The organism is Oceanirhabdus seepicola (genome assembly GCF_023684385.1).
Classification (GTDB): domain Bacteria; phylum Bacillota; class Clostridia; order Clostridiales; family Clostridiaceae; genus Oceanirhabdus; species Oceanirhabdus seepicola.
This window is the reverse complement of the sequence record NZ_JAGSOJ010000002.1, coordinates 230,685-288,355: the sequence shown is the minus strand read 5'-3', so window position 1 is coordinate 288,355 and position 57,671 is coordinate 230,685. Positions and strand designations below refer to the sequence as shown.

Annotated in this window: 54 protein-coding genes, 1 pseudogene and 1 other annotated feature (1 of these 56 only partly in view); of the genes and pseudogenes, 18 read left to right on the top strand and 37 right to left on the bottom strand. The window is 30.3% G+C overall.

Going from position 1 to position 57,671, the window contains the following annotated elements:
• Positions 1-178: 178 nt before the first annotated feature.
• Positions 179-425 (bottom strand) — a binding site (T-box leader).
• A 38-nt stretch (positions 426-463) separates the two neighbouring features.
• Positions 464-1,393, bottom strand: a complete 930-nt coding sequence (locus KDK92_RS09020; protein WP_250858908.1) for a DMT family transporter — start codon at positions 1,391-1,393, stop codon at positions 464-466.
• Positions 1,394-1,759: 366 nt separating this feature from the next.
• On the opposite strand from KDK92_RS09020, the gene KDK92_RS09015 reads away from it, so the two are divergent.
• Positions 1,760-1,954, top strand: a complete 195-nt coding sequence (locus KDK92_RS09015) for a hypothetical protein (RefSeq protein WP_250858907.1) — start codon at positions 1,760-1,762, stop codon at positions 1,952-1,954.
• Positions 1,955-2,165: 211 nt separating this feature from the next.
• Here KDK92_RS09015 and KDK92_RS09010 read toward each other — a convergent pair whose 3' ends face one another.
• The 7 genes from KDK92_RS09010 to KDK92_RS08980 form a co-directional block, all read right to left on the bottom strand.
• Entirely contained in the window at positions 2,166-3,338 is a 1,173-nt protein-coding gene (locus KDK92_RS09010; RefSeq protein ID WP_250858906.1) for a hypothetical protein, read from the bottom strand.
• 101 nt (positions 3,339-3,439) lie between these two features.
• Positions 3,440-3,958 (bottom strand): spore maturation protein, encoded by a 519-nt coding sequence (locus KDK92_RS09005; RefSeq protein ID WP_250858905.1) that lies wholly within the window; start codon positions 3,956-3,958, stop codon positions 3,440-3,442.
• A 9-nt stretch (positions 3,959-3,967) separates the two neighbouring features.
• On the bottom strand, positions 3,968-4,543 hold the full coding sequence (locus KDK92_RS09000; protein WP_250859906.1) for a nucleoside recognition domain-containing protein: 576 nt from the start codon (positions 4,541-4,543) through the stop codon (positions 3,968-3,970).
• Between the two features lie 516 nt (positions 4,544-5,059).
• Positions 5,060-7,024: a sensor histidine kinase gene (locus KDK92_RS08995; protein ID WP_250858904.1), complete on the bottom strand. Its 1,965-nt coding sequence runs from the start codon at positions 7,022-7,024 to the stop codon at positions 5,060-5,062.
• 197 nt (positions 7,025-7,221) lie between these two features.
• Positions 7,222-8,112, bottom strand: a complete 891-nt coding sequence (locus KDK92_RS08990; RefSeq protein WP_250858903.1) for a YitT family protein — start codon at positions 8,110-8,112, stop codon at positions 7,222-7,224.
• A 120-nt stretch (positions 8,113-8,232) separates the two neighbouring features.
• Positions 8,233-9,159 carry a DMT family transporter gene (locus KDK92_RS08985; RefSeq protein WP_250858902.1) on the bottom strand — a complete coding sequence of 309 codons (927 nt, stop codon included), beginning with the start codon at positions 9,157-9,159 and terminating at the stop codon, positions 8,233-8,235.
• A 236-nt stretch (positions 9,160-9,395) separates the two neighbouring features.
• A complete protein-coding gene (locus KDK92_RS08980; protein ID WP_250858901.1) occupies positions 9,396-11,741 on the bottom strand; it encodes an ATP-dependent DNA helicase in 2,346 nt (781 codons plus the stop codon).
• A gap of 302 nt (positions 11,742-12,043) precedes the next feature.
• Here KDK92_RS08980 and KDK92_RS08975 point away from each other — a divergent pair.
• Positions 12,044-12,160: pseudogene (locus KDK92_RS08975) on the top strand (helix-turn-helix transcriptional regulator); the annotation flags it as partial.
• A 63-nt stretch (positions 12,161-12,223) separates the two neighbouring features.
• On the opposite strand, the gene KDK92_RS08970 reads toward KDK92_RS08975, so the two are convergent.
• The 4 genes from KDK92_RS08970 to KDK92_RS08955 form a co-directional block, all read right to left on the bottom strand.
• Positions 12,224-13,378 carry an amidohydrolase gene (locus KDK92_RS08970; protein WP_250858900.1) on the bottom strand — a complete coding sequence of 385 codons (1,155 nt, stop codon included), beginning with the start codon at positions 13,376-13,378 and terminating at the stop codon, positions 12,224-12,226.
• A 177-nt stretch (positions 13,379-13,555) separates the two neighbouring features.
• Positions 13,556-14,158 (bottom strand): TasA family protein, encoded by a 603-nt coding sequence (locus tag KDK92_RS08965; RefSeq protein WP_250858899.1) that lies wholly within the window; start codon positions 14,156-14,158, stop codon positions 13,556-13,558.
• Positions 14,159-14,580: 422 nt separating this feature from the next.
• Entirely contained in the window at positions 14,581-15,729 is a 1,149-nt protein-coding gene (iscB, locus tag KDK92_RS08960) for an RNA-guided endonuclease IscB (RefSeq protein ID WP_250858897.1), read from the bottom strand.
• 332 nt (positions 15,730-16,061) lie between these two features.
• Positions 16,062-16,574, bottom strand: coding sequence for a signal peptidase I (locus tag KDK92_RS08955; protein ID WP_250858896.1), 513 nt, complete (start codon positions 16,572-16,574; stop codon positions 16,062-16,064).
• Positions 16,575-16,693: 119 nt separating this feature from the next.
• Between KDK92_RS08955 and KDK92_RS08950 the strand changes: the two genes are divergently transcribed.
• The gene (locus tag KDK92_RS08950; protein ID WP_250858895.1) at positions 16,694-17,494 is read left to right on the top strand and encodes a carbon-nitrogen hydrolase family protein; all 801 of its coding nucleotides are present in this window, start codon (positions 16,694-16,696) and stop codon (positions 17,492-17,494) included.
• Between the two features lie 185 nt (positions 17,495-17,679).
• Here KDK92_RS08950 and KDK92_RS08945 read toward each other — a convergent pair whose 3' ends face one another.
• A complete protein-coding gene (locus tag KDK92_RS08945; RefSeq protein WP_250858894.1) occupies positions 17,680-18,258 on the bottom strand; it encodes a hypothetical protein in 579 nt (192 codons plus the stop codon).
• Positions 18,259-18,353: 95 nt separating this feature from the next.
• Here KDK92_RS08945 and KDK92_RS08940 point away from each other — a divergent pair, with 95 nt between their 5' ends.
• On the top strand, positions 18,354-19,031 hold the full coding sequence (locus KDK92_RS08940; RefSeq protein WP_250858892.1) for a uracil-DNA glycosylase: 678 nt from the start codon (positions 18,354-18,356) through the stop codon (positions 19,029-19,031).
• Positions 19,032-19,237: 206 nt separating this feature from the next.
• Here the strand turns inward: KDK92_RS08940 and KDK92_RS08935 are convergent, their stop codons facing one another.
• Entirely contained in the window at positions 19,238-19,471 is a 234-nt protein-coding gene (locus tag KDK92_RS08935) for a DUF8052 family protein (RefSeq protein WP_250858890.1), read from the bottom strand.
• Positions 19,472-19,730: 259 nt separating this feature from the next.
• On the opposite strand from KDK92_RS08935, the gene KDK92_RS08930 reads away from it, so the two are divergent.
• On the top strand, positions 19,731-19,997 hold the full coding sequence (locus tag KDK92_RS08930) for a hypothetical protein (protein WP_250858889.1): 267 nt from the start codon (positions 19,731-19,733) through the stop codon (positions 19,995-19,997).
• Between the two features lie 58 nt (positions 19,998-20,055).
• On the top strand, positions 20,056-20,649 hold the full coding sequence (locus tag KDK92_RS08925) for an alpha-helical endospore appendage domain-containing protein (RefSeq protein WP_250858888.1): 594 nt from the start codon (positions 20,056-20,058) through the stop codon (positions 20,647-20,649).
• 247 nt (positions 20,650-20,896) lie between these two features.
• Here the strand turns inward: KDK92_RS08925 and KDK92_RS08920 are convergent, their stop codons facing one another.
• Positions 20,897-21,742 (bottom strand): formate/nitrite transporter family protein, encoded by an 846-nt coding sequence (locus KDK92_RS08920; RefSeq protein WP_250858887.1) that lies wholly within the window; start codon positions 21,740-21,742, stop codon positions 20,897-20,899.
• A gap of 291 nt (positions 21,743-22,033) precedes the next feature.
• Between KDK92_RS08920 and KDK92_RS08915 the strand changes: the two genes are divergently transcribed.
• The 5 genes from KDK92_RS08915 to KDK92_RS08895 are packed head-to-tail and all read left to right on the top strand — an operon-like array spanning position 22,034 to position 26,128.
• Entirely contained in the window at positions 22,034-22,708 is a 675-nt protein-coding gene (locus tag KDK92_RS08915; protein WP_250858886.1) for a TetR/AcrR family transcriptional regulator, read from the top strand.
• A gap of 48 nt (positions 22,709-22,756) precedes the next feature.
• Entirely contained in the window at positions 22,757-23,641 is an 885-nt protein-coding gene (locus KDK92_RS08910) for an ABC transporter ATP-binding protein (protein ID WP_250858885.1), read from the top strand.
• Positions 23,642-23,644: 3 nt separating this feature from the next.
• Entirely contained in the window at positions 23,645-24,442 is a 798-nt protein-coding gene (locus KDK92_RS08905) for an ABC transporter permease subunit (protein WP_250858884.1), read from the top strand.
• A gap of 51 nt (positions 24,443-24,493) precedes the next feature.
• The gene (locus KDK92_RS08900) at positions 24,494-25,291 is read left to right on the top strand and encodes an ABC transporter permease subunit (protein ID WP_250858883.1); all 798 of its coding nucleotides are present in this window, start codon (positions 24,494-24,496) and stop codon (positions 25,289-25,291) included.
• Positions 25,292-25,330: 39 nt separating this feature from the next.
• Positions 25,331-26,128 (top strand): ABC transporter permease subunit, encoded by a 798-nt coding sequence (locus KDK92_RS08895; RefSeq protein WP_250858882.1) that lies wholly within the window; start codon positions 25,331-25,333, stop codon positions 26,126-26,128.
• 23 nt (positions 26,129-26,151) lie between these two features.
• Here KDK92_RS08895 and KDK92_RS08890 read toward each other — a convergent pair whose 3' ends face one another.
• Positions 26,152-27,057: an SPFH domain-containing protein gene (locus KDK92_RS08890; RefSeq protein WP_250858881.1), complete on the bottom strand. Its 906-nt coding sequence runs from the start codon at positions 27,055-27,057 to the stop codon at positions 26,152-26,154.
• Positions 27,048-27,506 carry an NfeD family protein gene (locus tag KDK92_RS08885; protein WP_250858880.1) on the bottom strand — a complete coding sequence of 153 codons (459 nt, stop codon included), beginning with the start codon at positions 27,504-27,506 and terminating at the stop codon, positions 27,048-27,050. The genes KDK92_RS08890 and KDK92_RS08885 overlap by 10 nt, the downstream gene beginning before the upstream one ends.
• A 209-nt stretch (positions 27,507-27,715) precedes the next feature.
• Between KDK92_RS08885 and KDK92_RS08880 the strand changes: the two genes are divergently transcribed.
• A complete protein-coding gene (locus tag KDK92_RS08880) occupies positions 27,716-28,195 on the top strand; it encodes a peptidase M56 (RefSeq protein ID WP_250858879.1) in 480 nt (159 codons plus the stop codon).
• A gap of 44 nt (positions 28,196-28,239) precedes the next feature.
• Here KDK92_RS08880 and KDK92_RS08875 read toward each other — a convergent pair whose 3' ends face one another.
• Positions 28,240-29,115 (bottom strand): GNAT family N-acetyltransferase, encoded by an 876-nt coding sequence (locus KDK92_RS08875; protein WP_250858878.1) that lies wholly within the window; start codon positions 29,113-29,115, stop codon positions 28,240-28,242.
• Positions 29,116-29,520: 405 nt separating this feature from the next.
• Here KDK92_RS08875 and KDK92_RS08870 point away from each other — a divergent pair, with 405 nt between their 5' ends.
• On the top strand, positions 29,521-31,077 hold the full coding sequence (locus KDK92_RS08870) for an ABC-F family ATP-binding cassette domain-containing protein (RefSeq protein ID WP_250858877.1): 1,557 nt from the start codon (positions 29,521-29,523) through the stop codon (positions 31,075-31,077).
• Between the two features lie 364 nt (positions 31,078-31,441).
• Here the strand turns inward: KDK92_RS08870 and KDK92_RS08865 are convergent, their stop codons facing one another.
• The 6 genes from KDK92_RS08865 to KDK92_RS08840 form a co-directional block, all read right to left on the bottom strand.
• The gene (locus KDK92_RS08865; protein WP_250858876.1) at positions 31,442-31,669 is read right to left on the bottom strand and encodes a DUF2164 domain-containing protein; all 228 of its coding nucleotides are present in this window, start codon (positions 31,667-31,669) and stop codon (positions 31,442-31,444) included.
• 74 nt (positions 31,670-31,743) lie between these two features.
• Positions 31,744-33,024, bottom strand: a complete 1,281-nt coding sequence (locus KDK92_RS08860; protein WP_250858875.1) for a serpin family protein — start codon at positions 33,022-33,024, stop codon at positions 31,744-31,746.
• A 38-nt stretch (positions 33,025-33,062) separates the two neighbouring features.
• Positions 33,063-34,403, bottom strand: coding sequence for a serpin family protein (locus tag KDK92_RS08855; protein WP_250858874.1), 1,341 nt, complete (start codon positions 34,401-34,403; stop codon positions 33,063-33,065).
• 117 nt (positions 34,404-34,520) lie between these two features.
• Positions 34,521-34,940, bottom strand: coding sequence for a hypothetical protein (locus KDK92_RS08850; protein WP_250858873.1), 420 nt, complete (start codon positions 34,938-34,940; stop codon positions 34,521-34,523).
• Between the two features lie 39 nt (positions 34,941-34,979).
• A complete protein-coding gene (locus KDK92_RS08845; protein ID WP_250858872.1) occupies positions 34,980-35,174 on the bottom strand; it encodes a helix-turn-helix transcriptional regulator in 195 nt (64 codons plus the stop codon).
• A gap of 512 nt (positions 35,175-35,686) precedes the next feature.
• Positions 35,687-36,232 carry a DUF3137 domain-containing protein gene (locus KDK92_RS08840; protein ID WP_250858871.1) on the bottom strand — a complete coding sequence of 182 codons (546 nt, stop codon included), beginning with the start codon at positions 36,230-36,232 and terminating at the stop codon, positions 35,687-35,689.
• Positions 36,233-36,514: 282 nt separating this feature from the next.
• On the opposite strand from KDK92_RS08840, the gene KDK92_RS08835 reads away from it, so the two are divergent.
• A complete protein-coding gene (locus tag KDK92_RS08835; protein ID WP_250858870.1) occupies positions 36,515-37,483 on the top strand; it encodes a hypothetical protein in 969 nt (322 codons plus the stop codon).
• A 63-nt stretch (positions 37,484-37,546) separates the two neighbouring features.
• On the opposite strand, the gene KDK92_RS08830 is transcribed toward KDK92_RS08835, so the two are convergent.
• The 5 genes from KDK92_RS08830 to uvsE form a co-directional block, all read right to left on the bottom strand.
• A complete protein-coding gene (locus tag KDK92_RS08830; RefSeq protein WP_250858869.1) occupies positions 37,547-38,569 on the bottom strand; it encodes a branched-chain amino acid aminotransferase in 1,023 nt (340 codons plus the stop codon).
• 292 nt (positions 38,570-38,861) lie between these two features.
• Positions 38,862-40,178 carry a sodium-dependent transporter gene (locus KDK92_RS08825; protein ID WP_250858868.1) on the bottom strand — a complete coding sequence of 439 codons (1,317 nt, stop codon included), beginning with the start codon at positions 40,176-40,178 and terminating at the stop codon, positions 38,862-38,864.
• Positions 40,179-40,651: 473 nt separating this feature from the next.
• Entirely contained in the window at positions 40,652-42,139 is a 1,488-nt protein-coding gene (locus tag KDK92_RS08820; protein ID WP_250858867.1) for a methyl-accepting chemotaxis protein, read from the bottom strand.
• 256 nt (positions 42,140-42,395) lie between these two features.
• Positions 42,396-42,779, bottom strand: a complete 384-nt coding sequence (locus KDK92_RS08815; RefSeq protein WP_250858866.1) for a protease inhibitor I42 family protein — start codon at positions 42,777-42,779, stop codon at positions 42,396-42,398.
• Between the two features lie 10 nt (positions 42,780-42,789).
• Positions 42,790-43,752, bottom strand: coding sequence for a UV DNA damage repair endonuclease UvsE (gene uvsE / locus KDK92_RS08810; protein WP_250858865.1), 963 nt, complete (start codon positions 43,750-43,752; stop codon positions 42,790-42,792).
• Positions 43,753-43,935: 183 nt separating this feature from the next.
• Here uvsE and KDK92_RS08805 point away from each other — a divergent pair, with 183 nt between their 5' ends.
• On the top strand, positions 43,936-45,099 hold the full coding sequence (locus KDK92_RS08805) for a hypothetical protein (RefSeq protein ID WP_250858864.1): 1,164 nt from the start codon (positions 43,936-43,938) through the stop codon (positions 45,097-45,099).
• A gap of 442 nt (positions 45,100-45,541) precedes the next feature.
• Here the strand turns inward: KDK92_RS08805 and KDK92_RS08800 are convergent, their stop codons facing one another.
• The 8 genes from KDK92_RS08800 to KDK92_RS08765 all read right to left on the bottom strand — a co-directional run bounded on the left by KDK92_RS08800 (position 45,542) and on the right by KDK92_RS08765 (position 54,429).
• Entirely contained in the window at positions 45,542-46,303 is a 762-nt protein-coding gene (locus KDK92_RS08800; protein ID WP_250858863.1) for a GNAT family N-acetyltransferase, read from the bottom strand.
• Positions 46,304-46,345: 42 nt separating this feature from the next.
• The gene (locus tag KDK92_RS08795; protein WP_250858862.1) at positions 46,346-47,377 is read right to left on the bottom strand and encodes a M42 family metallopeptidase; all 1,032 of its coding nucleotides are present in this window, start codon (positions 47,375-47,377) and stop codon (positions 46,346-46,348) included.
• A gap of 202 nt (positions 47,378-47,579) precedes the next feature.
• Positions 47,580-48,158: a signal peptidase I gene (gene lepB / locus KDK92_RS08790; protein WP_250858861.1), complete on the bottom strand. Its 579-nt coding sequence runs from the start codon at positions 48,156-48,158 to the stop codon at positions 47,580-47,582.
• Between the two features lie 27 nt (positions 48,159-48,185).
• The gene (gene lepB, locus KDK92_RS08785; protein WP_250858860.1) at positions 48,186-48,746 is read right to left on the bottom strand and encodes a signal peptidase I; all 561 of its coding nucleotides are present in this window, start codon (positions 48,744-48,746) and stop codon (positions 48,186-48,188) included.
• A gap of 135 nt (positions 48,747-48,881) precedes the next feature.
• The gene (locus KDK92_RS08780; RefSeq protein ID WP_250858859.1) at positions 48,882-50,102 is read right to left on the bottom strand and encodes a sugar ABC transporter permease; all 1,221 of its coding nucleotides are present in this window, start codon (positions 50,100-50,102) and stop codon (positions 48,882-48,884) included.
• A gap of 40 nt (positions 50,103-50,142) precedes the next feature.
• Complete coding sequence (locus KDK92_RS08775) at positions 50,143-51,675, bottom strand: xylose ABC transporter ATP-binding protein (protein ID WP_250858858.1); 1,533 nt, start codon at positions 51,673-51,675, stop codon at positions 50,143-50,145.
• Between the two features lie 71 nt (positions 51,676-51,746).
• Positions 51,747-52,763: a sugar ABC transporter substrate-binding protein gene (locus KDK92_RS08770; protein WP_250858857.1), complete on the bottom strand. Its 1,017-nt coding sequence runs from the start codon at positions 52,761-52,763 to the stop codon at positions 51,747-51,749.
• A 535-nt stretch (positions 52,764-53,298) separates the two neighbouring features.
• A complete protein-coding gene (locus KDK92_RS08765; protein ID WP_250858856.1) occupies positions 53,299-54,429 on the bottom strand; it encodes a hypothetical protein in 1,131 nt (376 codons plus the stop codon).
• A gap of 368 nt (positions 54,430-54,797) precedes the next feature.
• On the opposite strand from KDK92_RS08765, the gene KDK92_RS08760 reads away from it, so the two are divergent.
• The 3 genes from KDK92_RS08760 to KDK92_RS08750 all read left to right on the top strand — a co-directional run.
• Positions 54,798-55,946 carry a WG repeat-containing protein gene (locus tag KDK92_RS08760; protein ID WP_250858855.1) on the top strand — a complete coding sequence of 383 codons (1,149 nt, stop codon included), beginning with the start codon at positions 54,798-54,800 and terminating at the stop codon, positions 55,944-55,946.
• A gap of 118 nt (positions 55,947-56,064) precedes the next feature.
• Positions 56,065-57,204 carry a WG repeat-containing protein gene (locus KDK92_RS08755; RefSeq protein WP_250858854.1) on the top strand — a complete coding sequence of 380 codons (1,140 nt, stop codon included), beginning with the start codon at positions 56,065-56,067 and terminating at the stop codon, positions 57,202-57,204.
• 102 nt (positions 57,205-57,306) lie between these two features.
• Positions 57,307-57,671, top strand: the 5' portion of a protein-coding gene (locus KDK92_RS08750) for a WG repeat-containing protein (RefSeq protein ID WP_250858853.1). 289 nt of this gene lie beyond the right edge of the window; only the first 365 of its 654 coding nucleotides appear in the window; the start codon lies at positions 57,307-57,309; the stop codon falls past the right edge of the window.

Genomic DNA, 57,671 nt, shown 5'->3' with positions numbered 1-57,671 from the left:
AGATAAAAAACATAATTGAGATGAAAAACTTTTAAAAGAAATGAGTTACCTTTAATTATCAAAGAAACAACATAAAATTATAATTTCTCGAAGAGAAATGTCACTCATTATCCATTCTCCATTATCAATTATACATTTTCTTTTATTTTTCAAATAAAAGAAGCCTCTAAGCATTCCGCTTAGAGGCATATAATATGCGTTACCACTCTAATTCATCCTTATCTCACAACAAGAACCTTAATAAGTAACTTAAGACTGTTTAAAGTTACTTTGCATTTTAACGTTTGCAAACCCGTATCTATCTACTCATTTTTCAATAGATATGCTCTGAGGCCATGTTCATAGACTTCCATATTGTCAGCTTTCACCTACCCTGACTCTCTTTTAATATTTTCATCTACTACTCTTCTCTTCATCGCAACCTTTTTTATTAAACTTGATTTTTATGATATTACAATACCATCTATCTGTCAATAGTATTGGCCATTTTTTTGTTTTTATTCAAAGTTAAGAACTTGGTTCCTAGTTCTGATATTAATATTGAAACAAAGATTAAAACACATCCTATTATCATTTTCACTGTCAGTGCTTCATTCAATATTATAACAGCAAATATTGCGCCAAATAATGCCTCTAAACACATTATTAAAGCTGCATGTGTTGAATAAGTATACTTCTGTGCTACATTTTGAATCAAGAATGCCAAAAATGTACTTAATACTGCTAAATACAAAATAGGTATCATTGCTTCCTTACCAAGTTGTGTAGGTGTTTGCTTTAATAGAATCATGCATATAAATGATAGAATACCACTTACTCCTAATTGAATAACTGTTAGAATAATAGGATCATGCTTTTGTGCGTAATGTCCAACTGCTACTATATGCGCTGCAAAAAGCAATGCACAAATTAAGGTTAGGCTATCCCCTTTATTTATAAAACTTTCCCCTACTGTTGCTTCTCCGCTCAAAGTAAGAAACCAAATTCCTCCTAAACACAAAAATGCAGCTAAAATATTATAGACTTTAGGTCTCTTTTTTGTAACTATCCAATATAAAAACGGAACCATAACTACATAGACTGCTGTAACAAATGATTGTTTACTAGCTGTTGTGTATTGTAATCCTATTGTCTGAAAAGCAAATGCCAAAAATAATATTATTCCTATTATTATACCTGCCTTAAGACTCTCCTTATCAATCTTCTTTATTTTTTTCCAAAAGAAAATTCCCATAAACAATGTAGCAATGGCGAACCTCATTGTCATAATGAAGTATGGTGATGTGCTGTCTAATGCATCCTTTACAGCAACAAATCCCCCTCCCCATACGGCAGCTACTATCAATAGTGCCAAATCTGCTAATATAACCTTATTCTTCTCAATTTTCCCCATATTTACCTCCCCATTAATTATAATAAATTTTTTATTTTAAAACTTTTTTTACTAAAGAAATTCAAAAGTAATATTATATTATTGAACGAATAAAGAATAGAGAATAAAGAACAAAATTTCTTTTCTGTTCTTTGATATTTCTTCTTTATTATCTTTAGTATACTATATTACTAATACTATAAGAATTATAAAATACCCAAAAATTCACCATTTGAAACTGTATTTTTTACAAATTCATTGATACAATACTTCCTTATCATATGAATAGTTATTTATTTAAATATGCCTTAAATTGAATTAACCTCCCATATGTTTCACAACTATAGAATATTAGCATATTTTAGAAGTGTAATGAAGTAAAATGAGGTGAACACTATGAAAAAAAATGAAAATACCATTAAGGAAGAAGATATCAATTATAAAGCTATGTATACATTTTTAATTGACGGTTTAAAAAATGCAGTCTTGGAAGTTAATTCATCTGATTATAGTAAAAAGTCTTTGGGAAGATTCAAAGACAAAGTAGAAAGATTACTTTATAATTGTAAGGATCTACATTAAAAAATGAACCTCCTATACTATAGGAGGTTCATCAGACTGTTTAAAAAGCCCACTATCGACGTCACTAAGGCTCTCTTCGCTACTCAAGTATTTATCTATACACTTCGCTGTTCCTTCGCCTAGCTCTTTGATCTTGAACTTTTTAAACCGCCTGACATTCTAAAAACAAAAACAGATTAAGAACAATATATCGTAACTTTGTCAACATATTCTATTTTATCTTTTCCCGTACTATATTTGCCGCATCTCTTATCTTATCAAATTCGCCATTGTCCATATAACTATCTAATATATCTAATATTATAAGTATTGATTTCTTATGTTCATTATCTGAAATATGAATATCTTCAATAAATGCTTTTATAATTTTGCTTCTATTCTGATACAGAAAATCATCTTTTTCACATGAATATTTTTCATCAATAAAATTATTCTTAAAGAGTTTATTCATATCATTATGTGAAAATTTCAGACTCTTGACTAAAGAAATAAATGATTTATCAGTTTCTTTATTACTAAAAGATTTCTGATCTAATGCTAACTTGACCTCATTTCTTATGATATCTATATCTTCTGAACCTTGAATTACATTTTTATATATTTCCAATGCTTTGTCATTTTCATTCAATTTCATACATATTTCAGCTTTAAGTATATAAACATTCTTTTTTCTATGGGAATTTGGTTCATTTTCAAGAAACTCTATACATAAATCAACAAATTCTTTAGCCATAGGATATTGATTTTCTTTATAGCTTGCCAATGTTAATGTGTGAATCAAATCATAATAATATTCTCTATTTAATTGAGCTTGTTTGATTATTCTATGGGCTTCTAAAAGTACCTCTATAGCCTGTTCTTGATTACCCTCTATATAATAACATTTACCTAAGAAATAATATACGTCTGCAAGTTTTTCATCATTTTTTTCTAAACCATTAGAAATACAATTTTCAAAGTGTACTATTGAATCCATATATTCACCATTATTAAAAAATAATTCCCCAAAATGTTTCTCAACCTCTGTATTCAAATCAGAATCAGATACATTACCAATCATTTGGATTACTTCATTGTACACCTCTTTAATTTCCTTGTTGCTTTTCACTCTCTTGATTCTTTCATCACATAATTTTATAATATACTCTTTATCGGACATCATCAAATCTCTTATTGATAAATTTAAGGACATGTTTTTTTCATTTGATATCTTATTTAAATTGTGTACCAATATACTTGCTGTAACTGTAGATAACGGCACTCTCCCCCGTTCTATAAGGCTAATAAGATTTGATGATACCTTATTATCAGCCAATTCCTTTTGAGATATCCCCAATATTTTTCTGTAATGTTTCAATCTTTCTCCAACGCCCAAAACATGCACCGAATCACCCCCCCTCTTTAATTATACAAATTAACAAAAGAAAAATAAAGGTAATTCATGTCGAACCTTTCCTTTTTCTGAAAATTCCGCCTTAACCTCACTTATTTTAGGAATAACTTTACTATATTCACAGCTGCAATAATAGCTGCAATATCCGCTAACAAAGCTGCCCATAGTGTATGTCTTATTTTCTTTATTTTAATTGACCCAAAATATATTGAAATTGTATAAAAAATAGTCTCCGTTGTTCCCATTACAACAGCCGCACATATGCCAATATATGAGTCTACTCCAAAAGTATTAATTATTTCTGTAAGGGTGCCTAATGCCCCACTTCCCGATATTGGTTTTATTAAAACTAAAGGCATTATTTCTTTAGGTATACCTAAAATGTATGTAAATGGCGACAGTATCTTCTCAATGATATTCATCATTCCTGATGTTCTAACTAAAGTTACAGCAAAAATCATAGCTAATAAATATGGAAATATTCTATATGCAATTTTCAATCCATCTCTTGCACCTTCAACAAAAGCCTCATAAACTTTAACTCCTTTTATTATTCCATATATAAGAATGAATAATATAAAGACTGGAATAAATAACATTAACCCTTTCATATTTTATATTTAAAAATACCTTTCCAAAATTTTACAACTACCAATTCCCACCAAAGCTGCGATAGATGTTGATAAAATAGCTGGTAATATAATGAAGGTTGGATTTGTTGAGGAGGCTGCACTTCTAATAGATATTATCGTTGTAGGTATTATTTGAATACATGCTGCATTCATCACTAAGAATAAAACCATATCATTTGTAGCCCTATCTTTTATAGGATTATGTTTTTGCATTTCTTCCATAGCTTTTATTCCAAAAGGTGTTGCTGCATTAGATATTCCAAACATATTAGAAGTGAGATTCATAACAATTGCTCCTAATGCTTTTTCCTCTCTGCCTTCTTTTTTAAATAAAAACATCAATATTGGTTTAAGTAACTTTGCAATACTTTTGGTTAATCCACTTTTTTCAGCAATATTAAGCATTCCATTCCAAAAACACAAGAATCCAGTTAATGCAATTATAAGTTCAATAGTAGATTTTGCTGAAACTGTTATTGCATCAATGGTTATTTGTGTGGTTCCGGTCAAAAATGTACATAATATTCCTAGCACAATTAAACTGAACCATATCTTATTAATTATTTTTTTCTCCCCCATGTGTATTGTTTGGCATGTGAAAATAAATACCAAGTCAAAGATGCGAAGTATACTGACTTGTTATTTATTTGACCTTGCCTTATATCTTAATTTATGAGACAAGCACTCCAACTATAACCCTTAAATATAAATTTAAGAACAAAAAAATACATGTGGATGTTGAAAAATTTTTGTTTAATAAAACTTGAAACAAATGGATAATTGATAATGTAGAATGGAGAATGGAGAATGATGGATTCTTCTCACTCGTGTGAGAAGCTACATTTTATTGTTCTTTAGAAGAATAGAATTTTACTCATTTTATCTTAAGATAAAATGTTGTATTTGAAATAAAAATATATTTTCTTAATAACTAAAATTTTTAGTATCAAAAAAGTTGGTGATATATTAAAACAATCACCAACATCTTTCTTTTATCTTTAATATAAATTATTCTATTTCAAGTACAATTTTTCATTCAAAATGAAACGAGTAATCCTTTTAGCTACGCGCAGCAAGTGCTTACCATTGAGCATAAATATCTGAAAATTGTATATCTATTGATTCAATTAAACTCCTTGAAGCTCTATTTACATGTAATGAGTTATCAAATAGATCATTTAATTCTTTATCATCAATTGGTAACTCTATAATAAATTTTGTTCCGATTCCTTCTTCACTTATAACTTTTATATTTCCTTTATGAAGTTCTACTAATTCTCTCACTAGGGATAATCCTATCCCGCTCCCCTCTTTATTCCTTGATAAGGTTTTATCAACTTGCACAAATCTATCAAATATTACTTTTTGTTTATCCTTTGGTATTCCTATTCCATTATCTTCAACTTCAATAATAATTTTATTATTTGTATCAATTATATTTACGTTAATCTCGCCACCAGCATTGGTGTATTTAGCTGCATTAGATAATAAATTCAGTATAATTCTCTCCACAATACTCATATCAAAGAGCATCATTCTCTCTTCCACATTAGTATCAAATATTAATTTTAGATTCTTACTAGCAATATACTCTCTTACTGATATCGTAACATCTTCAATAAATTCTACTATATTTCTTTTCTTTAAATCCAATAACATATGACCTGCATCAATTTTGGTCATATCCAATATATTATCAACCAATTTAATTAACCTAAAGCAGTTCTGCTTTGATAAGTATGTATATCTTTTTAAATCATCTTTATTTAACTTATCTTCATTAAATAATGTTTCTACAAGTTTCATTGCAGTCATAATAATGTTTATTGGTGTTCTAAATTCATGAGATATATTTGCTAAAAATTCATTTTTTAATTCGTCATATTTTTTAGCTTCTACCAATTTCAGAGTCTTTTCTCTAACTCCCTCTTTAAGCAATCTTACTTTATTTCTCTCGGCAATATCCCGACTAATGTTTATTACGAATTTCCCTCCTCCAATAAAGTACGAAACTGCTGTAGTTTCTAGTTCTAATAATTTGTTATCAATCTTCCGTATACACTTTTTCTCCAACCCAGATATTTTTCCAATCCTTTTCAACTTATCCATTTGTTGCTGATATTTACTTTGATACTCTGGTAATATAGACCATAGTTCATTCAAATTTTTATTTTGTATTTCTTCAAACTTATTATAACCAAACATTTTTAAGGCTGCATTATTAGCAAATACAATTCCATCTTCCCCATAAGCATATAGTGGATCAGGCATAACCTCAAATAGTAGCTTGTAACGTTCTTCACTTTCTTTCAGCTTTTCTTCCATTACTTTTCTTGCTGATACATCTTGACCAATCGCGACTTCTATATTACGTTTTTCAAGTTCAATTTTACCAATTCTAAATTCTATCCATTTTTCAATTTCATCATCTCTTTTAACTTGCCCTTCAAATATTTCTTCAACAAAATCATTTTTAGGTATATCTATATTATTTATTATTTTGAAAAAATCCTCACGTTTCTCACTTTTTAATTGGCTTGTTGTATATTCAAACATTTTATTAGCAACTTCATTAGCATAAATAATTTCATCATTCACAGAAAGAATTACACTGGCATCCCCAATTTTAGTAATAGTTTCAAAATTCAAATATGCTGTTTTACCATTATCAAATTTTTTTATCATGAGCAGTTCTAAATTATCAGCTAATTCATTGAAGTCCATAATTAATTTCATTTTTTCTTGCAAATCGATTTCTTTGTTTTCTATAATTTTAAAAGTCTCTTTTTTTAAACATTTAAAAGCAAAAATGACTTCTTCATAGATTATTTCATTTTTTGATTCATTTTTAATATTCAACAACCTTCTCAGAAAATCATCTAGTATTATTTCCAAAAACACATTCATATCTGTATCGCTTTTTATTTTTTCAAGTACTTCTTCTATATTCCATTTTAGTCCCTTATCTTTTGTCCATCCACTTCTAGTATTATCAAAAATATCTTTACTATTTAAAAATAAAAACTCCTTCAAATCAATACTCATTTTAACCCCACTTTTTCAAAATTTCCTAAGTTTTCATTCATATATCTTCATATATATCCGATATATCCCATTGATATAATACAACACTTCGCTTTAATAGTAAATACCATTATATGTTGTTTTTATAAGAAATATAACAAAAAAAATGTAAAGACTCGCTTTACATTTTTCCTATTTTTTATCAATTTTAAATTAGATTAAACTAGAGTATTCGTATCTTCAATGAATCCTTCCCCTAAAACTTCTCTAACATTAGTAATTGTAATAAAGGCTTTCTCATCAATATTTTTAACAACCTGTCTCACTGAATGTATCTCTTTTTTAGATACTACTACAAATAACATATCTTTATCTTTCTTAGTATACATTCCTTTTGCTTTTATCCCAGTAGCTCCTCTTTTTACGTTTTCTAAAAGTTCTCGTGCAATCTCATCACTCTTATCAGAAATAATAAATGCAGCTATAGCAAAATGCATACCTTCTAGTAAACTATTCACAACCTTAGTAACAACATATACACATATTACTGCATACATTGCCTTTCTTGCTCCAAATATGAAAAATCCCATAATAATTATACTTGAATCAACAACCATCATTAACTTTGATATTGGAAATTTCTCATACTTATATTTTATTATAGTTGCTAACATATCCGTACCACCAGTTGTAGCAGATGCCCTAAGAACCAATCCTAAACCTACTCCAATAAGCGCTCCTCCAAATATAGCAGCTAATAACAAGTCACTTTCAGCGGAAAATGGATTCGGAATAAAGGCTGTATACCAAAGGGCGATACTTAGGTATATTGCTGAAAATAATGATTTTTTTCCAAATGATATTCCTCTTTGTTTAATAGCTATAGCAAATAACGGAATATTTATCGCAAAGTTAGTTAACCAAATTGGGATAGCCACATTTAAATATGTCTTACTTAAATACTCAACCATTATAGCTACACCAGTCACCCCTCCAGTTACTAATTTAGACGGTGCAAGAAATAAATTAATTCCTAAAGCCAAAATAGTTGTACCTATTAATATTAATATATAATCTTTTAATTCTTTATTGTTATTCAACTTTTCCATACTTTCACCTCAAATAAGCATATTCACATTTTGTCTTTTTATGTAATACAGCTCTGATATTTTAACATTTTTCATCATTTAGTACAACAAATTTTATTTGTTACTTTTAAAAATTATTTTCTATTTTTCTCTACTTATAGGTTTCTTATTAATCAATATTATTCCTGATGCTACAAATAACAATGCACATATAACATTTAAAGTTATATTATTTTCCCCTAAAAATATTATGGAAAGTATACTTCCAGAAACAGGAACCATAAATTTGTACATTGAAACCTCTCCCGCTTTGTTATATTTCAATAAAGAATACCATATAGCAAAGGCTATTGCCGAAAGTAAAGCTGCATATATAAATAATCCTGTGGCAAGTGGAGTAAACTTCAACGCTCCCTCTTGCATCTTAGGTACTCCATATATCAATAACATTGTAGCTCCTAAAAACATTTGCCATGATGTTACCACAAATGGATGTAATTCAGTAGATAGTTTCTTAGCTAAAAAAGTACCAAACGAACTTACAAATGCAGCTATTATAAGGAATCCTTCACCATTGAATTTGAAATCAAAGTTTAAGTCTCTGCCCCAATTTACTAATATTATGCCTATAAGTCCTGTAACTAGCCCTATGATTTTCTCTGTAGTAAGCTTGTCATTCTTATAAATAAAATGTGCCATTATGACCACAATGAATGTACCGGATGAAGATAATATTGCGCCTTTCATTCCACTTGTGTTCGCAAGTCCATTATAAAAGAAAAAATATTGCAATGATGTTTGTAATAAACCCAGAACAAATAGATATCCAAAATCTTTCATGGTTATCTTAATACTTTTCTTAAATATAAAAATAGTCATCAAGAATAAAAACATTGATGCTAAGAAAAATCTCATACCGGCAAATACAATCTTACTATTGTAATCCATCGGAGCCATATTCAACTCTCCATAGCTTATCTTCAATACTGGGAAAGCACTTCCCCACAAGATACATGCTACTAAAGCTAATACGGGCACATACTTCTTATTCTTAAATATACTGTCCATAAAACACCTCCACTTTTCCTATATTTAGAGCCTCAAAGGGTATTTCCTCCAAAAAAAAGCATAATGAGAAAACCCCATCACACTAGTTTAGCATATCGCCCGATTTAAGACGCATATTTAATTACAATTAAACATTAACATATGTAATTGTAAGAAGCAAGTATCTATATTATATTTTTGCAACTAACTCATGAATCAATTCACAAGTATGCAAGGCAACTTATCAACATTAATTCTTATGCCCAAAATACACTTAATTCATCTTCAAGGTCATCTTTATCTGCTATCCTATGATAATGGCTCCATTCTTCAGGAAATAGACTTTTATAACCCCCATATGAAAACCTTTCATCTATTAGAAGAACCACTCCCTTGTCCTCTTCTGTTCTTATAACCCTGCCTGCTGCTTGTAGCACCCTATTCATACCTGGATAAACATAAGAATAATTGAAACCATTCTTACCCTTATCATTAAAATGTTGCTTAATAATATCTCTCTCAAAGCAAATCTGTGGTAATCCTACCCCTACAATTATTGCTCCTGTCAATCTATCTCCTGTTAAATCTATTCCCTCTCCAAAGATTCCTCCCATAACAGTAAAAGCTGCCATTGAACACTCTCTTTCTTTATCAAACTCTTCAAGGAATTCTTCTCTTTCTCTCTCATTCATACTCACATCTTGAACGATTACATCAACCTTATGATTAAACCCAGCCATATTTAATATCTCTAAAGCATCATTCATATATTTATATGAAGGGAAGAATATCATATAATTTCCCTTTTTACTTCGGACCACGTTCATTATTTCATTGCATAATTGGAGAATAGTCTTCTCTCTTGCTCTATATTTAGTTGAGATTTTATCATTAACTAATAAACATAGATTTTTCTGGTCAAAAGGAGATTCAAGTGATAATCTTAATGACTCCTCATTTCCTCCTAATAACTTCATATAATAATCCAATGGAAGCAGTGTAGCAGAGAATAATATAGTACTTCTCACCATCTTCATCTTCTCCTGTAACACCTTTGAAGGATCAAGACAAAAGAGTTTTATTTTAATATCCTGTCCTATTTTTTCATAGTAAGTAACATAGTTTCCATCATAAAACTCCCAAGTTCTTACCATTCCTACTGCCTTAAAATAGAACTCCATAAATTCATCAAAGTATTCCTTATTTGCTCCGTTTTCTAAGACCTCTTCACTTTGATCTATAAACCTAGTTAAATATGGATATAACATATCAGGAGCTTCCTTTTTTAATACTACCCCATCTGATTCTTCACATTCTTTTCTCGCTTCAATCATAAATCTATTTATCTTATTTAACGCTTTAACAACATTAGGAAAGTCGTCTTTTATTTTCTTTCTAATCTCTAGAATTGGCTGTTTATATATCTCCGCTGAATACATTTCTCTCGCTCTATCTACAAGGTTATGTGCTTCATCAACTAGAACAGCATAATTTTTTTTACTATCTCCAAAGAACCTTCTTAAGAATGTCCGAGGGTTATATGCATAGTTATAGTCACATATAATCACATCACTCCACTCTGCTAATGACAAAGAGTATTCAAATGGACATAGTTTATGTTTTTCACTATACTCTAAAATTTTATCTCTATCAAAAGAATCCTCATTTGTGAATATTTCCTTTATTGCTGGCTTCAATTTATCAAAGAAACCTTTAGCGTATTCACATTCTTCTGGATCACATTTCTTTGTATTATCAATACATATCTTATCTTTTGCAGTTAAGGTGAGGGTTTTTAACCTAAGTCCCCCTCTTCGCATTTTGTGGAACGCATCTTCAGCTGCAGTTCTAGTTATTGTTTTAGCCGTAAGATAAAATATCTTTTCAAGCCCTTCTTCCCCCATATATTTCAATGTTGGGAAAGCTGTTCCTAATGTTTTCCCAATTCCAGTAGGTGCTTTCAAAAACAACTTTTCTTTTTCCTTCAAAGCAGTATAAACACTCACTGCTAACTTTCTCTGACCTTTTCTAAATTCACCATATGGGAATTGTAGCTCTTCTATAGTTTCATCTCGTAACTTTATCCACCTATCAATTTTTTCAGCCCATCCTAGATATTCTTCAATTAATCCAATAAAATCATTTTTTAGTTCCTCAATCGAAAAACTCTTTTTAAATCTTATTATTTTTTCTTGCTCTAATTGATAATATGTAAGCTGTATATCTATAGTTTCAATTTCATTCTTAAGTGCAAAAATAAACCCATATCCTTTAGCCTGTGCCCAATGCAATGGATTCATATCCTCTGTTATTTCCTTTAAAGGTTTAGTTGTTGATTTAATCTCATCAATAGTACACTTATCACCTTCTCTTATAATACCGTCAGCTCTTCCGCTAACCTCAACCTGAAGTTCTTCCCCTTCATAAACATACTTCAACATAACCTCAGAATCATAATTATCTCCACTGCTACTCTGAATTAGTTTATGAATTCTAGTACCTTCAACAGCTCTGGCATTATTCATTCTTACCATATCAAGATCTCCTGAGGACATTACAAATTCAACTAAGTTCCTAACCGAAATTTTTATCATATTTTTCATATCATTCAACTACTCCAATTTCTATTTTCATAGAGTTTTAGGCGTATGAAAATAAATAGCATGTCAAAGATGCGACAGATATTTTGCATCAGACGATGAGTTAGGTTCTACTGATAGTTACTCTATCAGTGGGTTCTGACGAAGAAGTATTATGCAAAATAGACTAGCATACTGGCTTGTTATTTGTTTGAATATGCCTCAGCTCTCATATTAAATATATCCAAATATAATATATCAATATAAATTATATCCTTTTTGAACTTTTTAATCTAGCGAACAGTGTAAATAATGCCTATGAATGACAAACAATAGGTCCCCTAGAGAATGTTAAATACAATCCATCCCTGAAATTGGCGTTTGATATAGCTAAAGTATTTAATACTACAGTGGAAGAAATGTTTCAAATAATTGAAAAGTAAAAGTTGCTACTACACCAATAAAGCTTCTGCCATTAAGCAGAAGCTTCCTTCATTATACTTTATTTACTTAACCACTTTTCCATCTATAATAACATTCTTAACTTGGCTTCTAAGATCAAATGGGTGTCCTGTGTAAACAACAATATCTCCATCTTTACCTTCTTCAAGACTTCCAACTCTATCGCCAATACCAATGATTTCTGCTGCATTAATAGTTACTGCTTTTAAAGCATCTTCCTCTTTCATTCCCGCTCTAGCTGCTAATGCTACACAAACCATCAAATATTCTTGGGGAATAACTGGATGATCTGTCATTATTGCAATTTTAATTCCTGCATTAGAGAGTATCCCAGGTGTATCAAATGTTAAATTCTTAAGCTCGATCTTTGATCTACTTGACATTGTTGGTCCAACTATTATACCCTTCTGATATCCTTCTTTTAGATAATCAACAATCAAGTGTCCCTCAGTACAGTGATCTAATGTGATATCCACATCAAATTCTTTTGCAATTCTCAATGATGTTAATATATCATCAGATCTATGAGCATGTGATTTTAATGGTATTTCTTTTCGTATTACTCTCTCAAGTGCTTCCATTTTCATATCAAAAGCTGGCATTTTCTCTAGATCACCATTAGCTCTATCTTTCTTAGCAGCATATTCTTTTGCTTTAGCTAAGTTTTCTCTTAAAATTGCTGCAGTAGCCATTCTTGTACTTGGTGATTTCTTCTGAGCGTTATAGACTCTTTTAGGATTTTCACCAAAAGCACACTTCATAGCAAAACTCTCGTTGATTATCATATCATCAATTCTATCTCCATGAGTCTTTACAATTGCATATTGTCCTCCAATTACATTAGCACTACCAGGGCCTGATGCTACTGTTGTAACTCCCGCTTCCAATGCTTCTCTGAAAAACTCATCTTTAGGATTCATTCCATCAATAGCTCTTAAATGTGGTGTTACAGGATCACACGCTTCATTGCCATCACTACCTTCAAAACCCATAGCATTCTCCCACATACCAAGATGACTATGTGCATCTATTAATCCAGGCATTACAAATCCACCCTCACATTCGATTACTTCAGCCCCTTCTGGACATTTAACCTCTTTTCCTATAGCTTTAATTTTGCCATTTTCTATAAGAATCTGTCCGTTCTCAATAGTTTCTCCAACCATTGTATGTATTTCTGCATTTTTTAAAAACAACATGAAACTTCCCCCTTCAGGCATATTCAAATAAATAACTAGTCAGTATATCTTATTTAGACTTTCGAATAATATTTCCTATAATTATACCAAAATTCACAGTATACATAAAGAAAATCTGACATGAAATTAAGAAAGTTAAACTTCCATATTTCATGTCAGATTCAAATAAATATCCTATTAGAAAACTGTATCTTCTGTTTGTGTTGATTCAACTTCTAGTTGGAAGTCTCCTTTTGCTTCTTGATAAACATTTCCTAGTGTTGTTGGTAAACTCATTATGATTGAATATTGATCTTGGTCTTTTTTAGAGCTATAACTCAAGGTTCTAACCTTTAATAAATATGCTTTTAATTCATCATATGTTAAATCAACTCTTGTTTCTATAGTTGTACCATTACTCTTTGTAATATTATATATAGCTGCTGATATAAGATCATTTGAAACGATATTTCCTGATTCATCAACATTATTGTTTACTAATTTTATTTTATATTTCTGATCCATAGTACTTGTCCCGTTAGTTACTTTAAAATTGTAATTAATACTATTTCCTGGTGCAAGGTTAGTCAAAGATACATGATTCCCCCCACTCCCTATATCGATAGTTTCATCTTCAAAAGTAGTCTCAAGCTTACCAGCATTAATATTATTTTGATTACCCTTTGAAATAGATGTAAAGAATGCGTAAGTTCCTGCTCCAATTCCTCCCCCTATGGCTAATGCAATGGCTAATATTAATGCTAATGATCTCTTTTTGTATTTTTTCTCTTTTGTATTCAATTAACTTCATCTCCTTGTGATTTTTTAAAGCCCTCTTTAATCCATATAAAAAACTAAAGCTAAACTTATTTAATTTTACACAAACATATTACCTATTTATATAAGCAAGATTACATGTAATAATACCTTTGGAAATCTCTTTTAACTTCATAAAAAATAAAAATACCCAAGATATTTTAAATATTTTAAAATATCACTTGAGTATAACTTGTTCTCTTTATTATAAAATATGTATAGCCGCTATTAAAGTGATTTGTTTTGGCAACACTTCCAGATTACGATAATCATAACAAACCGCAACCCACTCCTGTCTATTTGTATTATGATTTTTTAAAACCAATACATTTTATTAAATCTCCATAGTAATTTACAAGGCTTAATCCCATATCTTTTCATAACTCTATTATCCAAAGTAGTAAAACTTAATTGGTTTTGTAGAGTATTAAGCTTGTTACATAACCAACATAACTATCTCCATTTCTTTTAGTGTATTTAATTAAATCTCTATGTTTAAATCCTTTTAACTCTTCAACTTTAGCTTCAGATTGTCTTCTCATCGGCTTAATAACCCAATCTTTAATATCGCATATATCAGAATTCACTTCTAAATCAGTAATAACAATAGCGTCATTACTATGTGTTTTTTCAATATCCCAATCTATTCTTTTGTTTGCAGTGTCTCCGCCATTTGTTAATGTTACATTACCTAGCTCACTTAATTTATTCCTCAACCATGTTTTCCCTTGCATTACATGTTGAGCATAGTCAAAGCGAATATTTTCACCATCAATCATGCTTTGATAATGATTAATGAATTGTTCTTCTCTATGTTCTGTTTTATCGTGACAACTACTACAAAGAGTTATTAAGTTACCTAGGTTATTACTACCCTTCGACCTTTTAGGTACGATGTGATGAACTTCTAGCATACAGTTACTTTTACCACATTCCATACATTTATTGTTATCTCTCATAATAACTGCTTTTCTTATATTTTCATCTAGTCTATTTGATTTTTGATATTGCCATCTATATAATTTTTTCCCTTCTATTAATGCTCTTATATCTATCGCAACATCTTCTAAGTGAAATTCAGATATACTAACCCACTTACTTAATTTATTTATTACCCTGATAACAGATTGTTTCTTTTGTAATATTGATGGTGCTACTCTACCTTTTCTTTTACTAGCACTTCTGTTATCAAATTTAGCTGGTCTATATCTTTTGTGGTTTCTTTTATATCTTCTATATCCACGTCTTGCATCCATTAATCCTTTTACATCTTTTCTTTGTTCAATAGTACCCTTGAATATAGGTTTATTATAGCTTTTGCACTTTTGAACTATTGCAATGCCAACGTGTAGACTTCCATCATCTATACCACAAACAAACTCACATTCTTCTGGTTCTTCTTGTACTTCTCTTTTTAATTGTATTACTATTGGATATTTATTAACTAATATTGCCTTTTGTTTTCTTATTAATATCCATGCTTTATTAGTATTGGTTGGTGCTAATTTTTTACCATTAACATCTAACACAAAAACATGTTCTTGATTGTTAGTCATCTCTGACAATTCTCCTTTCGGGTATTTTCCTTCTTGCCAATGACAGTATGAAGTTCATATGTTTCGGTGTTTGACTTCATAACCTAGAAGTCGGTCATCCCTTCCACACTCTTAGAGCCTTAGACTGAAGGTTACATCCAAGGGTAAGTCTTTAACTTATCATACAATCGTAGTTCATCATGCTAAATTATTTTCATAATCCTACACTCACTTAGGCTTGAATACACCAAACAACCATCATAACAAATCAAAGGTTACGATTTGTTATGATTATTTGCAACTGTTTGAAGTACCTTATAAACAAAATAATATTTTGTGTTTATGAATCATAATTATTCCTTTTTACTTGCAAAACCTTTAATAACCTCAACTATTATAAGTAACCCTATAATAGTTACTATGATCATAATCCCTAGTTTACTTCTAAAAAACTCCATTGCATATCCAATATAAGGTATTCTAAATAAGTATTCTCCTAGAATATGCTCTTGTTCAATCAAGATTTTATCTTCTACATTGTTATTATCCCCTTTAGTTTTATAAAAGACTCCATCTTCTCCACTTGTCACATCAACAACCCTATGAGTTATTATTAGATTATTACTGTTAAAGGTTATAATATCCCCTTCAACTATATTTGTATTATCTTTTATGATTATAATATCCCCCGGTTCTAATGCGGGTGTCATACTACCTGATAGTACCGTCAACATTCTTAGTCCACCTATTGAAGGAATTTTTTCCTTATCAAAAGAATACATAATGTTAAGATATATAATACCTGCTAATATTAATAATATACCTATAATTAATATATCACCAATTATATTAAAAGCTTTCTTCACTTTCAGTCACACTCCCTGTTCACTCTTAAGATTATTGTTTACTAATTTATTTAAGTAAACTCACTTTATTGTTAATATGAATATAGCAATTTATTCTAAATTTAAAGGAGCTAATTTATATGAAAGATTTCACCTTAGGCTTATGTCAATTTATGGTCACTAATAACAAAAAAGAAAATCTATTAACTGCTCTGAATTATATTGAGCAAGCAGCTTCCAATGGATGCAATATTATTGCTCTCCCTGAAGTCTTTAACTGTCCTTATGATAACAATTTTTTTAATTCTTTTAGTGAAGAAGAGCACAACAGTGAAACATTGAACCTACTTAAAAACGCAGCAAAAGATTTTAATGTTTATATTATTGGAGGCTCTATAATTGAACGTGAAGATAATAAACTCTATAATACATCTTATATTTTTTCTCCTGAAGGAAAACTCCTTGATAAACATAGAAAAGTTCATCTCTTCGATATAGATATTCCAAATAAAATTACCTTCAAGGAATCTGACACATTGACAGCAGGAGATAAATTAACTGTTATAGATACCCCCTATTGTAAAATTGGAATAGCAATCTGTTATGATATGAGATTCCCAGAAATGTTCAAAAAAATGGCTCTATCCGAAGCAGAACTCATCATTATCCCTGCAGCCTTCAATATGACCACTGGACCAGCTCATTGGAATTTAACATTGAGAGCAAGAGCTTTAGATAACCAAGTTTTTGTTGCAGCTATATCCCCTGCAAGAGATACCACAGCATCCTATGTTGCTTACGGACATTCGCTAGTAGCCTCTCCTTGGGGTGATATAATATCATCATTAGATGATAAACCAGGACTTTTAGTTTGTAAAATTGATTCAAAACTTCTATATAACATACGTGAACAATTACCACTTTTGAAACACAGCAAATAAAAAGCACGCTAAAAGCGCGTGCTTAAAAACAAATGGATAATTGATAATGGAGAATGATGGTTGTTTCTGCTGACGCAGAAACTTCATCTTGTTGCTCTTTAGAACAAGAATCTTTAACTCATTTTATCTTTAAATAAAATCAGGCTGTTGAAAAAGCCCATCATTCTCCATTCTACATTATACATTTATTTTTCGTACTCTTTAAATTTCTCTTTTAGTACGTCTGTTGTCTTCATGTATGATTTCAGAAAATCATCAAATGATATTTCTACCTTTTCCTTATTGTTATTATTAATTCCTTGAACAATTTTGTTAAAGCTCTCCTTCATTTCATCTTTATATTCATTAATACGCTCACTATCTCGTTTTACCACTTCAACCCATTTTCTATTCTTTTCTACTCTTACCTGGTCATACTTATTATAAACCGCTTTAAGCTTCTCCCCATATTCCTTTTCATTTAATATACCTTCATTGTACTGATGTAAAAGATATTCTTCTTCAAGAGATATGGTCTCCTTAATAGCCTCTCTATCCTCAGCCGATTCCTGCCATCGCCTTCTTTTTGCCGTTATTAGTTCATCCTTTAAATTCTCTCTCTCATTTCTTACTTCTTCCCATTTCTTATATAATCCTGGAGAGATTTTATCAGCTTTTTTAAATATGACGTTCAAGTTGTCAGATTTAACCTCCCCTGTTAATGCTGATACATTTAAGTTTAGTGAAAATATTAAAACTAAGCTAAAAAAAACTATCCTCTTCATGATTATCCTCCTGATTACTTATTATTCTTTTGTTAATATTCTTCCTTTATTGATATAATATAAACATAAAATAATAAAAAAATCAGGTGATTAAAATGAATGACATATTAAAAAATGATTGGAAACCTTTACTTGAATCAGAGTTTTCTCAAGAGTATTATGTGAAACTTAGAAGTTTTCTAAAAGAGGAATATGAAACTCACACTATATATCCAGATAAATATGATATTTTCAATGCCCTTCACCATACTACTTATGAGAATACTAAAGTAGTAATACTAGGTCAGGATCCTTATCATGGTCCTAATCAGGCACATGGGTTAAGTTTCTCAGTGAAACCTGGTATTACCCCCCCTCCTTCACTAAAGAATATTTATAAAGAACTTCAGTCTGATATTGGATGTTCAATACCTAACAATGGTTTTCTGAATAAATGGGCTGATCAAGGGGTTCTGCTCCTTAATGCAGTTCTGACCGTTAGGGCTGAGCAAGCAAATTCTCATAAGAATAAAGGGTGGGAACACTTCACTGATAAGATTATATCTCTTGTGAATGAACGACAAGATCCTGTTGTATTTCTTCTTTGGGGAAAAAATGCACAATCAAAAGAAAAGTACATAACTAATCCAAGACACTTAATACTCAAATCAACCCATCCCAGTCCACTTTCAGCACATAGAGGATTTTGGGGATGTAAGCATTTTTCTAAGACTAATAAATTTCTTAAAGCTAATGGTAGGGATATTATTGATTGGCAGATTGAAGACGTTTAATTGCATAAAAAAGCACGCTTGAAGCGTGCGTTAAAACAAATGTATAATGGATAATGTATAACGGATAATGATGGATGTTTCTCACTTGCGTGAGAAGCTATATTTTATTGTTCTTTACAATAATAGATTTTTTCTCATTTTATCTGCGATAAAATATTGTATTTCAAATACAATATTTTATTTAAAATGAGACGTGCAAACCCGCTTTACACAGAAACAATAAGATTAAAATTTCTCGAAGAGAAATGTCCATCATTTTTAAATGAATATATCTCTGCCTTTTTAGATAATACATATTTTGAATTCCTTACATTATATTCCCCAATAATATCAAATACTTCGTCCATCAATTTATCTTCATATTTCAGGTCATAATTATTCTTAAGCGCTTTTACGAAATTCTCTCTCATTTTGCTAGTATCCCCCATTCCGTATTCCATAAATATATTCCCTTTTTCTTAGTGATTTTATCTCTATATAAACACTTCTACTTGAAATTTAGTTATCCTCTATTTTTTACCTTTTATGTATTTATGTTCAATTAGAATGTAGTCAGTAGACAAGCAGGGGACGGTTCATTAATCTAAATGGATTAATGAACCGTCCCCTGCTTGTCTAAATTTATTCATATGTATAACTCACAGTCTTATTTATTTAATCATATTCTATTAATAAATATATAATTTAAGGAGGAATTTCATGATTAATAATAAAAATATAGTTAAACAATTATCTCATTTAAATATGCATGATATGAATATTTCCCTTGAGTACATTAATTTACTGTGTACTAAACTTGATAATGAGACTGAAATGCTCAATTCACATATTGAGTATATAAATAAACATAATCCTAGTGTGTATTATGAAGATATATTAAATGAAGGATTATATCTTTCAGATATAATCAAAGATTTAAATTATCATTATGATAATTTATTAGAATATTATACTAGGATTTTGTAACAAATGATTCCCTACTTCATATGGTATATTGATAGATAACTATGCTAGGAGGAGTATAATGGATAATTATCCTAATAATACAGGTAAACTAGGTGAAGATATCGTTGAATCAGCAAAAAGATTCGAAGAGAGTTTGGCAAAATTTTTAGAAGCAGAAGCTGAAAAAGTTAGAGCACTTTCTAGAGCTTTTGATTCTAATTCAGATTCTACAACAAAATATGATTTAAATGATATGAATACAATTTTCTCAGACACACTTGATTCAATACATTTAATAAAAAAATCAATACTTGAAAATATGGTGTTTGGCAGTAATTTAATGAACTCAAATAATACTGAAGAACATATTCCTAAAGACTTCAATGATGAAATGGATACATCTGCTCCTGTAAAAATTCATCCTGAAGAAAATTTTGTATATGAAAAAAAACATCATATAGAAGAGAATATTATGAATGAAAATGAGAGTCCACATAATAACTTAAACATAGAAAGTCTATTTTCTTCTGAGAATTATTCCGATACTAAAGAATTGTTTGCGAAGCTAACCGGTGGCGTTAATTTAGATACCATTGATCTAGACTCCATTAATATGGAAGATATCTCAAAAGTTCTAGATATGTTTGGTCTGAACAATGAATATAAAGATTAATTGAGAGTTAATACAATAATGCATATTCAAATAAATAACTAGTCAGTATGCTAGTCTATTTTGCGAACTGCTTCATCCTTGGAACCCACTGTTAGAACTACTATCAGAGGAACCCAACTCTTCACATTTCGCAAAATATCCGTCGCATCTTTGACTTGTTATTTATTTTCATACGCCTAAAAGCAATGTTTCATAATTTAATGAAACATTGCTTTTATTGTAGATAATTTTTAGCTATTAAGCTTTTTTACTTTGCTATAGTATTATTTATTTGCTCTTTTCTCTTATATATAACACAGTATATACCTGCGATTATTATCCCACCACCAACTATATTTCCTATTGTCACAGGAATCAAGTTATTGATTATATGAGGAATATCTATTTTATCCAATTTTTCAATTGGTCCATGATATAATGCAACAATGGCATCATTACTCTTTGCTAATAGCGCCGCTGATAAATAGAACATGTTAGCAACGCAATGTTCAAATCCAGCAATCACAAAAGCCATTATAGGGAAAAATCCCATTAAAACCTTACCTGCTGTATCTTTAGCCGCATAAGATCCCCATACTGCTAAACAAACTACTATATTACATAAGATACCACTAGTAAATGCTTGTCCAAAACTTAGTGAAACCTTCTTAGATGCTACCTTTATAAAGTATGCTCCAACAAGCCCTCCATTACCTTCTAATGAACCACTAAGATGTAATAAAGTACTGATTATCAATGCTCCTATCAAGTTACCAAAGAATACTATTACCCAATTTTTAAGAACATCTTTAAGTGTTATTCTATCCTCAAAATAAGCAATAGTTAATAGATTATTACCAGTAAATAATTCTGCACCACATAGCAATACTAAAATTAATCCAACAGGGAATACAGTCCCTGCAACTAATTTAGCTACCCCATAGTTCTCAATACTATGAGAAGCAACTCCAGCTGCAAATCCACCCAATGCTATGAACATCCCTGCCAATATTGCTAAAAATAATGTCTGCATTGCTCTGTTGCTACACTTCTTTACTCCTACCCCTTCTACATATTCGTAGATTTCTTTTGGAGATAAAATAATTTTGTCCATAAATATTCCTCCTAAAACTAAACTGACGTTAAAAAATAGTTTAGGCATGTGAAAATAAATAACTAGTATACTGACTTGTTATTTATTTCAAGTTGCCTTATACCCCATGACTATCTTACCATTCCCATCCAATCAATTAAATGATTGCAATCACACTTTATTATATCACTTTATTTTTGTATTAAATGAAATTTTTTCTAATTACCTTGACCTATAAATGAAAAAGTGCTAATATTAAAATAATTAGACCGACGGTCGGTCTACTGAAAATATATAGGAGGATATAATCATATGTCAAATGTAAATACTAGAGATGAAATCATAAACACAGCACAGAGACTATTCTATACTGTTGGTTATGATAAAACCTCCATACAAATGATTATTAATGATATAGATATAGCCAAAGGAACTTTCTATCATCACTTTAAATCTAAATCGGAACTTATGTTGGAAATCGTTAGACTCACCACTGAAACAACTGTAGAACAATTAAGGGAACTAACCAATTCTTCTATATCCCCTATTAAAAAAATGAATGCTATTTTTAATGCTTCTGCAAAGTATAAGGCAGCTAATTTAGATTCGATTAAGGCTATTATGTTTGCTATGTATAATGAGAGTAACTTAATACTACGAGAAAATATAAAACGATTAACTCTTGAATCGACTACTCCATTGATAAATTCAATCATACAAGAAGGTATGAACACAGGAGATTTCAAATGCAAACACTCAAACGTAGGTGAAATAATATGGGTTATAGGAATGGCACTAAGTGATAAAATGTGTTTTGCCATAATGAATCCAAATAATAATACTTCTAATGATTCATTTATAGAGAAAACAGTTGATGACCTAAACATGTATACTTATACCATTGAAACCATTTTAGAAATAGATCATGGTAGATTAAATCTATACGATGACAATTTAGTTAGAAAAATTTTGAAAGATTTATCTTGAGTAAACTAGAAATATTTAAGTTAATCAAACCTTAAGGGGGTATTATAAATGTATGTTATTGAAACTGATAAGTTAACTAAATACTATGGGAAAGAAAGAGGAATAATTGATGTTTCTCTTAAAGTTGAAGAAGGGGAAATCTTTGGTTTTATAGGCCCTAATGGTGCTGGTAAATCAACAACTATTAGAACACTTCTTTCCTTAATTCACCCATCTAGCGGAAGTGCAAAAATATTTGGTAGAGACTGTTTTAAAGAAGGACACGACATAAGAAAAGATATTGGGTACCTACCTTCTGAAGTATTCTATTACAACAACATGAAGGTAATAGATTTATTAAAATACTCAGCTAGTTTCTATAATAAAGATTGTACTGAAAGAATACATGAATTAGCTGAAGTCATGGATCTTGATGTAAATAGAAAAATTGATGATCTTTCATTTGGTAACAAAAAGAAAGTAGGTATTGTTCAAGGACTTCTTCATCAGCCTAAGCTAATAATATTAGATGAACCTACAGGTGGTCTTGACCCACTAATGCAGCAAAAATTCTTCGACCTTATTAGAGAAGAAAACAAACGTGGCGCTACTGTATTTTTCTCTTCTCACATACTTGATGAAGTTCAAAAAATGTGTGACAGAGTAGCAATAATCAAAGATGGTAAAATAATCAAAACTGAAAGTATTGAATCTTTAAGAAATGATAATTATAAGAAGATTAAAGTTGTTTCTAATAAGTCATTAGATAGTAGTATATTTAATATGGATGGTGTTACTGACCTTAAATCAAATAAAGTTGAAGCAAATTTCATGTATAGAGGAAATATGAATAAAGTTATAGAGAAACTTTCAACTGTAGATGTTAAAAATCTGCTTGTACAAGAGCCAACTCTTGAGGAGATCTTTATGTACTATTACAAAAAGGAGGATTAAACTATGAATATATTCAAGTTTGAATTCAAAACTTATTTGAAAAGCAATATAATATGGACTATTTCATTGGTTGCTGTACTATTCTTGTTCATGTCAATATTTCCTGTTTATTCTTCTCAAGCAGAGATGATGGAGAAAATTTTAGAAAATTTTCCTGAAACCTTCCTAAAAGCTTTTGGAATGAATAATATGTCTCTTTCTACTGTAGTTGGATATTATAGTTTCTGCTTTGTTTATATTGGATTAATTGGTGGAATCTTTGCAATGAAACTTGGATTAGATGTTATTTCAAAAGAACTAAGAGAAAAAACAGCAGACTTCCTTTTAGTAAAACCTAAAACTAGATCCTCTGTAATAATTCCAAAATTCTGCGCTGTTCTACTTCACATATTAATAATGAATGTAATTTTCTTTGTAGCATCAATAGTTGCAGCAGAAATATTTAAAAATGGAGATTATAATCTAAAAACATTTATGCTAATAAACTTAAGCTTGTTTTTTATACAATTTTTCTTATTGTCCTTAGGTATGATGTTATCAACTTTTATGACAAAGTTGAAAAGTGTATTACCTCTAACTTTAGGTGTTGTGTTTGGATTCTATGTATTACAACTTCTAAATCAAACTCTTGATGATGAAAAAATATCTTATTTAACACCTTTTGGTCATTTTGACTCCGCTTATATTACACAAAATAGCTCATTTTCATCCCCACATTTGATTTTTTCTTTGGCACTTTCATTATTATTCTTAATTCTGGGTTATATCATCTACAACAAAAGAGATATACCATCTGTTTAAACTTATGAGAATTTCTAAAAATAATATAAGAATAAGAATGGAGGAATTATAATGAATATTGTATTAAGAGAGTTAAAAGCCAATAGAAAAGCTTTAATTATATGGTGTATTTCAATGTTCTTGTTCATATCAATGGGAATGATTAAATACAGTGGATTTTCTAAAATGGGTTCTGAAGTAAATAAAATGATGGAATCTCTTCCTAAAGTAATGACAAGTATGTTTGGTATTAATAGTATAGATTTAACTTCTGTTGGTGGATATTACAGCATGTTTTTCATATATTTTGCTTTGATAGCTGGTATCCATGCTATAATGCTTGGTGCTACAATAATCTCAAAAGAAGAGAGAGATAAAACTGCTGATTTCTTAATGGTTAAACCAATAAAGAGACATAAAGCTGTTACAAGTAAACTTATAGCAGCATTAATAAATATTTTAATTCTGAATATAGTAACCTTTATCGGTTCAGTTGTCAATGTTGCTTATTACAATAAAGGTGAATCTATTACGGGAGAAATATTTAAGATCACTTGTACTCTATTAATTCTACAAATTGTGTTCTTGAGCTTGGGATTATTATTCTCCTCATTAACTAAAACAACTAAGAAGGCTACTGGATTATCAACAGGTGTTATACTAGCTATGTATATGCTTTCACTAGCTATACCTCTAACAGATAAACTAGAATTCCTTGGATTCATAACACCTTTCTATTACTTTGATGCTAAAGACATCATGCTAGGACATGGAATAGAACTGATTTATGTTCTTATATCACTAATAATCGTTGTATTTGTAACTTCATTGACATATGTATTCTTTAATAAGAAAGATATTCATAACTAATTCTAAAAATAATTTAAGAATAAGATTGGAGGAATTATAATGAATATTGTATTAAGAGAGTTAAAAGCCAATAGAAAAGCTTTAATTATATGGTGTGTTTCAATGTTCTTATTCATATCAATGGGAATGGTTGAATACAGTGGATTTTCTAAAATGGGTTCTGAAGTAAATGAAATGATGGATTCTCTTCCTAACGTAATGAGAAGCATGTTTGGTATTAATAAAATTGATTTAACTTCTGTTGGTGGATTCTATAGTATGTTCTTCATATATTTCACTTTGATAGCTGGAATCCATGCTATAATGCTTGGTGCTACAATAATCTCAAAAGAAGAGAGGGATAAAACAGCTGATTTCTTAATGGTTAAACCAATAAAAAGAAATAAAGCTGTTACAAGTAAACTTATAGCAGCATTTATAAATGTTTTAATTTTCAATATAGTAACCTTTATTGGTTCAGTTCTCACCGTTGCTTATTATAATAAGGGAGAATCTATTACGGGAGAACTATTTAAAATTACTTGTACTCTATTTATTCTTCAAATTGTGTTCTTAAGCTTAGGATTATTGTTCTCATCATTAACTAAAACAACAAAAAAAGCTACCGGATTATCAACAGGTGTTGTACTTGGAATGTATATGCTTTCACTTGCTATACCTTTAACAGATAAACTAGAATTCCTTAGATTTATAACACCTTTCTATTACTTCGATGCTAAAGAGATTATGTTAGGACAAAGGGTAGAAATGATATATGTTTTAATATCGTTAATAATCGTTGTGATTGCAACTTCATTGACATATGTATTCTTTAATAAGAAAGATATTCATAACTAAAAAAATAAGCACCCACTGGGTGCTTATTTATTTATCTCTTTCTCTTTAATCTCACTAACAGATTCCTTAGCCACTGAAAGAAGGCTTGTAAGATTTTGAATCTCAGATGGGATTATAAGCTTTGTAGATTTTCCATCTGCTACTTTAACAAATGTCTCAAGTCCTCTTAACTTTAACACCTCAGCTGATGGTTTAGCTTCATTAATTATCTTAATTGCTTGTGCTTCCCCCTCAGCAACCTTAATAGCTCTCTGTTTCTGTGCTTCTGCTCTTAATAACATACTCTCTTTTTCAGCTTCAGCCTCTAAGATAACTGATTCCTTATGTCCTTCAGCTTTTAAGATAGCACTCTTCTTTTCACCCTCAGCTTTAAGTATAGCCTCTCTTCTTGCTCTCTCAGCAACCATTTGTTTCTGCATTGCCTCTACGATATCTGTTGGTGGAATAATATCCTTAAGCTCAACTCTCGTAACTTTTATTCCCCATGCATCAGTTGCTTCATCCAAAACAGATCTTAATCTAGTATTGATTGTTTCTCTTGATGTAAGTGTAGCATCAAGTTCTATTTCTCCGATAACATTTCTTAAAGTGGTTGCTGTTAAATTTTCAATTGCAGCAATTGGATTATCAATTCCATAAGTGTTCAATTTAGGATCTGTAATCTGGTGGAACACAACTGTGTTAATCTCCATAGTAACATTATCCTTTGTGATAACAGGTTGTGGTGGAAAATCATTAACTTTTTCTTTTAATGATGTTTTTCTTGCCACTCTATCAATGAATGGAAACTTAACATGAATCCCTGCATCCCATGTAGTATGGTACGTACCTAATCTCTCAATTACAAATGCAACACTCTGAGGTACAATTCTGATATTAGCTATTACTAATACAAATACTAAAACAATAATTCCTATAACTACTGGCATAACTTATCCTCCTCTTTCTTTCTAATAATTAATTTAACTCCTTCAATTCTTTCAATAATTACTATAGTATCTTTGGTTATATTTTCATCATTTGAACTCCTAGCAGTCCAAACATTTCCTTTGATCTTTACAGCACCTAATCCTCTTATGTTATCTATATCTTCCGTAACAACCCCACTCTCTCCTATTAACAATGAACAGTTTGTCCTAGTTTCTTCCTTACTCTTAATGAGTTTTTTGATTATAGGTCTTGTGAAAATAAGAGTAACTATAGATACTAAGAAAAACACAGTAATCTGAATTCCTATTGAATCAGTAAAGATAGAACATATCCAAGCAGCTAGTGATCCAAAACAGAACCAAATTGATATTAGTGCTGATGACAGCCCTTCTACCACTAGAAATAGTATTAGTATGAATAACCATATGCTCACTCCAAATAATTCCACTACCTCACCTCCTAATATTAGTTTGTCCCGCTATAATTTCATGTATTCTTATCCATTATATTAACACTATAGACAACTTATTACAATATATATGCCCATTTCAGCCTAAACTATGAAGATGGAAAATATAGATACCCCTGTATATTAAATACTTGATCATGGATAAACTAAAGTTAAATTAAAATACGATAAATTAGGAGATGAATTTAATGATTTGTGCTATAAAACCAAGCCTCATGTCTATAATAATAATTCAAAGTCTATTATATAACCCTACATGGGAAATCTATTATAACAAAACCTATAAGATGTCTTTAAAGTATCCTGCAGAGTGGAAATTAAACCCTGAATATTTTAATAAATATTCAGGAACAGATGGCTTCTTTCAAATTTCTGCCTCATCAGGAAAAAACTTATCAATAGATGATATTGTAAAATTCGATGTAAATCACTTATCAAAACCATATGGAACTAACCCTAACATTAAAAAGTTTAAAATCCAAGGAGTTGATGCACGGCTTATTATTCCTTCAAATGATCAAGCATCAGAAATGAATAATCAAGCTGCATTAATAGTAACCTACCCAAAACCAATAGTAATTAATGATACAACATACTCTTATTTCGTATTATGGGCTGATAAAAATCATATAGTGGAAATAAGTAAAACTCTTAAATTTATTTATTGAAATTGAAAAATAAAACACCTCTAATGAAGTGTTTTATTTTTTAATCATATTTTAATTTCATAACAATCACTAGCTTTTTCTATTCTAAACCCTGAATCCTCGTATAATGTAAGAGCATTTATATTTTCTGTTTCAACGCCAAGTTTAAACTTTTCTATTCCTTGATTAAGTAAATAAGAAATTGTTTTCGATAATATTGCTCTTCCAATTCCTCTTCTTCTATAACTTTTTAACACAGCTAAATCAAAAATGATTCCCTCACCCTCTTGTATTCTTGCAGAAATAAGTCCCACTGGAGTGTTATTAATTTTCCCTATAAAATTATTATTTTTAGCATCTTTTAAATTTGATTCATTGTATGATCTCTCTTCTTTTTCTGTTGTTTCAAAAGCTTCCATCCCTATAGGAATCATATCTTCTAAATCTTCAAGTGAAGCTTTTTCAAGAATAAAATCTGTAACTTCTTCTGTTTTTTCCTTATAATATTCTTTATTAAAATTCATTTTATAAGTTGAATATAATAATTTTCCACCTATAGAGGTTACATAATCTCTAACGTAAGCAGCTTCCCTTTCATTAATGACTTTTAACTTGTTTATATTGTTACCCTTACAATTATCTTTAATATACTGAAATAGGTCATAAAAAATTTCATTTCTCCTGTAACTAGGGTGGATTGTTCCCCATACCATGACTTCTCCCTTAACATAACTAGGAGTCATTTCAAAGTATCCAATTAATTTTGCTTCATTATAGAATAAAAATTTAGTAATATCTTCTTCCACATCATCAAGATGGAAGGTTAACTCTGTATTATCATTTTCATTACACATCTGTACTAATTGCTTAAGTTCCCCAAAACTTTTTTCATTTGCTCCCTTTTTTACAATTACTTGATTTTTGCAAATAAGTTCCTCCATTAATTTTTCCCCCCTTAGTATAATATAATTTTTTCACATCCTGTAAATATATACCTATTATACCATTTAAGATAAGTAAATCAAATGGATATTTGTACAGTTCCCTACTATATAGTAAATTTAATTTCCAACAAATATTCAATTCTATTCAATCCTAGCTATTTTAGACTTTCTAAAGGAATAATTCCATTTGATTTAAAGGGTAAAAATATTGTACAATCATTATTGTATTATTATATAGATAAACTACTTCGTGGATTTATCTATATTAAAGAATATAGATAAAAGAATAAATGAGGTTGATATTCTTAATACTTCAGAATATCTTAAATATAATCTAAATGAATTATTTTTTTAACAATAGTTCAATTAATATAAAAGAAAAAAACTCAAGAGGTGAAATTGATGAGTATATTAACGGTTAAAAATCTTAATCACGGATTTGGCGACAGAATGATATTTGATGATGTTTCTTTTAGATTGCTTAAAGGTGAACATATAGGATTTATAGGTGCCAATGGTGAAGGTAAATCTACGTTCATGAATATAATTACAGGAAAACTTATGCCTGATGAAGGTAATGTTGAATGGTCTAATAGAGTAAGAGTTGGATATATGGATCAGCATGCTGATTTATCCAAAGGTAAGAGCATGAGAGATATCCTTAGAGGAGCTTTTAAATATTTATTTGATTTAGAAACTGAGATGATGAACATCGCTGACAAAATGGCAACTGCTTCTGAAGATGAACTTGTAAAACTTATGGATGATATGGGTACTATTCAAGATATGCTTGATAATAATGGTTTCTATGTACTTGATGCTAAAATTGAAGAAGTAGCTCGTGGATTAGGTCTTACTGATATTGGACTTGATAAAGATGTTGCTGATTTAAGTGGAGGACAAAGAACTAAGGTTTTACTTGCAAAACTTCTTCTTGAAACTCCAGATATCTTATTATTGGACGAGCCTACAAACCACCTTGATGAAGTTCATATTGAATGGCTAAAAAGATATCTTAATAACTATGAGAATGCTTTCATTCTTATTTCACATGATATCCCATTCTTGAATAGTGTAATTAACCTTATATATCACGTGGAAAACGGTAAACTAGATAGATATGTAGGTGACTATGATAACTTCCAAAGAATATATGCTGAGAAACAACGTCAGTTGGAATCTGCTTATAAAAGACAACAACAAGAAGTAGCCGGCTTAAAAGACTTTATTGCACGAAATAAAGCAAGAGTTTCAACAAGCAACATGGCTAAATCTCGTCAAAAGAAACTAGATAAAATGGATATAATCGAGTTAAAAGGTGAAAAACCTAAACCAGAGTTTAATTTCAAATACGGAAGAACAACTGGAAAGACCATATTCGAAACTAAGGATCTTGTTATTGGATATGACGAACCATTAACACGCCCTCTAAATCTACTTATGGAAAGAGGCCAAAAGATTGCTCTTGTTGGTGCAAATGGACTTGGTAAAACAACTCTTCTTAAAAGTTTGATGGGTCTTATAAACCCTCTATCTGGTGAGGTTGAAAATGGTTTTTATCAAGAGATTGGATATTTTGAACAAGAAGGCAAAGGTGATAAATCCAAAACTTGTATTGAAGAAATTTGGAGCGTATTCCCATCATATACTCAATATGAAGTTAGATCCGCCTTAGCTAAATGTGGATTAACTAATAAACACATAGAGAGTAAAGTTATGGTGCTTAGTGGTGGTGAGCAAGCTAAAGTTAAGCTTTGTAAGCTTATAAACCAAGAATCAAATATACTTCTTCTGGATGAGCCTACAAACCACTTAGATGTAGACGCAAAAGAAGAACTAAAAAAAGCACTTAAAGAATATAAAGGTTCTATACTGCTAGTATGTCACGAACCTGAATTTTATAGAGATGTTGTAACTGATGTATGGAACTGTGAAGATTGGACAACTAAAATAGTATAATAGATTTTGAAAACAGCCAGCTTATTAAAGCTGGCTGTTTTTACTATAATTTCATAGCATTATAATTTGTATATCGGAGAAAATAATAATGTGGTATTTCAATTAAATTCTTATTTTAGGAGTGATAAATGCTATGAGTGAAAAACATGTAAGTTCTACTGCAAGTAAGCAAGAAAAGGAAAAGAAATTAAATAATTCTGGAACTAAACATAGTAAGAAAATCCATAAAAAAGATTAATAAAACTCTTATAGTTCAATTTAATATTTAAGCTTCATATTAAAAGAAACTTCTACTTTAGGGTAGAAGCTTCTTCTAATATTTAAAATTTTACAAATACACAAAATGTACACAAGTACATGCTATTTATTTTTGTAATGACAAAACATCCTCAATTCTATCTGTCATATACGTATAGGAATCATAAACACCTTGATTATAGAACTCTGGTGCAATCTCCTCAATTATAAAATCCAAGATCATACTCGCTGCTAAATCCCCAAGATCTTCATCTCTTTCCTCGTAGAAATATTCTTTTATCTTTCCAATTAGTTCATTTCTTTTTTCATTGGATATTTTAATTTTTCTTCCCATAATACCCCTCCATTTATTTGAACTTGTCTTATATTCTTGTATTTAATTTTATCCCCTTTATGGTATCAAATCAATCAAAATTTAGGCTCATAAACAACTCCACTAAATAATATTGTATCATTCATACGATTACTTATTATAAATGCAAAGGGTCTATCACAATAAAAATCAACCTCTTTCTTTGGCATAGCACTTCCACATGCATGTTCTCTAGTTACTGCTGCCGCTTCTGTACCTTCCTCATCTAGTGATATTATTGTATTGTGCTTTATTTGACTTATGTAAGCATTTTTCATAATACCTTCAAGTGGTTTTTCCCCAATACTGAATATCTTATTTATTCCATTATCATTCAAGTACTTGTTAAGTTCTGTTTCATATTCGTATCTAAACTTAGGTATTTTCATTCTCACTTCTGAATAAACTCGCTTGTCCTCGTCATTTTTCCCATTCCAAAATTCTAATGACACATCTTTTAACACTTCATTAAGAGTTATACCTTCCTTAGGTAATATAAATGTCATTACGTGAGGCCCCTGATAAGGAAGATCTAATGCATACATCTTATCATCTTCATAAACAGACCTTAATGTATTCCTATTCATCATATCAACCATTATGGTATCTCCATTCACCTTAGTGAACTTTTCTTTCTTTGTGTTAGATGGACTAAATTCAGTGCTCCAATTTCCTTTGAAATATAGTGTGTTAACTAATGTCCCAAAGAATTCTTCTGTCACTTCATCCTCATTCATAATGTCTTTGAGTTTGCCTTTACTCTTTAACTCAATCCACTTATTTACCTTACTAACAGATTTCTCTGTATCATTAATAAAGTCTTCGCTGTAAACTTCACTAAAGAAATTTTCTTTTGAAACATTTAGAAAATCTTCATAGATACTTTCAGATACCTTGCTATCAAACCACATTGAATTCCCTATTATAACCTCATCCTCTTCTCCATTAGCACAATCAATAATTAACTCCTTAAACTGGTTATTTATAATTTCTTTAGCTTCATTAATATTTATGTCTTCCCCAAATAAATATGTGATTATCTCTTCATCACTTCCATTGGATCCTCCATTCTGTAATAAAGCTAATGATGAAGCTATGCTCAATGAAGAAATAAGCATATTTTCTTGATTATTAAGTTGATTCATCATGTGAAATGCTGATCTATTTATTACCTTACTTGCCTCCGCAATCTCACCTATTTTATCATCTCTATCTCTTACTGAAATTTCTATAATTTCCACGTCTATATCTTGCCTTGTCTCATTTTTAGTAGTATTACATCCACTCAAGCTCATCATCATACATATAAATAAGAATATACCTACCCACTTTTTCAATTTTCCCACTCCTTCCATAATTCTTTTTTAAATGTATCTTATGCTGGATTATATACTTTCCCAATGAAAAGAATACTATCATATTTTCTATCACTTATTATAAATATAAATGGTCTGTTAACTATGAATTCTTTTGGCTCCTTTTCTTCTTCACAAGCTTCACTTTTATCCATTTCTGATTCAGTAGCTGCAGCAGCTTCTGTTCCATTTTCACTAACTTCAATTGTACACTTCTGTTTGATAAGTGAAAGATAAACATCCTCTCCAATATCACTTAATCCTGCGGGTTTTCTCATAAATATGCTTTCAACACCACCATTTATCAGATCATCATTTAATAGTCTGTCATATTCTACTTTGAATTTAGGTATATTAAGTATTACATCCTCATAATTAAAATAATTCTCTCCATTATTTATTTCCTGCCACCACTCAATGTCCATATCATTGATTATCTCTTCTATCCCACTGTTTTCATGTGGCAATATAATTGTCATTTCATATTTACCATATCCATAAGCTTTCTTAATTGCCTTGTATCCCTCATTCTCAAGATACTCCACATCCTCTTTAGATTGCATCATAGGAACTTTGATTTTTTCTCCTTCACCTGTAGTGAACTCTTTCTTCCTAGTAGCTCTTTTATTAAAAGGCTCCTGCCAAGGACCTTTAAAATAAAGAGTATTTAGTATAACTCCAAAGAACTCATCATCCAAATCCTTATCCATAATTTCTTCTATCTTACCTTTAGTTTTACGACTACACCATCTATTTACCTTATTTATAGCCCTCTCAGTATCTCCTTTGAAATCTTCAAAATAAACCTCTGCAAAAAAATCATTATTTGCTCTATCTATAAATTCCTCATTAACTTCATTTGAATATTGATTATCTATCCACATTGAAGTTCCATATTCAATATCACACTTCTTACCATCATTACTCATATATAAAATGTATTCATTAAAATCTTTATTCATCTGTTGAATTGTGTCATTATCTTCAACAAGTCTTTTACCCGGTAACATATATCTCATTAACTCCTTTTTTCCCTCTTCATTTGCCCCATTAGTAAGAAGCGCTAAAGAACTCCCAAGGCTCACTGAAGAAATCACAAGGTTATTCCCCTCATCCTTCTTAACCATCTCAAATGCTAAATTATTTATTGAATTAAGTGCCCTATTATCACTGTTCAAACTGGACTTATTGCTTTTTACTTCTATTAATTCAATTCCATCAACTTCTAGTACATTACTTCTTCCAATAGACCAATTATTAAACCCTAATCCTATAATAACTATTACTGCTGTAATTACAATTATCATACTAGCCATAATTCCATAACCACTAATTCCTTTTCTACTCCTATTTTTACTCAAAGTACTACCCCCTTTACACATATCCATTATTATATACGAGATTTATTTCAAATAGTTTACATTTTAGTTAAAATAACAATACTCAACATGTAACACGGGGACGGTTGTCTAGTATTACTAATATTTTGATCCTACTCTAAATAGATTTACAACATAAATAACTGGAAATACCACTAATAATATTAATATATAGTTTGTTACAGATATAGTAACATATTGAACAATAATTATACTTATCATTAAAACTGTATACGTGGGCCAATAGGAACTATATGCAGCCTTTCCTCTTATATCAGCGCTCATTTCATCATTCTCTGCTATAGTAGTGTCCTTAATTTTTTTATTATTCTTTCCAAAAGTATACATTAGGAACATAATAATTCCCATTGCTGTAGCACCATAACCTATTGACGTAACCAATCGCTTTTCGCCAATTGGATCAAATAAATAAGTTGATACAATAGCACAAACCCCAAATAATGCAAATAGCAGTGACTGTATTTTATTCCTTGTATTTAATTTTTTGTAACTTTTCATATAATTAATTCTCCTTTATAAATAATTATTTCCCCATGCTTACCCCTCAAATAAAAAAACTTCTTCTATAGTTAAATTAAATATCTTAGCAATCTTATATGCCAACATAATTGACGGGTTATACTTCCCCTTCTCAAGAGATATAATAGTTATTCTTGAAACTCCCACCATCTCACCTAATTTATCTTGTGTTATACTGTTATTTTCTCTGAGTTCTTTAACTCTATTTTTCAATTTTTTCTCTCCCCTCCTCTCATCATGTTAAGTTTCCTTTACATTCAAAACAAAAAAATTTTTCCCATTTCTGCAATGTTAAGTTTCCTTTACATGTAACTCAAAAAAATATATTGATATTCAATTAATGTTAAGCTAGCTTTACATATATATTACCATAAATATCCATATGCGTAAACACTAATTTGCCTGTTTTTTATTTTAATCGTTGTGACAGATGCTGAAGATATATAGAATAGCTTATCCTCTTATAATGTTCTTTTGGAATTTTTTAAAGAATAAAAGCTCAAAAAATAAGAGCCATCGTGATTTTTATCAACGATGACTCTTAACATAAAACCGAAATAAAATAATTTATAGTTAGTGCAGAAAAGACTACTATAAATAATGAAAACAACAATGTAGGAACCATATTTTTTACCATATAATCATCTCCTGTAAAACATTCTTACTATATAGACGCTTTAGAAATATAAAAAGTTGCAATAATTCGCAACTTCTTCTAAAAAATATTAAATTTCTTGTATGCTACCTAATATTTCTATAATAAGATAATACATTTTTCTTAAAGTTTCTATGTTTTTAACGGCTCCTTTTGTATACATGCATATATGTATCTTTTTTTCTATAGTTTCAATTGATAATTTATTAATTGGTATTCCAATTATCAATCTTTTGATAACACTTTTGTTCATCATTCCTCTTGCATATTGCACATTATTTGTATATATCTTGAATCTTTCATTAAACTGCGAATCTGATATTTTAACCTCTCCAATGCCATCGATTTCGTTTTCCTTATGACTTAATCTCCTAGTTGTTTTTTTTAAATACAATCTAAGATTTAAGATTTTCTTATAATCTAATTCCATTTTAACATTGGTTTCAAATTTTGGTAAAATATTATTATGAATTTTATCAATTTTATATATTACTTCATCTCCATCTATCTTAAATGAAATGTTAGTCATATTGAATTCATTGCTTTTCTCTTGAAACTCACCATTCATCTCTTCAGAGAATCTTTTCCAAGAATTATAATTGCCTAAAAACTTCATATTTACCCCTCCTATAGCACTATCTTTCTCGAAAAACTATAATTCCCATATTCTTTTCTATATTATAACATATTTAGTTCTTATTTGTTTTTATGCTCTTTAAATCGTACTATACTTTCAAAAAATCCCACACTATATTAAAATTTATTATCTTTCAATTTTTTAACATTTTATCAAGAATCATTGAACTTTCTTGAAAACTCATCTAAATTTATGTATTCTTATTATATATACTATATAATATTTTAGATTAGGCGTATGAAACGTACTTTGGAGGTTAAAATGAAAAAAAAATTATTGTGTATTGTTTTATCTGCTATGATTGCAAGCGGCACATTGGTAGGATGCGCTTCTAAAAATTCACCACAAGATAACTCAAAAAATTCAAAAAAAAATAAAGTTGTTAACACAATCAAAGTTCCAGATGATTTGAAAAAGAAATCAGATGATGATCAAAATGAAATAGTTAATCTATTCAATCAATATGTTATAGAAAATAAAAAAACATCTGAGCTGGTAACTTATTTAAATGAAAATATTCAATATTTATCTACTAAAAATGCTACAGATTTAGTTCTTTTATTAGAGATAGTTCAAAGGGACAGCTTCATATTAATTAATGAACAACTTCATTCAGGTGAAAATGATAATATTCTTATAGATACATATAATTATGATAATATCACTCTAGATAATGTTGATAGAATCGAAAATGAAAATCTTAAATCAATAGTTACAGATATTTTAAATTCCCATTTTAAATTATATGTAACTGAAGGTAATTATGATGCAATTATAGATTATTCAGCCTATAATATATACTCAAACTATATTGATGAAGATATCAAATCTTATTTCGAATTGATGAGTATTGAATCTAACGAACCTTCTTACTCAGATGGAGCCCCTGTTTTATCTCTTGAAGAACAATTCGAGAGAGCTAAAAATGCAGCTAATTTTATGGACAAGTATCATAATTCTCCTAGGTATAATATTGTGGAATATCGTTATTATGTTTATATGGGAACACTTCTGATGAATGGACCTATAAGAAATATTCCAGTTGATAGTGAGTATACTTCTGATGAATTTAAATTATTTATTGAAAATATTGATTTGTCGAATAAAAATAACCTTGCTGTAAAAGAACTAAGTAACTTCAAAAAATTACTGATTGAAAATGATTATACATTTAATGATAATGTTAAAGAGTACATAACTTCTCTTTGGACCAATATATCAAATCAATAATAAAGAAAAAAAGAAATAGAGTGTCATCAACTGATGACACTCTATTTTTTAATTTAAAATTCCTTATTTCACTTCAACTATCCAACCTTCTGGTCCTTCAACCTCTCCAAATTGAATTCCTGAAAGTATATCGTAAAGTTTTCGTGTTACTGGTCCAACTTCAGTTTCACTATGGAATACATGTAATTTTTCATTATACTCTATTCCACCAATTGGCGTAATAACTGCAGCAGTTCCACATGCCCCTGCCTCTATAAATCTATCTAATTTATCTACAAATACATCTTCTTCTTTTACCTTCAAACTTAAATAATTCTCAGCAATATGCATTAGAGAATATTTTGTTATACTTGGAAGTATTGATTCTGATTTAGGAGTAATGAATTCATTATCAGCTGTAATACCAAAGAAATTTGCTGCACCTACTTCTTCAATTTTAGTGTGCGTTTGAGGATCAAGGTATATAGCATCTGCGAATCCTCTATCTTTTGCTATTTTATGAGCTAATAAACTTCCAGCATAGTTTCCACCAACTTTTGCTGCACCTGTTCCATATGGTGCCGCTCTATCATACTCAGCAATCATAAAGTTAACTGGAGCCATTCCACCCTTAAAGTATGGACCTACTGGAACTCCGAATACCACAAATTTAAATTCTGGAGCTGCTTTTACGCCTAGATTGTCACCTACTCCTATAAGAAATGGTCTTAAATAAAAAGTTGCTCCACTTCCATAAGGTGGTACATATGCTTCATTAGCTTTAACTACTTGTTTACATGCATCTATAAATTGTTCTTCTGAAATTTCTGGCATTAATATTCTTCTACAACTACTATTCATTCTCTTAGCATTCTGATCTGGTCTAAAAAGCTGTATTTTCCCCTCTTTAGTTCTATACGCTTTTAATCCCTCGAAACATTGCTGTCCATAATGAAGTGCTGTAGCTGATTCACTAATAGCAATCTTATTATCTTCAACTAATTTCCCTTCATCCCATTTTCCATCTTTCCAATGAGAAACATATCTAAAATCGGTCTTGATATAGTTAAATCCTAACTCACTCCAATTGATATCCACAGGTTTCATTGAATTTACCTCCAATATAATAATAATTTTCATATTTTTTTCATTATTATTATAGCACATTACAATCTATGTTTACCACTTTGCAGTGGTCAGGCTATTGAAAAAGCCCCATCTCGGCGTCACTAAGGCTCTCTGCGCTGCTCAAGTACATAATTCGTACGTTCCGCTGCTCGTTCGCCTTGTTCCTTGACCTTTGACTTTTTCAATGCCTGAAACTCTTAAGACTACAAATTAAGTAAGGACAATATAATCTATCTTTCTTATAAAATTCTCTACTTCTTGGTAGAATTTACTAACCAATTCCACCAAGAAGAATTCCTAATATTAATATTATTATTGAGAATGGAACAAAGAAATACTTAGCTGCCAATTCAAATATTTTTCCTTGCTTTTTAGCTGCACCCTTATTAATCTCAGGTAATATATTCTTAGTACCATATATCCAGTATATACAAATAGCTCCTATTACAGCTCCCAAAGGAGCTATATATACGCTACTAATATCTGCTACCATACCAAATAAATTCATATTCAAATCCAATGGTATTCCTAATATGAAAACAATAATAGTCACTCCTATAGCAGCTTTCTTTCTAGAAATATTGAAATTATTTTTTAGAACCTCAACTGGTACTTCTAACATATTTATAGCTGATGAAACTGCTGCAAATATTATTCCTGCAAAGAACAATATTCCAAATATAGTTCCTCCAGGCATACTACTGAATATCGATGGTACAGTAATAAACAATAATGTTGGTCCTGCTTGTGGGTCTAGTCCAAAAGCAAATGCTGCTGGAATAATAACAAAAGCTGATAACAACGCAGCTATTGTATCAAAAATAATAATCTGTTTTGTTGCATTGACAACATCAACTTCTTCCTCAAGGTAACTTCCATAAACCACCATAGCACAACCATTAAGTGATACTGTGAAGAATGCTTGTCCAAGTGCCATAATCCAAGTCATGGGTTTTAACAACATATCCCATTTGGGAATAAGTAAGTACTTTACACCTTCCATAGCACCTTCTAAGCTTAAAGATCTAATCATAATTCCAATTAATATAATAAACAATAATGGCATCATAATCTTATTGATTTTCTCTATCCCTTTAGAAACACCAAGTGAAACTATTAGCACAACTATTAATAGAGCTATACCATGCCAAATGATACTATCACTTGTCCCAATAAATCCCTCAAAATAATCTGAAATATTAGCTACTTCATTCATTTTTCCTGTTACATAAGCAAAGAAATATCTTATAATCCACCCAGTTACAATTGCATAAAATAGAAATATCCCTACAACCCCTAAGGTTGGGATTGCTGAAATAGTATTTCTTAATCCAGATGGAAGCTTTTCTAATATTACATTGTAAGCTTTAAAAGATCCCCCTTTCATCTTCCTTCCAATAGCGAATTCTCCCATAAGTCCTATTGGTACCAATATAGCTAAAAATAAAAAATAAGGAATTAAAAATGCTGATCCCCCGTACTGCCCCAATCTCCATGAGAACATCCAAACGTTCCCAAGACCAATAGCTGACCCAATACATGCAAGTATAAATCCAATTCTCCCTGAAAATTTTTCTCTTTTTGACATAGTCTTCACTCCCTTTCATAATCCTTAATACATTTATATTTTTTTATAAAACAAAAGACCTTGTAAGTATTTAGGAAAATACCTACAAGGTCGTATAAACATAATACAACACCATATAGATACAGGCCCTACAGATTTTCCATTCTGCACGGCCTGTATCTATATTATATATAAAAATATAACACTTAGAGAAACAAGCCATCTACATAAAATAAAAATATTCATTTTTAAAATAATATGATGTAAATAAATTTCTCATGATTATATCTCCTTCATAGTTTTTTTTGAATTAGTCCTTATATTGTGACTGCTTGTATAATACTTTAACACCTAAAAGTGTTAAAGTCAACACTTTATTTTATAAAAATTTTGTTGAGTAAAAAATTAAAAAGGATGAATCCTTGGATTCATCCTGAGTTTATCACAGAATTACATTATATTGTTTTGAATCTATTTGCTGTATTTAGAGTATCCTAATTATTCATTTTTAAACGTTGTGCACTATTATTGATATTCCCCGTATATTCAGCTATTTCAGCAAATGAAGCATTCATCTCCTCACTTAGTGCTGAAATTTCCATAATGGTATTATGATTACCATTATGTACTTCTCTTAAATTATCTACATTCACTTTTATCTCTTCTCCACTGCCATTTAAATTGGCAATCATATAACTACTATCCTCAATATTCTTTATGATATCATTCTGAGCTTTAAACATAAGATCAAAACTACTAACACTTTCTTTTATAAGCTGCGAATTATTCTCTATTATATTATTACTACCTTTAATTGTATCATCAACTTTTGAAATATCCTTTGTTATATGACTTATTATTTCACCTATCTTATTAGCTGCCTCTTCTGATTGTGATGATAATTTCTTTATCTCCTCAGCAACCACAGCAAATCCTCTTCCTGCATCACCAGAACGTGCTGCCTCAATAGATGCATTTAAGGCAAGTAGATTAGTTTGCTTTGAAATATCTCCTATAGCTTGTACAGCTTCTTCAATTTCCCCGTTCCTCTTTATTAAATTTTTAACAGCTTCTGAACTCTTAGCTGCTTGTGTGCTTGTCTTATCTATTTCTTCAGTAATCTTTAATAATTTTTCCTTATTCTCCTCTGAAGATGAAGTAACTTTGAAGCTACTCTCCATAATCGACCCCATTTTACCTTGTGTTTCTCTAATAAATTCTTCAATACTATCTACTGTATTTTCTGTATTTGAAATATATTTCACGAAATCTTGTGATTTATTAACCATCTCTTCTGTTGAGGTAGTTATCTCTGAAATTGCCTCATTAGCCAGTGTTATATTATTATTTAAAACCTCAACATCTCCAACAAACCCCTCAGCATAGGTCTTATTGGATTCAAGGACATTTTTTATTGTTATCATATTATTGTCATTTTCTTTTAACAACTCAATAAATTGTTTCCATGACAGATAACTAACTCCACCTATGACAATAAGCTGTATAACATAAAATGTCGTATACTTAAAAGCATCACTTAAGTTATTCATCATTATTGTATTTGGGAACACCTTCGTATTCAATATAATCCCAATAGCCATTAATGGTATAGTACTTATTATAGTTCCTTTTAGCAGCTTACCATCAATATATAAAGTGGCAAATAGTATAGGTACTACCCATGTCAGAACTGCTATTATTCCTGATGATATATACATACAAAAAGAAGCTGTCATTGCGCATGCAACCATTATGTATTTAAAATTTTCCTTATTCTTCAGAGTCTTTTCAAGTATTAAAGGTATAGCAAATACCAATAATTGAGCATATACAAGCCCTCTTTTAAATGATAAATCAACGCCTTTATCCCGTATAAAAACTATCACTAAATCAATTATTAAAAGTACAATTGCAAATTTAAATATTCTTAATACTATATCATTTGTTTTCAAATGATTTGAAGATACTTTTCTTTCTTCCATAAATTCACCCTCCTTAGTACTTCAGGAAATATCCCCACATTCCTGCTCTTTTTTCGTAGATTATTTACTTATTGCTAAAAAAACAACTTATTTCTAAACACAAGTTGTCCAATGCTGTTTTTTATTATAATCATAATTATAATTATAGTAAAAAAAAGCATATAAATACGTTTACTATATAATAACATATCTATACACTAATTACACCCTAAAATATTACATTTTTATCATTTATATTTATATTTATATTCCTATTTTACATTACTTTTACAATCATTGTCTTTAACTTAATAGGTTCTTTCTTTTCCCCTCTCCTTTCTAAGGTAAAGGTAATCATTGTTTCTCCTTTTTTCATTCCTTTAAATTTAAAAATATGTAATTTATCCGCTCCTTTTTCGTTCTTTTTATGGTGCTTATTTTCTTCTCCAACTAGTTGTACTGTTTCTTTATCCCTTATTGCTACCGCCCAAGTATATCCACTCGAATTATTCTCTAATATTTTAATTTCAAAACTATCTCCATTTTTTATTACGTACTTGTCAGGGAATTTTATTCTCAGATCATCAGACTTACCAAAAGTTGTTTCATAGAATACAAGTATGAAAACTGCGAGAAGCATCATAAATATTTTTTTCTTCACTAAATCACTCCTATAGTACCTCAAAAGTTGATGTATCTATCCAATTCCATTGTGGCCTATTTTGTTTTATATAAAATGCTAAATCATACAATGCCAAATCTTTTTTCTTAGCCTCTAGCATTATATCAATATCCTTACCGATTATAGCACATTGTTCAATAAACTTAATAAAAGCTTCACCATCAATAAAGTCAGCATGTTTCTTGTCTAACCCTCCTTCTTTTGGACTTGAAAAATGAAATTTAGGATTATAAAATTCCCCTTCCCATGTATTTATTATTCTATCAAGAATATCTTCTAAATTTTCATCACCATGTTTACAATTATAGTGATGAACATCTAGAACCATTGGTAATTTTAATTCCTCACATAAGCCTAAGGTATCTTCTGCTGTGAATATTTTATCATCATTTTCTAATATCAATCTATTTTTTACTTCACTAGGTAATCTTTCAAAATTCACCTTGAATCTCTCAAGTGCCTTTTCTTTTCCTCCTTGGGAACCTCCTACATGAATTACCATTTTACCATGTTCATAATTAATATCTTCAAAAAAATTAACATGGTACATAAGATTTCTCTTGGTACTTTCAAATACATCTTCTTTATTACTATTAATTACATTAAATTGATCTGGATGAGTATCAACTCTTATTCCGCACGATTTTATCAGCTCTCCTATAATTTGAAAATCTCGATCAAAAATATTTCTGTAATCCCAGTTTTCAACCTCTGGATGAGTTGCCAGTGGAATAAGTTTTGATGTAATTCTATAAAAATGAATATTATTCTTTATATTGTATTTTAGTATTTTAGTAAGATCATCGAGATTTGATAATGTAACACGCTTTAACTTATTTAATCTTTCCTGCTCATTAACTATACTTGAATATATTCTATAAGTAACTGTACTAGATGATGTAACCTTCGGTAGCCTTAGTGCTATACACACATAGCCTAATCTCACCTTCATAATTTTCATCTCCTCACAATTTTAGATGTACCATTATGTATTATTTGTTATAAATCAAGTTTTATTCTTTTTATATCTAACATATAGATAATATAGATATTCTAGTTCACAAGTTTATTTATTCAAATGGTTAAATGTAACTTTAACCAAAAATATTTTTTGAATCATTGAAGGGAGTTTTTTATGAATAAGAAAAAAATAATTTATTTTTTATCATTACTTTTATTTATTTGTTTCTTTAGTAATTTAACCACATATTCTTATGTCAATATTAACGATACAGTAGTAGAAGCCTTTAATACAAATACTACGAGTACTATTTCTGATGATATTTTATCAAAGAAATTCATGCTCCAGACAACACCAATTGGCTCAGAATGGCATTATACCGATGCTCATGGTGGTAATCTTTTTCTAGTTTTAAATAACATAGAAAAAACTAAGGGCATCACTACTCGTATTTCATTCAGAGGTGCTTATTCTGAATGTGAACTTTTTTCTATTTATGGTGAAACCTTATATTTTGAAATCAATTTCTTAATTTATAAAAATAAAATTTTTCAAAAGGTGTGGGATTCAAAATCTAATTCATCTATTACTTCTTTAATTCACTCAATAGAAGATTTCTCTCCCAAAAAAATTTCTCTCAATTTTAACGAGAAACTTGCAACGTTTTCTTTAGAATATATATTCCTATCAGAGGAATGTGTGCTTAAAAATATGATTACAGATGAAATCTGCAAAAATTATATGCTTGGAGAAAAAGTTCTATTTTCTAAACAAAATGATATATCTATGGACTGGTATAGAGGAATTGATACTCTAGAGGATGAATACTATTCAAACGGTGCTCATCACACTATTCTAATGATGCTAGATTGGCTATATTCTAATAAGCAAGATTTCAAACATAGGCCAATCTATATGTTTGGTGAAAATGATATGTTAACCGATGAGAGCGTAAAAGATGCCATTTCAGTTTATAGCGAATATAGCATATATACTCCTATAAATGTCACTGAAGAGTTGATAACACATAATTTAAATGAGGGCTATATATTGATTTTAAAGATTAACCCTGAAAACATTGCTCATGAAACTAATATGAAATCTCATAAAGGTATTTATTATTATGGTAAGGATCACTACATAATAATTAAAGGATTTGCCCAAATAGATAATTCTCTATATTTCACAGCATATGATCCACACTCTCTTTATGAACAATATGATGATGGTTCGTATAAGGGAAAGGATAGATTCTACAGAGCTTCGGATATACTTGATACAATCAATAATACTGGAACAAACGTGTACGTGATAAAAACCCCTAAAACAAATGGATAATTGATAATGGATAATGTATAATGGTGGATGTTTCTGATAACTCAGAAACTACATCTTATTGTTCTTTAGACAAGATTATTTTACTCATTTTATCTGTGATAAAATATTGTACTTGATATACAACAATATTGTCTAATATCCCCTCACAATTAAACCTTTAAAATAAAAAAGTTGACGACACTAAATTGTCGCCAACCTTTTTACTTTTTAAATATAAGCCATTATTACTATAAAAACAAATCCTAATGAAAAATTTTATAAGAAATACATAATAGGACAAAGTAATTTTACTCATTTTATCTTTAAATAAATTATCTTATTTCAAGTCCAATGTTTCATCCAAAATGAAACGAGTAACCTTCTATTGTCCAAAGACCAATACAATTAAAATTTCTCGAAGAGAAATGTCCATCATTCTCCATTATACATTATCCATTCTCCATTACGCTTTTAGATCGACCGTCCACCAATTATACTTTCCATGATTAGCCGATTGTTTTACAATACTTCTAGGTAATTTATCCACATCTTCTTTTAGTATTGTAGCCCCTGTATTATCTCTTTTTTCATTTTTCGCAAGTTGCTGTGCATAATTTATAGCCATTTTATACTCATCATGACTTCTCTTTCTTGAAAATAAATCTTCAATCCATAATCCTCTATATGATAATGTTTCCATAGGCAGATATGTTATATCCTGAACCTCTCTCAACTTCTCTTTAAAACTCCATGTTTCCCATAATATAAGGTTATAAATACCTTCTTGTTTTTTGAAACCAGATATCTCAAATGCCTTTTGACTGCCTATATTCCCTATTCTTATAAGTGCCCTTGCATAATCTCCTTCAAGAGCTTCTCCTCTTTTAAGCGATTCTTGAACAAGTCGAGTCCCTATTCCTTTTCCTTGAACCGATTTTTTAACTGCTATAAGATCAATTTCCCATCTTTTCTTGCCACGTTTATTTACTGACATAAAACTTGAGATAACCCCTATAATCTCTCCATCTAAATACGCCCCTATAATGGAAGCATTTTTATTATATATTTGTGCTGCATATGTCTCTCGCATTATATGCATATCCCATACATCCTGGAAAACTTCCTGTACAGCTTCAAACTCGTCTAAAGAAGGTTCTCTTAATATAATCTCCCCCATATTACTCACTCCTTCATTGGAAATAACACTCTCTTTTCTATTCTTCATCGCATATCTCCATATACCCCTTGAAGCTATTTAAAACAAAGCTTATTTCAAATAATTTATTAAAAGTTTTATGGTGTTTCCAATAGCATCAGTATGAGTTCGCTCGTAATGATGTGTTGCATCCACACCTGGACCCACACAAGCAAAATTAATATCTATTGAACTGTGCATTAATTGCGTTGCATCTGATGAATAACTATTGTATACATCCACTTTATAGTCTATGTCATTTTCTTCTGCAATATTAACCAATCTATTTCTAAATCCAAAATCATATGGAGTTTTATTGTCCCTAGCTGCGATACTTACTGCATATTCACTAGACTCCTGACCTGGTCCAACTGTTCCAATATCAATTGCAATAACCTCTTTTGTCTTAGGTGGAACACCAGCTACTCCATGTCCACATTCTTCATAATTACTTATGAAGAAATGAGTTGTGTTCTTTGGCTTCATACCATTCTCTCTCATATATCTACATATCTCAAGTACCATACCTACTGCAGATTTATTATCTATATATCTAGTTTTTATGAATCCATTATCTGTTATCTCTGTTCTTGTATCCATAACAATAAAATCACCAACATTTATTCCAAGAGCTTTAACATCTTCCTTGTTGAATACTTTCTCATCAAGTCTTACTCTCATAAGAGCATCATCTCTTTTGCTCTCGTACGCTTTAAGTCCATTTACATGTGAAGAAGCAACTGTAGGTATAATAGCTCCTCTTATCTTCTTACCCTGTCTAGTTATAACTGTACAATTTTCTCCCTCTACAGCATTCCAACATCCTCCACCTACTCTGAAATATTTAAGCTTACCATCAGACATTATCTCCTTAACCATACCGCCTAATGTATCTATATGAGCTGTTATCATCACATGTTCTTCATCATCTTGCCCTCTCATTGTAGCTATAAGAGCACCTTTGTTTGTTATGCATGTCTCAAGTCCAAACTCCTCAAAATCTTTCTTTACCTCTTTTATAGCTTCCATTGTGTATCCAGATGGACTTGGAATTTCTAAATATTTTTTCATCATATCAACTGCATATTGTGTATTAACATTCATATTGAAATCCCCTTTACCTTAAGGCATATTCAAATAAATAAGTAGTCAGTATGCTAGTCTATTTTGTGTCATCTTTCCCTTGTTATTTTTTTATATACCTAAATCACATAATATTCAAATAATACTTATTATACCACAGCCTACTCATCTAAACTTCTAAGTTGGATAAAATTTTACAAAGATAGAATATTGTTAAGATTATTTATTCTACCTTTCCAAACTTACTCAATGGCCAAAATCTAAATCTAACTTTACTGATAAGTTCATTTTTATATACATATGGATCCCTCCAGTATCTCGCATCACCTGAGTTTGCTCTGTTGTCTCCTAAAAAGAAGTATGCATCTTCTGGAACTTTGAATGTACCGATTTTCCTCAAAGGATCAATATCATTTGAATCAACTTGATATTTAACATAATATTCTTCAAGCTTTATACCATCCACATATACAGTTCCATCTTTTTCAATTCTGATCTCTTCATTAGGTAATCCTATCAACCTTTTCAGATATTCTTTATCAGAATTCTCTTTTTCATAAGATGCATCATCATTATTGAAAACTATTATGTCTCCACGCTTTAAATTATCAAAATTATATATATATGTAGTAAACATCTTGTTCCCTATTTCTACAGTTGGAACCATTGATGGAGTCGGTACATTTATGTTGTAGAATACAAAGCTTTTCAATATTAGACATATTGTTCCCACAATAACAAAAGGAATAATCCAATCTTGAATGAATTTATTGTCCTTTAACTTTAGTAATTTATTTTTCATTCTATATCCTCCTATGATTAAAACTACTTAATCTAACTTTCCGAACTTATTCAATGGCCAAAATCTAAATCTAACTTTACTTATTAGTTCATTTTCATATACATATGGATCCTTCCAGTATCTAGCGTCAGCTGAGTTTGATCTGTTGTCTCCTAAAAAGAAGTATGCATTTTCTGGAACTTTGAATGTCCCAGTATTCATACGTGGGTCAATATAATTTAGACTAACTTGATTTTTTACATAACGTTCTTCAAGTTTTACTCCATCTACATATATAGTTCCATCCTTTTCTATTGTAATTTCTTCATTAGGTAATCCTATTAGTCTCTTAAGTAAAGGCTTATCATTCACATCTTCATTTTTGAAAGCTATTATATCTCCCCGTTTTAATTTATCAAAATTATATATATGTGTTGTAAACATCCTGTCCCCTATTTCTATAGTTGGAACCATTGATGGCGTTGGTACTTTTACATTGATAAATACAAACTTTGTCAAAATCAAACAAACTACTCCCGCTGCTACAAAAGGTATAACCCAATCTTGTATAAATTTATTGTCCTTAAACTTTATTACTATCTCTTTCATGCCCTTACCCCCTTCAAAACTAATTAGTAACTTTTTACAGTATATCATATTTAATTTCTTATAGGAACTGTAACAAAAAAGAGCCCACTAGTGGCTCTTTTTCAAGAAGGGGATTTATATATATTGTAAATAATATTACGCATTTTTCTTTCTTGTTGATATATCAATCCATACTGCTAATAACAGTACGAAACCTTTAACAATAAGTCTCTCTGGTGTACCAACATCCATCAGAAGCATACCATTATTTAGAGTTGCCATAACTAGAGCACCTACGATAGCTCCCATTATAGTTCCTTCTCCTCCAAGGGTACTTGTTCCACCAATGATAGCTGCTGCTATAACTTCAAGTTCCATACCTTGTCCCGCCGCTGCTGTTGCAGAAGCAAGTCTTGCTGTAAATAACATACCACCAATTGCACCTAATATACCTGATGATATAAATATCCATAGTGTTCTCTTCTTAATGTCAATACCAGATAACTTTGCAGCTTCTTTATTTCCGCCAATAGCATATACATGTCTACCAAAAGTAGTTTTAGTGGTAATAAATGTGTAGAGACCACCAACAACCATTAATAATAATGTTGAATAAGGAACTCCACGATAAAGTGATAAGATTATAAATACGAAAGAAATCATTGATATTACCACTAAAAGCTTAAGAACAAATAATGTTGATGGAAGAACTTCAAACTCATATGTTTCTCTTTCTTTTCTCTTCCTTAACTCCATAATTACATATATAGCAATTATTGCGATTAACATTATAATAGTTGTATTATGAGGAATCATATCCTTTACTGAATTTGATCCTCCAAATATTGTTGGAATATAATCTTGTCCAATAACCTTAAATGCATTTGGAACAGTTACTGTTTCACCATTTGTTATTTTAAGAAGTAATCCATTGAAGAACATCATACCCGCTAAGGTAACAATAAAAGCAGGTACATTTCTATAAGCAACCCAATATCCTTGCCAAAGACCTATAATAGCACCGATTGCTAAAGTAATAATAACTGCTAGAGCAATACCGCCTGGTCCTCCACCAAAGTTTCTCATAAGAATAGCACATGTTGCACCTGTTAAACCTACAACTGCTCCTATGGATAGGTCTATATGACCAGCTACAATTACCAGTACAACACCACATGCAAGAATTGCGATATGTGCAGTCTGTAACATAAGAGTGGATAGATTTCTAGGTGTGAAGAAATTACCGTTTAGTAATGAAAAAATCACCATTATTCCTATTAATGCTATAAACATTGTATATTGTCTTATATTATTTTTTAATTGAAATTTTATAATATCTAACACACTCTTATTATTTAATTTATCTTGTTGAGCCATGTTAATAATCCTCCTTATCTTTATGCCTTATTCCTTATGCCTAATTATTGAGATTACCGCCAGTTGCATAGTACATTACCTTCTCCTGATCAGCCTCTTTATAATCAAGCTCTGCAGTAAACTTTCCTTCATGCATTACAAGGATTCTATCACTCATACCTAAAATCTCAGGTAATTCAGAAGATATCATAATTATGCTAACACCTTTAGCAACAAGTTGATTCATGATGTTGTATATTTCATACTTAGCCCCAACATCTATCCCTCTTGTAGGCTCATCTAGAACAAGAACCTTAGGCTCAGCCATAAGCCATTTTGCAATAACCACCTTTTGTTGGTTACCACCACTTAAATTCTTAACCTTCTGTTCTATGGATGGTGTTTTTGTTTTAAGTGCCTTAACGTAATCATTTGAAACTCTTATTTCTTCATTTTCATTAATACCGAAAATTGAAGAAATTTTATCTAAACTAGCTAAAGTTGTATTCTGTTTAATATCCATATCTAAAACCAAACCGGTCTTCTTTCTATCCTCAGATAAATAACATAAACCATTTTCAATTGCTGCTTTAGGACCTTTTATACTTAACTTTTGCCCTTCTATACATATTTCTCCACTCTTATTAATACCATATGCACCAATAAGACTCATCATAAGTTCTGTTCTACCTGCACCCATAAGTCCTGCAATTCCTAAGATTTCTCCCTTTCTTGCCTTAAAACTTATATTATCAATTGCTTTTTTATCTGGTAATTCTGGGTTATATACATTCCAATCCTTAACATCAAGAACCACATCTCCAGGAGTATGTTCTTCCCTTGGGAACAACTGCCCCATCTCTCTTCCAACCATACCTGTGATAACTCTATCCATTGATGTATTTTCTTCATTTTCAAATGTTTCTATTGTTTTTCCATCTCTTAAAATCGTTATAGTATCGGCTATTGCCTTTACTTCCTTTAATTTATGTGAAATATAAATACAACTTATTCCCTGTTTCTTTAGCTCTCTTATAATCTCCAATAAATTTTCACTATCATCTTCGTTTAATGCAGCTGTTGGTTCATCTAAAATAAGAATTTTAATATTCTTTGATAATGCTTTCGCAATCTCAACTAACTGCTGCTTACCTATTCCAAGATTCATAATTTTAGCATTAGGCTTATCATCCAAACCAACTCTTTTCAACAATTCCTGAGTTTTTGACATTGCCTTGTTCCAATTAATGATTCCCATCTTCTGAAACTCATTACCTAAAAAAATATTTTCGCATATATTCATCTCTTTAACTAATGCTAATTCTTGATAAATAATTCCTACTCCAGCTTCTTCACTTTCTTTTATATCGCTGTAGCTCTGTTCTTTTCCTTCAATAATAATCTTTCCTTCATAACTTCCCTTTGGATGAACTCCACTAAGCACCTTCATAAGTGTAGATTTACCCGCTCCATTTTCTCCTACAAGAGCATGTATTTCCCCAGCTTTTACCTTGAAGTTAACATTATCAAGGGCTTTTACTCCTGGAAATTCTTTAACAATGTTCTGCATCTCTAATATATATTTATCTTTCATCACACAAGACCACCTTCCTTAAAAGCGAGGAATAACACCATAAGCTATTCCTCGGCAGTCAATATTTTTAATTATTTAAGATCATCTTCACTCATATATCCACTGTCTATTAATATTGCTTTTATGTTATCTTTTGTTACAACTTTAGCATCAAGTGATACTGTTGGAACTTCTATTACACCATTATCTACCGCGCTATTAGTTTCAACTTTTTCACCTTTAGCGATTTTCATTGCAGTTTCTATTGCAGCTTGACCAAGATCTCTAGTATCTTTAAATACTGTCATAGATTGAGTTCCTTCCATAATTCTCTTAGCTCCTGATTTTTCAGCATCTTGTCCAGTTATTGGCACCTGACCAGCTAACCCCTGAGCTGCCAAAGCTTGGATTGCAGCACCTGCAGTACCATCATTTGGAGCTAATATACCATCAACCTTATTGTCATTAGCAGCTAAAGCAGCTTCAACAATTTTAAGAGCGTTCTCTGGTACCCAGTTTTCAACAGCTTGTTCAGCTATAACGTTGATTTTCCCTGAATCTATTAGAGGTTGGATGTGCTTCATAGCACCCTCTTTAAATAACTTAGCATTATTATCTGTTGGAGCTCCTGACATAATGATGTAGTTTCCTTCTGGAACCATTTCACTAATGAATTTTCCTTGAATTTCTCCAACTTTTACGTTATCAAAAGAAATATAGTAATCTAATTTATCAGTTCCTGTAATTAATCTGTCATAAGATATTACTGGTACATCATCTTTCTTAGCCATTTCAACTAATGACGCTGCAGCTGAAGCATCATGTGGAGCTAATATTAAAACGTCGATACCTTGATTTAATAAAGCTTCTACTTGTGTAGTTTGCTCTTGCATGTTAGCATCTGCAACCTTAACAATTAATTCGATACCCATTTCCTCAGCAACTGCTTCCATTTTAGCCTTATCTCTTACCCATCTTTCTTCCCTTTGAGTCGGAAGCGATAATCCTACTTTAATCTTATCTGATGATGCAGCCTTATCCTTACCACAACCTACAAAAACTGTTGCAACCATTAATACAGCAATTAATATTGATACTAATCTTTTCATGGTTTATTCCCCCTTAAATATTTTTAATGAACTACTTAATTCTTAAAAATTTATCCCTTGTGTACCTCTTGATTTCATTATACTTACCATTTGTAAATATTTTAATAACAGAATTCTATAAGATTTCTATATTTTCTTAACTTTTTTAACATACTTAACATTCTATTAAAAAAGTCTGCATTTTTTTGTTGTAAAAAAATACAGACTTACTGAAAAACAAATGTATAATGGATAATTGATAATGTATAATGATGGATGTTTCTGCTTTATGGCAGAAACTACATCTTATTGTTCTTTAGGTTAATGCAGTTTCACTTATTTTATCTTAGATAAAATATTGTATTTAAAGTTCAACTATGTTCTCTTTTTTTAATAACTAAAATTTTCAGAACTAAAAGAAAAAAGTTAGCGACATATTAAAATGTCACTAACTTTCTTGTTGTTAATTGAAATGTTTTTAAGAATAAAATTACAATTTCACAGAGTGAAATGTCAATCATTCTCCATTATACATTATCCATTCTTCATTATATTTTTAAGCCTCTCCAACATAAACTATATAACTCTCACCATTAATAGGTATTGATTTATCTGGCTTATTCCACTCTCTGTTTCCTTTCATATACAATCTTAATGAATCCTTAGTTAGCACAACAATTGCATCTGTTTCTTTAAGATAATAAGCTTCTCTTAATTCTTCAATATTTTCTTCTAACTCTTTATATTCAACAGGAAGCTTAGCTCTTTTAAACCCGTCTTTAAGTTCCACTGGTATTTTTGAATAATCCAACATATCTTTAAAGTGTGTCCCATTCCCCGTATGAGTGAACTCCTGGACATAAGGTAATCCTAAAACTAGCTCACCCTCATGTCCTACAATTGTTATATTCTCCTTATCAAAGTAGAACTCATCTTTTATATTTCCATCTTCCTTTGCCTCTTCCTTAACCTCATTGTTTTCCATTACTTCTATTAAGGCTTTATCTAAATCTCCATTAAATACCTCATGTAATTCAAGTGCCTTATTATCATTCAGCCCGTCTATACTATATATCTTGTTCACACTATTTGCGTGTACCATGCTTCCACCACCTGTTGACATGGTATATTCTTTTAATGATATAAATCCATCACCTATTGCCATTATCTCATCTCGTCCAAATTTGATATTGGAGATATCACCTTCCTCAGGCGTAAGCTCCTCTATTGTTCTTTTAGACATTGCTTCTTCTTCCTTCTTTAAGAATTGAATATCTTTAAAGTTAAACTTATGATTATATGCGTATAGTGGGTATTCCCCTAGCACTTCATCATATTCATCCTTCATCTCTTCATTAACAGATTCATCATTGAATTCAGCTACCTGAAACTTGTACATTTCATCCCTGTATGGGAAAAGAATAACATCCTTCTCTACTTCATATGGCAGCATCTCTTCATCCTTTAGAACTATAGTAGTATAAAGAATATCTGTGTCCACTTTATGTTTAAGTCCAATTATAATATCCTTACCAGAATACTTAACATCCTCTTTCTTATCATCTGAAGTCTTGTCCTCTGCTTTTTTGTTATTATCTACATCTATCTTCTTATTCCCATTTGGTGAACAAGATGTAATTAATGTTATTGCTAATAATACCGCCATTATATTTAAAATTTTCCTCATACAAATCTCTCCTAAACAATATTTCATTAATTTAATGTATGTCCTAATTATACATCTTGTAATCTTTCTTTAAGTTACATAAGTATGAAGAAAAAGTTACAGGTTTGTTACATTAGCACAAGTTAGTTCTCCTTATCTGTCCCTATTAAAGATACTACAGCTATAAAGACTAATGCACCTATAAGGCACATTCAAATAAACCTCTTCTGAGTAGTACGAATGCAAACTTAAATTATCAAAAGTCTTTTAAACACACCAAAACACAATGTGCTTAAAAATTACATAACAAACCGCAAAACTTTTCAATTATATTCCATACAATACTTTTTATGGTATAATGTAATCATTGATTCCTGGGGGTGTTAAATATGAAAAATGTAAAATTAAAAAGAGTATTATTTTTATTTTTTATCCAACTTCTTTTGATTTTTGGTTTATGTAGTTGCAATTCTTCCAAACCATCAAATAAAAAAAGTTCACTATTAAATTCAGTCAAAGAAGAAACAATCACTATTGAGGATGTTAAAGATGAACCACTGGCTATGGTTAAGCATGAAGGTAAATGGGGTGTTATCGACAAAGAAGGGAATTGGATTAAAGATCCTACTATGAGTTTTAAAAACGTTTGTCAATTTTCAGATGGCTTAGCAAAAGCACAAGCTGAAAATGATAAATGGGGTTTTATTAATAAATTGGGAGATTGGGTTATTACTCCTAGATTTTCTAATGATAACTCAAGTATTTCAAATACAAATTTAGGCTACTTTAATAATAATAGAGCATTTGCTGGAACTGATTTTACTTATGGGATAATTGATAAAGAAGGAAATTGGATTGTAGAACCAAGTTTTTTTTCTATTGATCAATTTTCAGATGGACTAGCTTATGTTTCATATTATGAAAATGATCAAAGAAAAAAAGGTTATGTAGATACTAACGGAAATATTGCATTCATTTTTTCTGATGATAACAACTACGAACTCATTCTTGGGTTTTCAGAAGGATTAGCAACTAAGGCAAATTCCAAAGGGAAAATAGGCTATATAAATAAAAAAGGTGAATGGGTAATAGAAGCAATATACGAAGACAGCGGTAGCTTTCATGAAGGGCTTGCATCAGCTACACTAAATGATAAAGTTGGATTCATAGATAAAAAAGGTTCCTGGGTCATTAAACCTAACTTTAGCCTATCATCTCATTTTTCTGAAGGACTAGCTGCTGTTGAATTGGATGGTAAAGAAGGTATGATTAATACTTCTGGCAATTGGGTTATCCAACCTAAATATCACTTTCTCGGTGATTGTATCGAAGGTATGATTGAAGTATGGACTGGTGATAAATCAGGATATTTAAATAAAGATGGTAAGGTAATAGTAAAACCCAAATATGATGAAACTTACCCATTCTCCAATGGATTATCAGTAGTTATTCTTAACGAAAAATACGGTTATATAGATAAGAATGGTAATGAGGTTGTTAAACCTGTATTTGAAGATGCTTTGAATTTTGTAAAATAAGATTAATGTATACATATAATAAATATCCACATAAATTTATATTTCCAAAACTTTCTTTACAATCACAATAAACCTTTTATTCTATATAATGCTTATTGATTTTCGGGGGGTGTTAAATATGAAAAATGTGAAAATTAAAAAATTAATGTTCTTATTCTTTATTCAAGTTTTTTTGATATTTGATTTGTGTAGTTGTACTTCTTCTGAACCATCTAACAAAAAAAGTTTACTATTAAATTCTGTCAAAGAAGAAACCACCTCAATTGAAGATGCTAAAGATATTCCTTTAGCACTCGTTAAATATGACGGTAAATGGGGCGTTATTGATCAAAAAGGCACTTGGGTTGTTGAACCAAATTTAGATTATAAGAAAGTGCTTCCTCCCTCTGAAGGTTTAGCCCTAGCACAATCTTCAAATGGTAAGTGGGGATTCATAGATAAGATGGGAGATTGGGTGATAGAACCTAAATTTAATCCTACTCACGGAGAACTTGGTGTATTAGGTTTTAATGAAGGAGTAGCTTTTATATGTATCAATGGTAATTATGGTCTTATTGACACAAAGGGTGAATGGATTATTGAACCTAAGTTCTTTGACGCATATTCTTTTTCAGAAGGCTTAGCTAATGTATATCTCAGTGAGCAAGGATATTTTTATATAAATAAAGAAGGAGAAGAGGTACTAAAATTGGAAGATAAAAATGCATATGATGTTATCTCTTATTTTTCAGAAGGGTTACTATTAAGAGAAAATGATAATTGGAAAGTAGGTTTTATTAATAAACAAGGACAGTGGGTTATAGAAGCAAAGTTTGATAGAGGAAGTAAATTTTCTGAAGAATTAGCAGGCGTAGAATATGAGGGTACGTGGGGCTTCATTGATAATACTGGTGATTGGGCTATAAAACCTAAGTATGATAGTGTATCTTATTTTAAAGAAGGTTTGGCTGCTGTAGAAGTAAACAATAAATATGGAATTATTAATAAAAATGGTCAATGGATTATTAAACCAAAACACGATTACATTGAGATGATAGACGGGTATTCTGAAGGGATGATATCAGTTAAAATAAATAATAAATATGGCTATTTAAATAAAAATGGTGAATTAGCAATTAAGGCTAAATTTGATTTAACTTCCGCTTTTTCAAATAACCTAGCCATAGTGAAATCTGATGAAAAATATGGTTATATAGATAAAGAAGGTAATTATGTAATAAAACCTATATTTGAACTTGCTTTTAAATTTATTGATTGATTATGGGTGATTGAACCAACTTTTGCGTATATACAACAATTTACTATACAATAGAATGTTAAAGCTTAACTTACCATGCAACATTTTAGAAAGGATGATTATATGAAAAAACTATTTAAACTTATTACTTTTACATTAATTCTTTTATTATTTACTTCATTTATAAGTTGTTCCTCAACACAGAGTAAATCACGTACTCTTGATACTCTCTCTCTAAAGGAAGGTACCCTTGTTGCTCCTGCAAGATTTAATGGAAAGTGGGGAGTTATGACAAGCTCAGGAGAATGGGTTTTTGACCCAACATCTGATATCACAGCGCTTAGAGATTTCCACGAGGGACTAGCTTTAGCCTGTAATAAATGTCAAGAATGGGGATACATCAATCCTTATGGTGAGTGGGTAATAAAACCTAAATTTGAATTCAACGAAAGTGACTATGAACCATCTGATTCTACTAATTTTAATGA

Coding starts and splice junctions, on each gene's coding strand:
- KDK92_RS08850 (WP_250858873.1), bottom strand. CDS start 34,940: ATGAAAAGTTACAAAAAATTAAATACAAGGAATAAAATACAGTCACTG.
- KDK92_RS08880 (WP_250858879.1), top strand. CDS start 27,716: ATGATTTGTGCTATAAAACCAAGCCTCATGTCTATAATAATAATTCAA.
- iscB (WP_250858897.1), bottom strand. CDS start 15,729: ATGACTAACAATCAAGAACATGTTTTTGTGTTAGATGTTAATGGTAAA.
- KDK92_RS08875 (WP_250858878.1), bottom strand. CDS start 29,115: ATGGAGGAACTTATTTGCAAAAATCAAGTAATTGTAAAAAAGGGAGCA.
- KDK92_RS08930 (WP_250858889.1), top strand. CDS start 19,731: ATGATTAATAATAAAAATATAGTTAAACAATTATCTCATTTAAATATG.
- KDK92_RS08940 (WP_250858892.1), top strand. CDS start 18,354: ATGAATGACATATTAAAAAATGATTGGAAACCTTTACTTGAATCAGAG.
- KDK92_RS08970 (WP_250858900.1), bottom strand. CDS start 13,378: ATGTTGTTTTTAAAAAATGCAGAAATACATACAATGGTTGGAGAAACT.
- KDK92_RS08925 (WP_250858888.1), top strand. CDS start 20,056: ATGGATAATTATCCTAATAATACAGGTAAACTAGGTGAAGATATCGTT.
- KDK92_RS08755 (WP_250858854.1), top strand. CDS start 56,065: ATGAAAAATGTGAAAATTAAAAAATTAATGTTCTTATTCTTTATTCAA.
- KDK92_RS08825 (WP_250858868.1), bottom strand. CDS start 40,178: ATGTCAAAAAGAGAAAAATTTTCAGGGAGAATTGGATTTATACTTGCA.
- KDK92_RS08920 (WP_250858887.1), bottom strand. CDS start 21,742: ATGGACAAAATTATTTTATCTCCAAAAGAAATCTACGAATATGTAGAA.
- uvsE (WP_250858865.1), bottom strand. CDS start 43,752: ATGAAGGTGAGATTAGGCTATGTGTGTATAGCACTAAGGCTACCGAAG.
- KDK92_RS08890 (WP_250858881.1), bottom strand. CDS start 27,057: ATGCCAGTAGTTATAGGAATTATTGTTTTAGTATTTGTATTAGTAATA.
- lepB (WP_250858860.1), bottom strand. CDS start 48,746: ATGAAAGAGATAGTAATAAAGTTTAAGGACAATAAATTTATACAAGAT.
- KDK92_RS08895 (WP_250858882.1), top strand. CDS start 25,331: ATGAATATTGTATTAAGAGAGTTAAAAGCCAATAGAAAAGCTTTAATT.
- KDK92_RS08985 (WP_250858902.1), bottom strand. CDS start 9,159: ATGGACAGTATATTTAAGAATAAGAAGTATGTGCCCGTATTAGCTTTA.
- KDK92_RS08935 (WP_250858890.1), bottom strand. CDS start 19,471: ATGGAATACGGAATGGGGGATACTAGCAAAATGAGAGAGAATTTCGTA.
- KDK92_RS08760 (WP_250858855.1), top strand. CDS start 54,798: ATGAAAAATGTAAAATTAAAAAGAGTATTATTTTTATTTTTTATCCAA.
- KDK92_RS08795 (WP_250858862.1), bottom strand. CDS start 47,377: ATGAATGTTAATACACAATATGCAGTTGATATGATGAAAAAATATTTA.
- KDK92_RS08865 (WP_250858876.1), bottom strand. CDS start 31,669: ATGGGAAGAAAAATTAAAATATCCAATGAAAAAAGAAATGAACTAATT.
- KDK92_RS08770 (WP_250858857.1), bottom strand. CDS start 52,763: ATGAAAAGATTAGTATCAATATTAATTGCTGTATTAATGGTTGCAACA.
- KDK92_RS08780 (WP_250858859.1), bottom strand. CDS start 50,102: ATGGCTCAACAAGATAAATTAAATAATAAGAGTGTGTTAGATATTATA.
- KDK92_RS08900 (WP_250858883.1), top strand. CDS start 24,494: ATGAATATTGTATTAAGAGAGTTAAAAGCCAATAGAAAAGCTTTAATT.
- KDK92_RS08775 (WP_250858858.1), bottom strand. CDS start 51,675: ATGAAAGATAAATATATATTAGAGATGCAGAACATTGTTAAAGAATTT.
- KDK92_RS08945 (WP_250858894.1), bottom strand. CDS start 18,258: ATGAAGAGGATAGTTTTTTTTAGCTTAGTTTTAATATTTTCACTAAAC.
- KDK92_RS08910 (WP_250858885.1), top strand. CDS start 22,757: ATGTATGTTATTGAAACTGATAAGTTAACTAAATACTATGGGAAAGAA.
- KDK92_RS08980 (WP_250858901.1), bottom strand. CDS start 11,741: ATGAAAAATATGATAAAAATTTCGGTTAGGAACTTAGTTGAATTTGTA.
- KDK92_RS08995 (WP_250858904.1), bottom strand. CDS start 7,024: ATGAGTATTGATTTGAAGGAGTTTTTATTTTTAAATAGTAAAGATATT.
- lepB (WP_250858861.1), bottom strand. CDS start 48,158: ATGAAAAATAAATTACTAAAGTTAAAGGACAATAAATTCATTCAAGAT.
- KDK92_RS08830 (WP_250858869.1), bottom strand. CDS start 38,569: ATGAAACCTGTGGATATCAATTGGAGTGAGTTAGGATTTAACTATATC.
- KDK92_RS08840 (WP_250858871.1), bottom strand. CDS start 36,232: ATGAAGTTTTTAGGCAATTATAATTCTTGGAAAAGATTCTCTGAAGAG.
- KDK92_RS08870 (WP_250858877.1), top strand. CDS start 29,521: ATGAGTATATTAACGGTTAAAAATCTTAATCACGGATTTGGCGACAGA.
- KDK92_RS08950 (WP_250858895.1), top strand. CDS start 16,694: ATGAAAGATTTCACCTTAGGCTTATGTCAATTTATGGTCACTAATAAC.
- KDK92_RS09020 (WP_250858908.1), bottom strand. CDS start 1,393: ATGGGGAAAATTGAGAAGAATAAGGTTATATTAGCAGATTTGGCACTA.
- KDK92_RS08800 (WP_250858863.1), bottom strand. CDS start 46,303: ATGAAGAATAGAAAAGAGAGTGTTATTTCCAATGAAGGAGTGAGTAAT.
- KDK92_RS08915 (WP_250858886.1), top strand. CDS start 22,034: ATGTCAAATGTAAATACTAGAGATGAAATCATAAACACAGCACAGAGA.
- KDK92_RS08805 (WP_250858864.1), top strand. CDS start 43,936: ATGAATAAGAAAAAAATAATTTATTTTTTATCATTACTTTTATTTATT.
- KDK92_RS08905 (WP_250858884.1), top strand. CDS start 23,645: ATGAATATATTCAAGTTTGAATTCAAAACTTATTTGAAAAGCAATATA.
- KDK92_RS08765 (WP_250858856.1), bottom strand. CDS start 54,429: ATGAGGAAAATTTTAAATATAATGGCGGTATTATTAGCAATAACATTA.
- KDK92_RS08820 (WP_250858867.1), bottom strand. CDS start 42,139: ATGGAAGAAAGAAAAGTATCTTCAAATCATTTGAAAACAAATGATATA.
- KDK92_RS08835 (WP_250858870.1), top strand. CDS start 36,515: ATGAAAAAAAAATTATTGTGTATTGTTTTATCTGCTATGATTGCAAGC.
- KDK92_RS08990 (WP_250858903.1), bottom strand. CDS start 8,112: ATGGAAAAGTTGAATAACAATAAAGAATTAAAAGATTATATATTAATA.
- KDK92_RS09005 (WP_250858905.1), bottom strand. CDS start 3,958: ATGAAAGGGTTAATGTTATTTATTCCAGTCTTTATATTATTCATTCTT.